Origin of the sequence: Ensifer sp. Root127, from assembly GCF_001425225.1 — a bacterium.
Taxonomy (GTDB): Bacteria; Pseudomonadota; Alphaproteobacteria; order Rhizobiales; family Rhizobiaceae; genus Ensifer; species Ensifer canadensis.
Window position 1 is genome coordinate 1 of the sequence record NZ_LMDX01000023.1, and the last position, 57,010, is coordinate 57,010.

Below are 57,010 nucleotides of genomic sequence, written 5' to 3' on the forward strand. Positions count from 1 at the left end.
GGATGACGAGATACTCTCTGTTTGAGGAGAGACTGGCCAGGTGCTCCGCCGTGCGCCTGCGCAGAACGAGGCCGGCGTCTACTGCTCTTCGTGTCCGCTCGCCAAGATCGAGCTGCAAGCCATTTACGGTGTCGCGATCGAGGCCCTTGGCAAGCAGGAGAGCATTCAGATGGAGCTCAATGGAATGGAGAGCGAGAAGGCGTCGCGGCGGGTGGCCGGACTTGGACACGCCCTCACCAAGCGTGACGGCCGCGTCTCGGTACTGCGTCGCCAAGGCCAGAATGTCTCGAACCTTTGCTGATTGATCAGGATAGGCCAGGTCCATTCAGCTTGCCTCCAGGCTCGAGCGACAAGCCCGTGTCTCGCCGGCCCGTTCTTCCATGCGCATAAGATCCCTCAGCATGGTCCGCAGCTCTGGCCAGGGTGCCTCTTCGAGCTTTAAGCCCGGATCGTGTGTCACGATCAGGCAATGGAACTTCGCGGTGATTTCGATCAGGCAGGACGGCCTCGTGATCCACATGACACGGCCCAATATTCCGAGATGTCGCGCGAGCTCCTGTTCCAGGGTAACAGCGTCGCTGTAGCCCAGGTGCTTGTCGGYCTTTTTCCATTGTTTCCGGCGCTGACGAAGTTCAGTCCTTGACCGAGACAGTTGGTCGGCATCCACCTGGGTCAGGCGATTGAGCTCGGCGAAAGAGTGCACCACCACCGGCTGGTCGCTTCCAACAATCTGCAGTTCGGCAACCGGAAAACCGCCGGCCTGCTCCAGCATTTCTGCTTCTAGCTTTTGTCTGAAGCGCGTCGCCTCCAACAGTTGCTTATGACGGGCATACCATCGTGGCCACATTTCGCGGACAGGCGTTGGGCCGCTCGCTCTTCGCGGGCCGTTCGGATCGGCAATACGGGCGCTCAGAAAGCGCGCCGCGACSGGCAGAAGGTTTCGGCGGTCGATCACGTACGGTAGCTTTTCGATCGCGCCGTTCTCAAAATTTTCTTCTCTACGGGTGATTGCAGGCAAAGTTCTGCTATTCTCAGAATCAGCCATGATCCGAGCTCCAGCTAGCAAAGGCAACCCGGCGACCGCNCACGTACGGTAGCTTTTCGATCGCGCCGTTCTCAAAATTTTCTTCTCTACGGGTGATTGCAGGCAAAGTTCTGCTATTCTCAGAATCAGCCATGATCCAAGCTCTCTGAAACTAGATTTTGGTCTTGGCCGCTTGGGGAGCGGCGCCGAGTTTAAATTCGTAACGTGGATACGATAGCTGCCAATGCCATTCTCTTCAATACAAAATCGTATCGGTGTTACGAAATGACGCCAATTCAGTGTAAAATGGCGCGTGTGGCGCTGGGCTGGGGCACTCGGGATCTGGCAAAAAATGCCGGCGTGTCACCTGACACCATCGCCCGACTGGAACGAGGCGAGCGGCTTCGAGATTCAACCATGGACGTCGTGCAAGCTGCTTTTGAAAAAGCCGGCATCGAGTTCATCCCAGAAAATGGTGGTGGCGTCGGCGTTCGCTTTTCCAAACCAAGAGATTGAGCGGCATCCACGCATGCGCCCTGCATCGTCTCAATGAGGATCCAACGGCCGCCAGAGACGGTATCATCGATACGCAGGTTTGCTGGTCCGGTCGGGCAGGTGAGGGCAGGGCGCTTTTCAATTGGAGCGGCTTGCCGGGCCTAGGCTTCCCGGATCTCGGCCGTTTGCCGTCGCGATGCTGATCCTCCGAGACGAGGCTTTTTAACCGGTCAAACCGCGCGCGAACGGGCTCTGTCAGCTGCGCTGCTGGCGCTTCGTACGCTCATTCTTGTTGGTGGCTCGAAGCCGACTAGCTTTTTCGGCCAGATATGCGCGGGGTAAATAGCGCCACCACTCGAACCCAAAGTGCCGCTCTCGTGATTTAGCGCGGCGGATTGCTCCCATTGAGCAGCGTCGCCTGGATCATGTCAGCAGCTCGCGTATCGCACGATCTCTGCGAAGCATCCAGGCGGACTCGCGCGCATTGACGTAGTCGTGAACACAAAAGATCCCATTCCGCACCCATTTCGTTCTTTACAACAGGGCTCTCTGGTCGCTGAAACATATCAGTCTGCCACATCCTGTTCAGCATGCCGCCGCAAAGCCGACGGGTTGGTAACGATTATTGAGCGATAACCGGTTTCAATCCAACCGGCCTCGACGAAACGTTGGATGGCGCTGTTGACTTGCTTGCGGGATGTGTTCGTCAAGATACCGAGATTTTCCTGGGAAACGGAAATAGGAGCATCTGTCGACCAGGACATGCGATGCAGAACTGACGCAATTCTTGAGCTGACACTCTTCTTCTGCAGATCATGTACGATTCTAAGTAGTTTATCCGCCGCCAAGATAGAAATAACGCCGAAAGCCCGAATGTTGTTCGGGTCAGATGCGGCCATCTGCTCCATCGTCTCCAGCGGGACGTGCATCACCCAGGTTTCGCTCCGCGCGAACAGCTCGATCCGTCTTGGCTTGCCGGTCATGAAGCTGTCTTCGCCGGTCCATCCGCCGGGTACGGCGATGTGGATCAGGCGCGGCGTTGAGTCGAGAGGCGCGGTGTCCACGGTCACAGTCCCTGAAACAAGACCATAAATGCCCCCGGCCGGGTCGCCCGGACGGAATATGACCTGACCTGCGTCAAATTTCAGAAGTAGCGCATTTTGCAGCAAGCGTACCCTGAAGGCTTCAGGCATTTGAGCCAGCCACCCAGCCTCGCACATGATGCGTTCCGCATGCGCCCGTGACATACGCGCCATTTTCTTCTCCAGATTGTGCGGTTCGACACAATGTGCCGTTCAAAAGCTCTGTATCAACTTTATGGCGAGAAGAAAGAGGCCGCGACGATCAGGGGTAAGCCGGCTTCTCTACGTGTTTACGGCTGATGCCTGCCCACATCCCCATCGAATTGTTCGGCCACGCGTATGTGGTCGTCTCGAGATCGCATATCCAGGAGCTCTTGCATGCTATCGAAGATCTATCAATTGGCCTTGTGCTCGGTCATCGCACTTGCCGGCCAAGGCATAGAACCGGCCGCGGCAGAAACCGCCGCAAAGCCAGAGATTACGGATCCACATTTCCAGTTGGCTTCGGGCTATCTCAAGCAAAAGGATCTGCCCGATAGCCTTGTGCTGCTTGCCCCGCCGCCGGCCGACGGTACTGCGACGCTTGCGCGTGACGAAGAGTTGAGAGCCGCAACCATACCTCTGCGCGGTACGCCGCGCTGGGATCTGGCGCGCGCAGACGCTGATCTGCAATTCCCGCAGCCGGCGAAAAACTTCTCCTGCGCAATGGGCGTCGATATTGATGAAGAAAAGACCCCTCACCTATATCGCTTGATGCAGAAGGTCCTGACTGATGCAGGCCTGTCGACGTATGGCGTGAAGAACACCTACAATCGCACTCGTCCTTTCGTGGTCCATAACGAAGGCACCTGCTATCCCGATCAGGAGCCGCTGCTGCGAACCGACGGCTCGTATCCTTCAGGCCATACCGCGGCTGGCTGGGCCTGGGCGCTGGTGTTGAGCGAAATCAGCCCGGAACGCGCCGATTTCCTGATGAAACGCGGCATAGAATTCGGCCAGAGCCGCGTAATTTGTGATGCACATTGGCAGAGCGACGTCGATGCGGGACGCATTATGGGTGCGGCGACGGTCGCAAAACTGCATAACAATGCAGAGTTCCTCTCGGATGTCGCGGCGGCACGCGACGAATTGAAGACTGCGGGGGCGGCCGAGGCATCAAGCTGCGTTGCGGAAGAAGCCGCTCTGTCGGCACGATAATATTCTCGGGCTTCTGTACAATTTTCAAGTATTCCACGAGCCGGTTGATCTAGCGTCCGGCTCTGCCCTCAGCAAACAACCGCGACACGGTGGTCCCCCATGCGAGCGAGAAAGCGCCTCCTGCCTCCTCCTGGCTGCAGCGTTTGGAAACCCTCTTCTGCGGGCGGGCTACGCTCACCGGAGAAAGGCGTGCTCTGTGACCGCTACATGTGCGCCGACAATACGGGTGTTTCGCGCCGGTTGACGCAAAAGCACCTTGGTAAGAAGGCTGCAATCAAACGGTTTTCACAGGGTGATTTCGACCAAGCGGAGTTCACTTTCGCCAATGGCATCTTCCGCGACGTCAAAGAGCGGCTATGCCGCGAAGACAGATACTTCGATGCGGACGGCAAGCGAAGTGCCACAATCACCAGGACGTACACGCGTCTCCTATTTCACCGGTAAACATTCCCTCGCCGGCGGACGTCCGAATTTTCGGAGGATGCAGCAAAGTGCGCGGCGGGGATCTGGAAAGCCAACCGACAGAAAATCCCAAAGCTAGGGATTTAAGTAACCTATTGCATTATCGAGGAGATTTTATGCCGTATTTGCCTGTAATCTGCGTTGTCGCCGCGTCTGTGGCGACGCTTGGGAGTGCGAACGCACAGACCCCCTCCACCACCGCAACCCCCGTCGGCGTCGAGAATTTCGTCCGCGCCGAGTCCGACTTGTACATAGGCAAGACGGTGAAGGACGGCGGCTTCGGCCAGTTCGTCCATAGCCGCGAACCGGTCTCCATCGACAACCAGAACGTCATCCGCATGAATCGTGACACGCTCTATTCGGAGGCGGTTTTCGATCTCGACGCCGGCCCCGTCACGGTCACGCTACCCGATGCGGGCCAGCGCTTCATGTCGATGCAGGTAGTCAGCGAGGACCACTATGTGCCGTCGGTCTTCTACGGCGCCGGCAGCTATACGCTGACGAAGGAGAATGTCGGCACGCGTTACGTGTTTGTCGCGATTCGCACGCTGGTCGATCCTGCCGATCCGAAGGACGTAGACCAGGTTCATGAGCTTCAGGACGCGATCAAGGTCAGCTTGGCAGGCGCCGGAAATTTCGAGGTGCCGAACTGGGATCAAGCGAGCCAGACGAAGATACGCGAAGCCCTGCTCGTCCTCGGTTCGACGATCCCCGACTACAACAACGCCTTCGGCACAAAGGAAGCCGTCGATCCGATCCGGCACCTGATCGGCACCGCGACCGGCTGGGGCGGAAATCCCGCCAAAGATGCGACCTACCTCAGCGGGGACGCGCCCAAGAACGATGGAGCTACCGTCTATACGCTCAAGGTTGGAGACGTTCCGGTCGATAGTTTCTGGTCGGTCAGCGTCTACAACGCCGAGGGCTACTTCGAGAAGAACCCATACAACGCCTATTCGCTGAACAACCTGACGGCAAAGAAGAGCGACGATGGCTCGATCACCATCCAGTTCGGCGGCTGCGACGGCAACATCGTCAACTGCCTGCCGACCGTGCCTGGCTGGAATTATACGGTGAGGCTCTATCAGCCGCGTGCCGAGATATTGAGCGGCGAATGGAGTTTCCCGCAGCCACAACCCTTGCCGTAAGACGGCTCATGCGGGCGGGCGGATCTGATTTCGCCCGCACGCGTATCCGGAGTGCCATTCGCTGCGCGGCCTTTTCTGAAACGGAAGCCGTTATCGAGGGGAAAATGAAGTTTTTTTCAGTATGCTCAACTGCATTCGCATCGGTTTTGACGCTTTCGCTTTCGGCGAAGGCTGCGGATAAGCAGTTTCTGCCATTCCAACCCGAAGCCGGCAGCGAGACCTCGTCTGGCTGGCAGTTAAATGCCAGCCCGTATTTCTGGGCTGCTGGCATCGACGGCACCGTCGGGCAGTTTGGCCATCCGCCGGCGAGCTTGAAGTCCGACTTCGGCGATATACTCAAGGATCTGGATTTCGCATTTATGGGCGTGGCAGAGGGTAGATATGACCGTTTCAGCGTTTTCAGCGACGTAATCTACACAAAGCTTTCTGTAAGTGGCCACAGCCCCGCCAGGGTTTTGACGAACAAGATCAGTGTGACGTCCGAGACGTTTTCGGGTCTGGTTGGAGGCGGCTACAGCCTGCTGACGAATGGCCGGGACCATCTGGACGTGATTGCCGGGGCGCGCCTCTGGTACGCGAGCACCAAGGTATCTTTCAGCGGCGGCCTCCTAGATGGCATAAGCCGCGAAGACAGCGCTACCTGGCTCGACGCCGTCGCAGGTTTCCGTGGAACGTATTTCCTCACGGATCAATTCTACCTCACGGGTTGGGGGAATGTCGGCGCCGGGCAAGCCGATCTTGATTGGGATGTCGCAGGTGCCATCGGCTACCAAATCAAGGATAGCATTTCGGCAGTGGCTGGATATCGCGCGATGGGTGTCGATTACAGCTCCGGCGGCTTTGACTATGACGTTGTGCAGAAAGGCCCGATGCTGGGGTTGGTTTTCCATTTCTAGTCGCAACGCAACGACGTCTGCGTGCGAGAACGCATGTCGGTCATCCGGTCGGGATGATGGAACCCGTCGCTCTGGCGGCATCAACACCAAAGACAACGCAGGTCGACATACTTTTGCCGACGACGCATCAGCCGTCCGGGGATCCGGCAACCTTGTTCAAACGCGAGCGCAATCAGGAACTCTCCTTCGCGGAAGTCGCGGTCTCGATCCCGTCGGAACGCGACGCCGGAACTGTGCAAGGCCGAAACGTCTGCCAGCCAACCCCGCCACGGATTTCGCTGGTTCGCGGTCGTCAGTGGAACGGTCTCGGTGCTGTGGCGGGCCGCAGATTCAATGACACGACCTTGCCCAAGCAAAAGGGCTGAGTCCGGCCTGCGGCAGAACTGATGGCTTCATACCATCATTTGATGTCGAGCGGGCTCTCGGCAAGGAAATCGGGAGTACGACAGCCTATGCCTCATGCGTCGATAAACAAAACGTCAAAAGACGTGGAACAAGCAGCGCCCGCGCGCGCAGATGCTACTAACCGTGGCGATATTTATGCGGACGATCCGCAATCCTCTCAAGCTACAGGTTCCGAAGCCGACCAGACGCCCTGGGATTTCCTCGCGTCGCATGGCGGACCTTTCTACGAGCTTCAACGTCGGTTGAAGCTGCTGCACACACTCGCGCTCAACGCGGGTCGCCGTGCGGTGTTTTTCATCGCGATTGCTTGGGCAATTCCGTTCTTTTTGGCTTTGCCCGGTAGCCTGTCAGTCAGCGATGCAGGAGCTTATCTCCGAGATCTCGGCGTTTGGGCCACTTTTTTCGTCGCTATCGGGACGTTCGTTCTTGCCGAGCGACAGGTCGAAGACGGTCTACGCACCAAGCTCCAGCATTTCCTTAGAGCACCGATCATTGCGCCCGTTTCGATGCAGAGCGCCGCGGAGGCGGTCCTTGTGGCGCTCAAACAGCGCGATTCCGGATTGGCCGAGATCATATGCGTGGCGTTGGCGGTCTTTGGCGGACTGTTCTACTGCGCACTTCTCCATCATGCTCCGTTGACGTCCTGGGCCGTCGAGCTTGCGCCGAACGGTAGTGCCATTAGCTTGGCGGGCTGGTGGTCCGTGGCGGTAAGCGTGCCTCTTTTCTGGTTCCTGATGCTGCGTGGGCTGTGGCGTCACTTCGTCTGGTCGCAATTGCTTAGGAAGCTGGCGAGGCTGGAACTGAAGCTGGTCGCAACACATCCCGACGGACAGGGCGGGCTCGCCTTCATCTCCGAATATCCCAATGCCTATATGATGTATATTTTCGGTGTCAGCGCACCTGTGGCGGTAACCCTCGGCAGGCATTTCGATATGGAAACCCTCAATGCGGCCAGCCTTACCGCTACCATGGCCGTATGGCTGGTGCTGGTGCTTGCATTGTTTGCCTACTCACTTTCTGCTTTCTGGAAACCCCTTGCCGACCTGAAGGCCGCCACGATTCTCGCGCTCTCCGTGCAAGCTACCCATTATCAGCGGCTTGCCGAACGCAAGGTTCTTGGCCGTAATGTGGCTGCCCACTGCGATGAGAGATCGGAGAGAAAGGAAGACATCGCCGATCCCTCCAAGCACCACGAGTTGGCGAAAAAGCTTTCGACAGTGCTTCTTAGCCGTAAGGCGGTTTTACCGGTCGGTGCGGCGGCACTCCTGCCATTCGCCATCGAGGGAGCGACCCGGTTGCCCCTGAAGGATGTTCTTTCGATCCTGAAAAAAATGCTGTTGCTCTAGGTTCTGGTGAGGATCGAACGTTTATGGGCATGAACGCTAGCGAAGGTTGCCGTGCGCACTCACCTCGTTAACTTGATGCAGTTTGTGACGATCTCTTCTACCCAGTGTCTTTTCACCGTCACGACAGCAGCCGATTCATCGCGCCGAACTCGTCATGTTCGACCCCGATGAAATTCAGGGCACGGTCAGCCATGTCACTGCCTCCCCGCTGAGACGTTGCAAAAGGCCCTTTCGGGACCGCTTGATCACGATGAAAATTGGACGCTGATGCCGTGCTGCCGTTGTGCCGCGGGCTCCAGCAAATGCATCGCTGGTTTCTCGAACATGTCCTTGTCGAATCCGAGCGGGTCGCTGTAGCCAGTCCAGGGTTGGATGCAGAGAAACGGCGCATCGGTCTTGGCCCAGAGGGCCAGATGCGAGAAGTTTTGCCAGGAAAGTTCGATGGATGATCCAACGGGCGAAACATAGGAGGCCGATGTGCAATCCAGATCGAGCAGGCACAGGGCCCCAGCATAAAAAAGCTCTTCGGTGAGCGCCAGGCGACCGTCTGCTAGGGGGACCTCGTAATGAGCGGGGTCCATCAAGCCGGCCGAGGTCAGCCTAGAACCAGACACCTTTTCCCTCGTGGGCAGGGCCAGGCTGTAGCCGTCTTTGTCACCCTGCGCGAAGGGCCACCGGAAACCCGGGTGGAACCCGATTGCGTATGGTAGTGCATCTTCTCCCGTGTTGATCACGTCGAACGTGATCTGAAGACCTCCAGCCGCCAGGAAATAAGTGACCTTCAGAACGAAGCGGAATGGATAGGATCGCAGGCTCTCGTCATTCTCCGCCCTCACGAGGACGACCTGGTCAGACGCCCGTTTCTCGATTGTAAACTTTGCCTGTCTGGCGAAACCGTGCGGCGGCATGGGATATGGCTTCCCGGCAATCCGAACGACCCCATCGTTCACGCGACCGATGACAGGGAAAAGGATCGGGCTCGTGCCGCTCCAGGAGGCCGCGTCTGCCTCCCACAATAGCTCATGCCCGCCGAGACGTAAGGACAGCAGTTCCGCGCCGAGGAGCGCGATTTCCGCCCGCATGGCGCCAGAAGTGATTGTAACGGTGTCATCCATTGATCCGACTCCTCAAGACGCCGCGTGTTGAAAGATTGCCTGTGCGCCCTTGATGGCCATGTCCCGGCCGGCAGAGACGAGCCTGGCGCCGAAGGCTTCGACAACCACCTCGTAGACATCGACCAGATGGTCATCACCGACGACCGCGATCGGGTCGCCGGGGGAAAACCAGTTCTGCTCGCGCGCTTCCCTGAATTCCCAGCCGACGACCAGTCCCCAGAGGCGGCTGCGCATGTCCTGCTGCTCCAGCTCCCCGGCAAGCCAGGCAGTGCGCAATGAAAACAGACGGGTCAGCAGTCCGCCGGCCCTGCCGCTGTCGTCCATCGCGAGCTTCACGCCATCAAGAAATGCCTGCCCGGTCGCGCTCGCCTCTCCCTTTGCCGCTTTCATCAAAAAGGAATGGTGGGCGACCGTGTTGAACACCTCACTCGTGACGAAGGTGCGGAACCGATGAATTTGGCCGCCGCGCAGCTCCGCCCATTTGGTATGTGTGCCGGGCAGGACGACGACGATGTCGCGCTCCAGTCCAAAACCAACCAGCTGCGTCTCCTCGCCTCGCATGACGTCAGAATGGGGATGGGCCGTGCGGTCGGTCAGGCCGGGCAGCAGGGTGAGTGTGTCGCCATGCGGCAGTTCGATCGTCCGTGCGGCCGCAGCCAGGTCCGCGGCGCTGGCCGGTGTCGGCACATAGGGCATCTCGATCCATCCGTTGCGACTACCGATCATTCCCGACGCGATGATCGACAGTCCGCCGCACCGCGCGCGCCAATCTGCCAGCTCACCGGACAGAACCTTTTCATGCTCGCCATTCGGGACCGATTGAATTCCCAAATCGCCCGTCTTCACCTCGCGAACGCCGCCGCTCTCGTCGAGCAGCGCGGCGGAAAATCCCGTCGTGCCCCAATCGAGGACGACCGTGTGCCGGTATGTCCGATCGCTCACAGCAAACTCCTTCCTACTTCATTGCCGATTGACACCGCTTAACATTTCCGCATAAGGTCCACAATGCAAATTATAAGTCTCACAATATGGACCAAAAGATGCGACTGAGTGGAATATTGCCGGTACTGCCCACACCCTTCGCCGATGATGGCGTCGATCTCGATGCGATGCGTCGGCTTGTACGATTTGCCTTGGAGGGGGGTGTCGACGGCGTCGTCTTTCCGGGCTTCGCAAGCGAGGTCGAGGCGCTGAGTGCAGAGGAGCGGGTAGCCCTCCTGGCAGCCGTGGTGGCTGAGGTCGCCGGCCGGATCCCCGTCGTCGCCGGCGCAAGCGGGGGCACCGTGGCGGAGGTCGTCGCCCATGCGCACCAAGCGGCGGCCCTCGGAATCGATTTGCTGATGATCCAGCCGCCGAAGTCGATTGGCGCGGGTGCCGAGGCCGTCGCGGCATTTCTCGGCGCGGTCGCAGCCCAGGTGCCGAACGCTGAGATCATCCTTCAGAATGCCCCGGCGCCACGCGGATCCGACCTCTCGCCGGAAGCCGTCGTTCATGTCGTCCGCTCGGTTCCGTCGGTGCGTTACGTGAAGGAAGAGACGCTGCCCGCGGGTCCGGCAATCACGGCCATCCTCGCCGAGGCGCCGGAACACCTGCGCGGGGTCATCGGCGGGGGCGGTGCCCGCTACATTCTCGACGAATACGAGCGAGGTGCCTGTGCGGCCATGCCGGCTCTGGAAATCGCGGACCTGCATGTGTCGCTCGATCGCGCTTTCCGCGACGGCCGGAAAAGCGAAGCCCGTGCCCTCTATATCCGTTCGCTGCCGCTTCTTGTTCTGCAGGCCGTCTACCGTATGCGGTTGACCAAGCATATCCTGATGCTGCGTGGTGTCGCCGACAACCGCATCGTGCGCGCGCCGACCCCTGAAATCGACGCACTTGCTCTTCGAGACATCGACGCATCCTATGCGGAATGTGGGCTGGGACGTCCCGGCGAGGGAGAAAACGCATGATCGATCGGGTCAAGTCTGTCGAAACCTTCACGCTGACCATTCCGCGCGAGCGCCCGTACCTTGGAAAGGCGCGCAGCGGAGAGGAGCCGAGCGCACGTGGCTATCTCGTGCGCAAGGGCAACAGGACGGTGTATCCCGTCTTCGATCGCAGCGTCCTGGTGCGCATCGAAACCGTGAATGGCGCAGTCGGCTGGGGGGAAACCTACGGGCTCGTCGCCCCGAAGGCGACGATGGAGATTATCGACGATCTCCTGGCAGACTTCACGATCGGCCGGGATGTCTTCGACGCTGCCGCAATTCACGATGACCTCTATGACCTCATGCGGGTGCGCGGTTATACCGGCGGCTTCTACCTGGATGCGCTGGCGGCCGTCGACATCGCGCTTTGGGATCTGGCGGGCAAGCTCGCGCAACTGCCGCTCTGCAAACTGCTCGGCGGCCAGCGCCGCGAGCGCATCGACGCATATGTCTCCGGATTGCCGGAAGACACGCGCGAAAAGCGGGCCGAGCTGGCGCTTCACTGGCGCGAGAAGGGGTTTTCGTCCTTCAAGTTTGCAGCACCGGTGGCCGACGACGGCGTCGCCCGCGAAATCGAGACATTGAGAGCGCGGCTGGGGCCATCAGCGCGTATCGCCTGCGACATGCACTGGACGCATACGGCCAGCGAGGCGATCGCGCTGATCAAGGCAATGGAACCTCATGGCCTCTGGTTTGCTGAGGCGCCGGTTCGCACGGAGGACATTGATGGTCTGGCGCGCGTGGCAAATGCCGTCGCAAGCGCCATCGCCGTCGGCGAGGAATGGCGAACGGTCCATGACATGGTGCCGAGAGTTGCTGTCCGGGCGATGGCAATCGTCCAGCCCGAGATGGGGCACAAGGGTGTGACCGAGTTCATGCGCATCGGACAATACGCCCAGGCCCATCACATCAAGGTTATTCCGCATGCGACCATCGGCGCCGGCATCTTCCTGGCGGCAAGTCTTCAGGCGAGTGCTGCGCTTGCAATGGTGGATTGTCACGAATTTCAGCATTCGATCTTCGAGCCCAATCGCCGGCTGCTCGAAACGGACATGGATTGCGTGGCGGGAGAATACGTCCTGCCGACGGGAGCCGGCCTCGGGGTGGAGCTCTCACGAGAGGCTTTGTCGCTTCTGAAGAAGCAGTGAATGAACAACGGAGGAGTGGAGGAATGATGAAGAGGATCAAGGACCGGATCGCCGCGGCGACCGTTGCGGGCCTGCTGGCCGGATTTGCGCTGCCCCAGACGGCCGGCGCTGAAACGCTCAAGTTCGTCTCCTGGCAGAAAGACGAACGGGGTATCGGGGACTGGTGGGGCACGGTCATCAAGGAATGGGAGGCGAAGCATCCGGGTGACACCATCGAATGGACGAAGGTGGAGCGAAATGCCTATGCCGATACGATGACAACCCTGTTTGCCGGCGGAACGCCGCCGGACATCGTCCATCTCGCCTCGTTCGAGTTCCAGACCTTCGCGAACAACGGCTGGCTGGAGGATCTCGGCCCCTGGATCGAGAAGGCCGGACTCGATCTGAACGGCTGGAGCGGGCAGAACACCTGCCAGTTCCAGGGCACGACCGTCTGCGTCATGATGCTCTATTACGGCGTTATCTTCGGATACAACGAAGACATGCTCAAGCAAGCGGGCGTGGCGGTACCGAAGAACTACGAAGAGTTCCTCGCCGCTGCACGCGCCACCACCAAGGACCTCAACGGCGACGGTATTCTCGACCAGTTCGGAACCGGCCACGAGACGAGAGGCGGCAGCGGCCAGTACCTGGCGGAAATGGCGAGCTACCTCTTCGATACTGGCGCACGTTTCACTGATGCCGAAGGCAACGTCACGATCGACACGCCCGAGATGGTCGAAGGCCTCAAGCGCTGGAAGACGGTCGTGACGGAAAACCTGACACCGCGCGACCTTTCCGCCGGCGAGGTGCGCAAACTCTTCGCGGACGGCAAGATAGCCCTCAAGATCGACGGCCCCTGGATCTATCAGATCATGCAGGACGGGACAGCGAAGGATAAACTGAAGCTCGCCAGTGTGCCCTTCGATCCGCCTCTCGGCGGCTCCTCGAACGTCCTGGCGATGCCGAGCGAAATCCCGGACGAGAAGAAGCAGCTGGTCTGGGACTTCATAGCCATAGCGACGTCGCACAAATTCCAGGGGAGTTTCGCGACGATGGCCGCCTCGACGCCGCCGGATCCGAATGCTGATCTGACAGAGGCGAAAGCCAAGCTGCCACACTTCGAACTCATGCTTGAATCGCAGCGGGCGGCTGCCAAGAACCGGATCGATCGCATTCCTGTGGGCCTCGAGGTCCAGTTCAACGAGTTTTCGAAGATGGTCCAGGAAGAGGCGCAGCGGATGATCATCGAGGATCTCGATCCGGCTGTCGTTGCGAAGACGATGCAGGAAAAGGCCGAAGCGCTCAACTAGCGCGAGCCTCTCGCCCTAGAGACACACGAACGTCCAGGCGCCCGACGGCGCTTGGCGCTCCCAACCTGAAAGCAACGCCATGAGCCTACGCTTCTTAGACCTGGCAAGGCCCAGCCGTCAGCATTATCTCGGCTATCTGCTACTGCTGCCGGCCGTCGCACTGGTCGCGCTGATTATCATCTATCCCCTGTTCGTCTCCCTGGATCTGTCGTTTCAGAAGGTCGGGATGGCGACGCTCAGCGCGCCGCGAAAGCCGTTTACTCTTCAGAACTACGAGAAGCTGTTCACATCGCCGGAGTTCTGGACAGCCTGCTGGGTGACGATCAAGCTCGTTGTCGTGGTGACGGTCGCCTGCTTTGCCGTGGGGCTTGCAACAGCCCTTCTGGTCAACAATCGCTTCAGGGGACGCAGCCTTGCGAGGCTCTTCGTCGCCTTGCCTTGGGCGGTTCCCGAGGTCATCGCGGTCGTCATCTTTTCCTGGATCTTCGATTCCTCCTTCGGTCTGATGAACTGGCTCCTCATCAAGCTCGGCCTGACCAGCGGCATGATCAACTGGTTCTCTGATCCGACAGCAGCCTTCTGGGTCGTCGCCGTCACGATGATCTGGAAGGGCTATCCGTTCGTCTCGATCATGACGCTCGCCGGTCTTCAGTCTATACCGGACGACTTCTACAATGCCGCGAAGGTCGACGGAGCCAACGCCTTCCAGCGCTTCCGCTACATCACCGTCCCCGTGCTCATGCCGGTACTGGGCGTGACGCTTGTGCTGGTCGTGCTGTGGGTGTTTCGCGATTTCTCCATCATCAAGGTGCTCACGGATGGCGGACCCCTGAAGTCCACGACGACGCTGTCGATCATGACGTACGACCAGGCCTTCGGCTTCTTCAACATGGGTTACGCATCGGCCATCGGCATCGTGACGCTCATCCTTTGCGTAGTGGTCAGCCTATTGATGCTCGGCCGCAAATCGCAAGCAATGTACTAGGGGGCCATCATGAAACGCACAGGGCTACAATCCCTTGCTCTCTATGCCGGTGTAATCGCCGTCTGTGGGATTCTGCTTTTTCCGATCTACTGGCTCTTCGTCACCGCCTTGTCGACGCTTTCCGAAATTCGGTCGTTGCCCCCGTCTTTCTGGCCGGCCGAGCCGCAGTGGAGCACGTTCGCCAAGGTGGCCTCCGAGCGACCGATCCTCTTGTGGCTGATGAACTCGACGCTGGCGGCCGCCGGCTCCGTAGCGCTATCGATGATCGTCTCGGTCTTTGCTGGCTACAGTCTTTCGCGCTTCAGCGTGAAGGGCAGCCGGCCCCTCGGCTTGTTCATCCTCACGGCGAAGATGCTGCCTGCAACGCTTCTTGTGATACCGCTGTTCGGGATATTCCGGTCGATGGGGCTGATCGGCAGCCTTTGGTCGCTGGTTCTGGCACATTCGACGCTCATCATCCCCTTCACCACATGGATGCTGAAAGGCTATTTCGACACCATTCCGCGCGAACTTGAGCAGGCCGCCATGGTCGACGGCTGCTCGCCGCTCGGTGCGTTGTTCCGGGTCGTGCTTCCCGTGGCAACACCGGGCCTGGCGGCGACGGCACTCTATGCCTTCGTTCTTTCCTGGGCGGATTACGCCTACGCGCGGACGTTCCTGACCAACGCTCAGGGCAACTGGACGGCCAATCTCGGCATCACCACGATGAAGGGCGAATACGTCACGGATTGGAACGAAATCTCGGCCGCCGCCGTGTTTGTGGCCCTGCCCATCGTCGTCATCTACCTATTCCTCGAACGTTACTTAGTCGGTGGGCTCACCGCCGGCGCGGAGAAGTGAAATGGCTGGAATAAGCATTCAAGGCGTGCACAAGAGCTACGGCGCGCTCAACGTATTGAAAGAATTCTCGCTCGAGATCACGGACGGCGAATTCGTTGTGTTGGTCGGCCCGTCCGGCTGCGGCAAGTCGACTATGCTCAAGATTCTCGCGGGGCTCGAGGCTGCAAGCGGAGGCAAGATCCTGATCGGCGACAGGGATGTCACCGATCTCGCACCGGGCGACCGCGATATCGCCATGGTCTTCCAGAACTACGCGCTCTATCCGCATCTGACCGTCGGACAGAACATCGGCTTCGGCCTCAAGATGCGCGGCATGGCAAAGACCGAGATCGACAAGCGCGTGCAGGCGGCAGCCCGAATTCTGGCGGTCGACCATCTGCTTGATCGCCGGCCGAAAGCCCTGTCGGGCGGCCAGCGGCAGCGTGTGGCGCTCGGGCGCGCCATTGTGCGCGAACCCCGCGCCTTTCTGATGGATGAACCGCTGTCGAACCTCGATGCCAAGCTGCGTGTTCACACCCGCGCCGAAATCAGCGCGCTCCACAAGCGCATTGGGGTCACCACCGTCTACGTCACTCATGACCAGATCGAAGCGATGACGATGGCGGATCGGGTGGTCATCATGCGCGACGGCCTCGTCCAGCAGATCGCCGATCCGGATACGCTGTTTCAGAAGCCGATAAATCTCTTCGTTGCCAGTTTCATCGGCTCCCCGGGCATGAATTTCCTTCGAACTCGCATCACGGGCGGACACATCGAGCTGTTCGGCCAGACCTTCGCCGCTCGGCCGGGGGTCGCTGACGGGGAGGTGATTGTCGGCATTCGTCCCGAGCACCTCTCGCTGGGGCAGGGCGGCGTCACCTTCCAGGTGAAGCCGGTGCTCGTCGAAAGCCTGGGATCCGAAAAATACGTCTACTTCGAACCAGGCCAGTACGCCTTCCACCAGGGCCGTGAGGACGAGCGCGGCAAGGGGTTGATCGCCCGCGTTCCCTATTCCGGCACGATCCGGGAGGGCGAAGAGCTCTCGCTGTCTTTCGACCCCTCTCACATCCACCTCTTTGACGCACAAACTGAAAAGGCAATCGACAGATGAAAGTGCTTGTAACTGGCTCGGCGGGCAGAGTCGGATCGTTCGTCATACGGGATTTGCTGGCCGCCGGCCATCGCGTCAGGGGGTTCGATCTGCGACCCGCCGGCATCGAGCAGGACGGCTTTGACGAAGTGGTCGGAGCCTTCGACGACGAAGAAGCGGCGCGCCGCGCTTGCTCGGACATGGACGCCGTATTGCACCTCGGTGCCTTCATGTCGTGGTTGCCGGATGACCGGGAGAAGCTGTTCCGCGCCAACGTGGAGGGCACGCGGGTTGTGCTGGAAGCAGCAGTGGCTGAAAAGGTCGGCCGGTTCGTTTTCGCGAGTTCCGGCGAGGTTTATCCGGAAAACAAGCCGGAGTTCCAGCCGATAACCGAGGCGAATGGCACAAACCCGTTGTCGCCCTACGGGCTGACCAAGCTGCTCGGCGAGGAACTGGTGCGGTTTCAGGGTCGTGTCTCGTCCATGGAAACCGTGATCCTGCGTTTCTCGCACACGCAGAACGCCTCCGAACTCCTGGATGCGACGAGTTTCTTTTCAGGCCCGCGCTTCTTCCTGCAGCCGAAGATCCGCCAGCAGGAAGGTTTCGGCAACAGGGCGGCGGTCGAGGTGCTGCGGGCAGCGGACCCCGGCCGCCCCGCATTGATCCTGTCTCGGAACGAAAACGGGCGCCCCTTCCGCATGCACATCACGGACACGCGCGACATGGCCCAGGGCGTTCTACTAGCGTTGACGCATGAAAAGGCGCCGGGCGGCACGTTCAACCTCGGCTCCAGCGATCCCGTTGACTTTGCTGACGTTCTACCGGTAATGGCGCAAAGGACCGGTTTGCCACTCGTCACCGTGGACCTGCCCGGCCCCGGTGTGTGGTATCACACCTCCAACCAGCATATATGCGACACGCTTGGCTTCGCGCCGCAATGGCCGATCATGCGGATGCTAGATGAGGCGGTAGAAGCATGGAAGAAAATGCCAGCGTAGGCCTGGAGGATCGCGGGGCACCGGCGGGCGCTGCAGCGCTCGCCAAGGGCCTCGCCCTGCTCGACCTCATCGCGGAAGCCACGAAGCCGCTTCGGTTTGCCGATCTGCAAAGGCAGAGCGGCGTCCCGAAGCCGACCCTGGCGCGTATGCTCAAAACCCTGATGGTCTATCGCCTGGTTCGCCAGGATGATGAAAGCGGTGCCTATCTGCTGGGCAACCGCTTTCTCGAACTATCCCATCGCGTCTGGGACAAGTTCGACCTGTTGAGCGCCGCTCTGCCTGAGCTCCAACGGCTGTCCATCGATCTGGGAGAAACCGTCGCGCTATGCCGTCTCGATGGTTCGCGCGTCGTCTATCTGGAGGAGCGGTCGAGCGGCGGACTTGGCGTCCTGATCGAAGTCGGGCGCAGGGTTGCGATCCATTGCTCGGCGGCGGGCAAGGCACTCCTGGCGTTCCAGGAGCCGACGTTTGCACGCAGCCTGATGGCGCAGCTGTCCTACGACCGCTTCACCCCGAAAACGATAACCGATGCGCAGTCGCTCGAGGCGGATCTGGTGCTGACGCGGGCACGGGGATATGCCGTCTCTTACGAGGAGCATCTGGTCGGTGTGAATTCCGTTGCTGCGCCGATTGCCGGGCGGGACGGCGTACCCATCGGTGCTCTCGTCGTCCTCGCCCCGGCCTCGCGCCTCGACAGTTCCGGAATTCACCCGGTGGGCCGGGAGCTCATCGCCTCCGCCCGCCGCATCACCGGAACGGCCGGAACTGTCGCGATCAGTTCGGGCCCGCGGCCGCGAGAGCGGACGTCCACATCCAGTTTTGTGCACTGCGTGCTGCCGTGGGGCGCTCAGCTGGGCGAGGCACCCGTCTGGATCGCGCGGGAAAAGCGGCTGTACTGGGTCGATATTCTTCATCCCGCCGTCCACCGCTTCGACCCGGTGACCGGCAAGAACGAGACCTGCAACGTTTCCAAACTTGTCAGCGCCGTGCTGCCTGCTATCGATGGAAGGCTCGTCGTTGCATCCCAGGACGGAGTGGAGTTTCTGGATTTCGACCGCGGCACCTTCACCCTCTTTGCCGAACCCGAGCCCGGCATGCCGGAAAACCGCCTGAACGACGCAAAGACCGACGCGCGCGGGCGGCTTTGGGTCGGCTCCATGCGCCTCGATGTCAGCCGGCCGACCGGGAACCTCTACCGGATTTCCGGCAGCGGAGAGGTTCACCGGGCCGCGGCCGGATTGACAGTCGCAAACGGGCTTGCATGGAGCTCCGACGGCCGGATCTTCTACTTCGTCGATACAGTGCCGGGCATCATCTACGCGTATGAATTCGACATTGGGGAAGGCCTCATCGGCAATCGCCGGGTGTTCGCCCGAATCCCGGAATCCGAAGGCCGGCCCGATGGCCTGACGGTCGACGCTGAGGGCGGCGTCTGGTGCGCGATTTGGGACGGATGGCGCGTGGTGCGCTACCATCCCGACGGCAAGATCGATCGTGTCGTGGACCTGCCAGTGCCGCGTCCGACGAGTGTCGCCTTCGGCGGCGACGATCTAGCAACCCTTTTCATAACGAGCGCCCGCACGCGTCTGCCCGCTTCGACGCTCACCGAAGCACCGCTATCGGGGGGCATTTTCGCATGTACGCCTGGAGTGCGTGGCTTACCCGCAAACCTCTTTGGTGGATGAAAGGACTTTGATGACATACCAGGACATGTTCTCGATGAAGGGGCGGACGGCACTCGTCACCGGTTCCAGCCGCGGCATCGGTGCGGCAATCGCAAAAGGGTTTGCCGCCTATGGCGCCCGCGTCGTTGTCCATGGACAAACGGAAGGTGCAGCAGCCGACGTCGAGCGTTCCATTCGGGAGGCCGGGGGACAAGCCGTCTCCGTTTACTGTGATCTGTCTAGCAAACGGGCTGGACGCATGCTCATCGAGCGCGCCGAGGCTGCGGCTGGTCCCCTCGACATTTTGGTGATCAACGCGTCCGCACAGATCAATGGCACCTTTGAGGATGTCAAACCCGAGGACCTTGATCTGCAGATCGATGTAAATTTGCGGTCGACCGTCGACATGCTGCAAGCGGTGCTTCCGTCAATGGCGGAACGCGGCTGGGGTCGCGTCATCAACGTCGGTAGCATCAATCAGATACGGCCAAAGGCGATCGTCTCGATCTACGCCGCCACGAAGGCGGCTCAACACAATCTCGTCCAGAGCCTGGCGCGAGACTACGCCGGCAGGGGTGTGCTTCTCAACACACTGGCCCCGGGCTTGATCGATACCGACAGGAATGCGGACAGACGTGACTCGGATCCTGAAGCGTGGGCGGACTACGTCCGCAAGCTGAACTGGATGGGTCGGGCAGGACGACCTGACGAAATGGTTGGTGCGGCGCTATTTCTGGCGTCTGAGGCGAGCAGTTTTGTAACCGGCGAGACACTCATTCTTTCCGGTGGATATTGAGTTAAAGCGCCCTACGGCTAGGGTGACGTCGAGGCCCTAGACCGCCAGTTTGAGGCCGAGCGACCAAAGCAGACGATAGGGGCAGACTCCTTATCCAGCCGCCATCGAGAATGACTAGCCCAGCCAGTTCCATGCGCCATGTTCTGACCAGCCGTTGCATCATTCTGAGGTTCTTTTGCTTGAAGCGAGCTGGATCAATCTCTGCCAGGCGTTGCTGGCCTCTGCAGGAGTCCACTGCGGCGCTTTTCTATAGCTGTCGCCACGGATCGTGATGACATGGCTGTGACGAGCATTGGCACCCATTTCATAGCGCCGGACACGAGCTGGAAGAGCAGATGGGTTGTATTGAGTTTCAACGGAAGATAGCCAAGCTCGTCGATGATGAGCAGCTTGGGAATTGAGATTGCCAGCCGAGCCGACATTCGCCGACTGACGGCGCTTGTGAAAAAAAAGCGAGGGGCAAAGGCCCCTCGCTGCCAGGATAGAGTTCTGCCGGTCTGTTTACCAGCAGACTGTCCCGCTTAACGCGCGGTTGACACGACGCCGCCGCTTTCAGTGCCGCCGCCGCTTTCAGTGCCGCCGCCGCTTTCGCTGCCGCCGCCGCTTTCRSTGCCGCCGCCGCTTTCGCTGCCGCCGCCGCTTTCAGTGCCGCCGCCGCTTTCACTGCCACCGCCGCTTTCACTGCCGCCGCCACCTTCACTGCCGCCGCTGCCGCCGTCTCCACCGCCGCTGCTGCCGTTGTCTCCACCGCCGCCGCTACCGCTGTCTCCACCACCGCCGCTGCCGCTGTCTCCACCACCGCCGCTGCCGCTATCAGCGCCCGTTCCGCTCGCACCGTCGCTTTTGCCGCCAATTTCGCCGGCTCCGCCGATTTTGCCGCCGTCAGCGAATGCTGGCGCCGTGTAACCCGCCGCAACGATGGCGCAGATAGCAACTGTTTGAAGATACTTTTTCATGCTGGTCTCCCAATGTTGATTCAAGTATTTGCCCAGCCGCCGAGCAATAACTCACTCCTCAACAACGAGGCTAGGCATGTCCTTCCGTGACCTCCACTAAGCATAGGTTGCGTGCACCGCATCCAGAGCCGGAGTTTTGCTGAGGCCGTAACAGAACAAATATCCCGGGACGAAGATAACCCCCTCCGGTGCCACGTTTTTTTCGGGGTCGTCGGAGCCGTCAATTAATCGCTTCGGAAAGCCAATGTTTTTTTCACATTTACTAATAAAATTGCGGGTGACATGACCAAAGCTGCACATTTGAAGCCGATTTCGAACCATAGCGTGTGCAAATAACCCCACCGACGGCGCTGATCCCTGCGAAGCTACAGCATCACCTGAGTGCGTTTCTCGCTTGGCGAAATCATGCGCGGCATTCCCCTGAAACAGGAATCGGATCCAAAAACTGTCGCGCACCTCACCGAATGGTTGTGCGGGCTGCGCCACGACTATGGCGACCGGATGCGTTGAGGGAGGGCACGGCATCGACACGCCATTGGAGCGACAAGGAACTGCAGGCAGCCGGGTGCTCCCGATCGGGTCAATTATCTTCCGGTAATTCATTGGATGCTCCCGTACGGGGCATGGCCAAAACCGGGCCAACGGAAAAGTACCGCCATGGGCCGGGGATTCCGGGCAGGTCGAGCTCCCCGCGTGGATCAAAGGAGAGGTTTGTACCGATGGCGAGATCGCGCACGGTGTGGGAGGCGATGATATCGCCCGGTCTCGCGCAGCCCGCAAGTCCCGCTGCAAGCTGCAGGACCGGGCCGGCATGGCCGTGGTGTCTTCCGCACTCGCCGATGTGGATGGCTGCTTGCACATTCAGGCCGATTTGATTCAGGCGGCTCCGAAGATCGAATGCACAGGCGATCGCCTGGCTGGGTTGCCGGAACACGGCGACAAGCCCGAAATCGTGGAGGTCGATCGCCTCACGGTCGGCAGCATGGGCTGCTGGCCCGGGACACGGCAATGGTCTTCTGTAAGGCTCGGCTGGTGGAGAAGGGTATTCCACCTGAGCAGACATCGTAGTAAGTTGGACTTGGCAATGCGATTATGGCCTCTATTACGGGGGCCGTTTTTTTGACGGGTGCAGCCGCCCCACAGTTAAGCGCGTCGTGCTCGCGAAGCGAGCTGCTATCTGTGAGAAAAGTTTATTCCAGGCGGCCGACAGATGGAGGGAACGACCGCCTGGTCGTCTAGGGGCGCGTAGAGGAACTCTCGACTAGTGCCCACGATTAGATTTTCCCACTTCTCCGAGCTCGGCGACCTTTCGATCGAGGTCGATTTTGTATGGTCCGAATTTCTCAAACAGTTCACGTGCGACAAGGGGCATAAGCCGGTGCGCGCGGGTGAACTCTTCCAGGTCGTACCGCTGATTCCAGCCGTGAACCACCTTGCTATACTGTTGTCTGGTGTCTTCGTGTTGCATGGCCGTATTCTCGACGTTGGCTGTTTCGCAGCGTGACCGGGCTGGCTTAATCAGCAAAAATCGCCTCTCGTGAAAAAAGTTCCAGAGATTCGTGATGTCACTGTGCGTCCTCGGCTATCGGCTTCAATGCATGGTGGCCGCACGCGGCGATTCATTCCAAATCGAGCGACTGCTTCAGTTCGTCGATCTTCTTGGATGCTTCCGCCTTGGTCAGATCCTCAGCATAGGCCTCGGGCTGATGCGCCTGCTCCGACAGGGTCTTCAGATAGGACCGCTGCGCACCGGTCATCGGCTCGTCGCCGCTGACCCAATCGTCGGGGTCTTTCTGTGTGTTGGAAGAAGGATCGGTTTTCGGATTGACAGTCATAACACCCTCCTGAATTCGTTCTCTAAACGTTCCAGGGCGCGTGCGGGTTCCAACCATCTGTCGATCGTCGCCTGTATCGTCGGCCCTTCATTAGAAGTGAGCGCCGCACCCGGTAGAGAGCCCGTTCAGAGTATACCGGCGACCATTAGATGATCCGCACGCGGCGACCAGGTCCTGGGCTCCTCTCTCAGCCAAACGGTTCACGATCTGCAAGCGTGAACGATTTAGGCTGCCCGCCGTCCGGTATGGCAGTCGGAGATCGAAAGCCGGATCTCGACGGAAGTTGTCGTCCGCTCGCCACATCGATTTGCGGAATCGATCGCAGCGTTTCCGCCTGGCGAGAGAAAGCGCATCGCCGGGGCCCTCGTAAGCATGCGCCCTGCATCGTCTCAATGATGATCCAGCGGCCGCCAGAGACGGGTATCATCGATACGCAGGTTTGCTGGTCAGGTCGGGCAGGTGAAGGCAGGGCGCTTTTCAATTGGAGCGGCTTGCCGGGCCTAGGCTTCCCGGATCCCGGCGTTGGCCGTCGCGATGCTGATCCTCCGAGACGAGGCTTTTTAACCGGTCAAACCGCGCGCGAACGGGCTCTGTCAGCTGCGCTGCCGGCGCCTGGTACGCTCATTCTCGCTGGCGCTCGAAGCCGACTACCTTCATCGGCACGCGCGGCGACTAAGACATTTTCCGCGGGCGAGCAGCCGCTGCTGCTCGATGCCGCTCGCCCTGATTTAACCCGGCGGATTGTCCCGATTGAACAGAGCAGCGCGGGATCATGTCAGCCTTCGAAAGTGGGATGGATCGGACAACCGCAGGTGCCGCTGCCTTTCGGGCTTCATCGCGCTTTCTCAAGCTTTCAATTTTTTGCTCGGCCGCCAGCCCGTCTGTGTCCGATACTAGGCCTATCGCTGTGCCGTTTATATCGTGGCGGACGGAGCCTAGCTGCGCGATCGCTAGATGGTATCTCTTTGAGTGGAGAAAGGTTCCGGTCGCGCGGCGCAGGGTCGAGACGCTAAGGCCAGGCCGCAGAAGGGGTCTGATTTCAGGCCAGAGTCCGAGCCCGAAGGGTCGGATTGGATCGCCGGGCTTCATGGGAAGAATGGCAATCGGCTGTGTGAGTAGCGCATTGATTGCCTGCGCTTTCAACACATCCGTGTCCCGTGCAGCAACTGGGCCAAGTTTGTCTCTCGACGATTTGCTCATGGAAGGTTTCTCATGCGTTATTTCAAATACCGTTGGCCTGTAGCAACTCATGCCTGATCAAAGGCGCCTCTGAATCCCGGATCGTGCATTTTCGTCTCAGTTAGGCTGAGGGAATACCGCGTATGGCGACGTTCGCCGGTTCGCACAAGTGCGCCTTTTTCCACCAAGTCGTGAAGATCACGAGTGGCGGTCGCTCGCGAGGTTTGTGTGATCGCGATGTAGTTCTCGGCGCTCAGCCCGCCTCTAAATCCCGAAGGGCCTTCACGGAACATGCGGGCGACCGCCTTTTCCTGCCGCTCGTTGAACTGCCCGCGAAACCGATCATAGAATTGCGCCTTGTCGAGGTAAAAGTCGATCCGACGCAATGTCGTCTGTTGCGCTTCCAGGATGGTCTGCGCGAAGTAGATCAGCCATTCGGTGATATCCAACGTGCGCTGGTTTTTCTCCAACTGGCTGTAGTATTCCTTTCGGGCAAGCTCAATCGTGAAGGCGAGTGCAATGAGACTTGGTTGTCCAATATTCTGTGCAAGTGATTTTTCGGAAATCGCTCGACCGAGCCTACCGTTGCCATCTTCGAAAGGATGGATGCTCTCGAAATAAATATGGCCGATACCAGCACGTGTCAAAGCGGGGAGGGGGGCTTCACCGTGAGTTGCGGATTTGTTGAACCAATCCACGTAGGCGGCCATCTCGTCCGGTATTCGTACTGACGGTGGCGCTTCAAAGTGGATGATAGGTTTATCGTGGCGACCAGATACGATCTGCATGGCATCTTCGTGTATTCGGTATGTACCAATCGTTCCCATATGACGGTTTCCCGTCATCAACATTCCATGCCACCGAAAGAGCGTTTCATGGTCCAGAGGCCGCGACCAAGTGCCATAGACGTCGGCCATCATTTCTGCGATCCCGCGTTCCTGCGGCTTGATCGGCCGGCTGTCTGCTTCTAGACCGAACTGTCGGCGCAAAGAGGATTGGACGCTCAAACGATCGAGCATTTCTCCCTCGATTTGCGATGTCTTCACCGCCTCTTCGCTGATCAACTCTATGCGTAGTTGATCGCGTTCATTGTCGCTGACGTGGCGGATTGCGCCGATGACCTCACCAGATGACAAAAGGAATTGCCGTTCAAGCGGCTCAAGCCGGGAAGCGTCAAAACTGAATTCGGGCCAGCCTTGCTGCGTCCAGTTCCATTTCATGAGCTATAGACTTCCTTTTCTATACCTCATTTTTGCCGGAAATCATGAGCGATAGCAACCGCGCCTATAGCCCCAAGGCCGATTCCATCTCTCTGCCTTGGGTGGCAGGGAGGAGGGGCGTTAAAGGGACGGTCCTCAAATCAGCGCGATCGCCCATTTTGAGAGGCGGTTGATATCGGACCGAACGGAGGATGGCATTGCCGAGGCGGGCCCGCGCTGTATGAGCGGGTCGAGGGTCTGGGCAGTAACGTTTCTGGCGAGACCTGTGATCTCCACGAGTTGCGCAAGCGTGGTCGGCGATCCGGTGGCATGCAGCTTTTCGACCACAATCACGGTCATGGGGCAACCTGTTTGAGGCGATCGTGGTGAGCAGGGCAGGTTCAAGCTCCATCGAACGCTCCCTTGAATTCTGGGTCAGCGAAGGCGAAACCCGACCTCGAGCGGGCCATGGCAACGGTGCGTTCCGTAGGCTGCAATGTCTATGTCGATCCGGAGGGTGTCGCCTTTAAGGTCAAGGTCGCCTTAGTGGACAAGGGTATAGACGGTGAGGCTTTGGCGAGGTCGGTCGCTGAACGCCCGAAACGTTCGCGGAGCTGCGCGGCAAGGCTGGCTGTTCGGCGACAACAAGGAGCGCAAGGTCGCCCGCCATTACGCCAGGGCGCTCAGCCATCACGTCGCATCGGCCGGCCGTAGGTGGTGCCGGCGACTTGAAGCAGAGCGTCAGTCGGAGAGTTGGACGCGCGAGAAGCAGGATGTGATCGTGGTTCCCGGGGCGCGTCGCCGTTGCGCGCGCGCTGACAGGGGAAACTTGTTTTGACCTTAGATCGGCTGTCCCCGGTGTTCCTGTCGAACACCAACCGCGAGGGTGCGGCTCGATTAGCGTCATGATCCGCTCGATAGCCATCGGCCGAAGCAGACTCCTCCTTATCCGGCCGGTCGAGAACATCGGTCCGTTCGGCTGCCACTCAAGATCGCATAATCAATCGTGAGGGTACTAGCTTCGATTGTTGACGGTCCATTGCTGGATCATCCACTTGCGGCGGTGCTGGCGGAAAGGCTCAATCGGCGCAAGCGCGCCGTCACCGGCAGATGGGTGCTCTAATATCTCTGGCAACCTGCAATTTGTGTCATTGACCGAACCGATTGGTCGGCTGCCCACAAACACCTGCCCGCATCCCGAACACAGCTCCCTCGTACGGATTGTCGGCAAGGTGCGCGTCGGTCATCGTGAAGCGTGCTGAGGTAACGAACAGCGTTTCAAGTCCAGGCCCGCCAAAAGCACAGCTGGTTGGCCACGAACAGGGCAGATCGACAATGCGATCTATTATACCGCTCGGCGTGAAACGAACCACGCAACCGCCACCGGCGACGCGACAATTCCAGATGAAACCTTCCGCATCGACGCAAGATCCGTCTGGAAGACCACGACTGAAGCCAGAAAGGATCGTCCGCCGGTCATGAAGAGACCAGGATTTGTTATCCAAGGCGTAACTGTAGATCGTGTTGTCTTCGGTGTCGGCCGTAATGAGCCGATCGTCTTCAGTCCATATCAGTGTGTTGGTGATGCCAAAGTGGTCATCCGAAACCGAGCATAGCTCTCCGCCCGCATAACGATACAGCCTTCCCGTCTTTGCCGTTATCGCCTGCGGCGTGCCATCGAGACCGATATTGTCCTGCATGGTGCCAACCCAGAATGCGCCATCTGGCCCGACAACGCCTTCGTTCAGGCGATTTCGCGGAAGCTCCGATTCAACCTCTGCTATGGCGCGGAGTTGGCCGCCGAAGTCCCATAGCGCAATTGACTTCCTCAATCCGACAATGGCGCCTCCGTCCTTACGAAGGCCAATTGAAGTCACGAGATCATGGAAGTTCCACTTTTCGTGCTTGCCCGAGTTCGGGCGTAAGCGATGGATCGATTTCCCGACGATGTCGACCCAGCATAGCGCATGTTCTCGTTCGTCCCATACGGCACTTTCTCCGACGACGTTTTTCGCGGCGAGAACAACGTCAACCTCAACTCCCATGGAATTCCCCTTTTGGTCTTCGAATTCAATCTTGACATACAGCTTATGCGTAAACTATGAATCGGATCAAGTAAACCTGTCCGACAGGTTTTGGCATTTCGGGAGGCGATGTATGAATCTGCGGCCAGTTGAAGATGAGCAACATATAGCCGGCAGCCTGGTCGGCACCGCGATCGGCGCGATCACCCAGCACATCCGGACAAATGAACTCGGCCCCGGCGATCGGCTGCCGAGTGAGGCAACCTTATCGAAGGAACTCAGCGTATCTCGATCGGTGGTCCGCGAGGCGTTCAGGTCGCTCGCCACGATGCGCTTGATTGATCTCAGTGCGGGTAAGCGCGCCACCGTGGCGCAGCTCGATCACGGAGCAATGTCCTTGATGATCGAGCACGGCGTACACACTGCCCAGATCAACATCAATCAGGTCTACGACGTGCGCCGAACCATAGAGACCCGTACAGCGACGCTCGCCGCACTGAGGCGGACGGACGCGGAAGCGCGCACCATTCTCGGACTTGCGAAGGCAATGGAGGACAATTTTGTAGACGCGGAGAAAGTAATGGAGAGCGACCTCGCGTTTCATCTCGAGATCGCCCGCGCTTCAAAGAATCCGATCTTCTCGATGATTGTCGGCGCCTTCCAGGGCGTGTCGCGGCAGACTTGGCCGATCGGTTGGCGTAGCCGCGCCTCGGACGCAGAGCGGCACGCAATGAACGCAATCCATATCGAGTTGGCGCAAGCGATTGCTGCGGGCGATCCGCAAGCAGCCAGTCAGCTCATGGCCCGGCATTTCGACGAGAGCGTCAAGGCGCTTCTTGCCGCCGGCATCGCATAGGAAGCAGCCTTATGAAAATAACGAAACTGGAAACGGTCCGCGTCGCGGAGCGCCCGAACCTTCTCTGGCTCCTGGTCCATACGGATGAGGGGCTGACCGGGCTCGGGGAGACGTTCTTCGGCGCCGAGACCGTCGAAACCTATATTCATGAATATGTCGCGCCTCGGGTCATCGGCCGCGACCCCTTGCAGATCGACCTCCTCGCCGCCGATCTCGTGGGGTACCTCGGGTTTCGCTCCTCCGGAGCTGAAGTGCGAGGCAACTCGGCCTTTGACATCGCGCTGTGGGACATCTTCGGCAAGGCAACGAACCAGCCGATCGCCCAGTTGCTCGGCGGTTTCAGTCGCAAGGAAATCCGGACCTACAACACATGCGCGGGCACTGAGTACATCAAGAAGGCGACCGGCCAGACGACAGCGAACTATGATCTGTCCTCGTCGTCCGCGCGCAATTACGACGACCTCAATGGCTTCCTGAACAGCGCCGACGAACTTGCCCATTCCCTGCTTGAAGAGGGCATCACGGCGATGAAGATCTGGCCGTTCGATATCTCTGCGGAAAAGACGCGCGGCCAATATATCTCACTGCCCGATCTTAAGTCGGCGCTTAAGCCCTTCGAGAAGATCCGTTCGGCGGTCGGCGACCGGATGGATATCATGGTCGAGTTCCATTCGATGTGGCAGCTGTTGCCAGCAATGCAGATCGCCAAAGCACTCGCGCCATACCAAACATTCTGGCACGAGGATCCCATCAAAATGGACAGCCTCTCGAGCCTCAAGCGCTACGCGGCCGTCTCGCCGGCACCGATCTCAGCCTCGGAAACGTTGGGCTCGCGCTGGGCCTTTCGCGACCTTCTGGAAACCGACGCTGCCGGCGTGGTCATGCTCGACATCAGCTGGTGCGGCGGATTGTCGGAAGCACGCAAGATCGCCGCTATGGCGGAGGCATGGCACTTGCCCGTCGCGCCGCATGACTGCACTGGCCCGGTCGTCCTTTGCGCATCGACGCATCTGTCGCTAAACGCGCCCAATGCGCTGGTGCAGGAGAGCGTCCGCGCCTTCTACAAGACCTGGTACCGCGACCTCGTTACGGCGTTGCCCGAAGTCAAGAACGGCATGATCACGGTACCGCCAGGCGCCGGACTGGGCATGGAACTCAATCCGGACCTCGATAAGGCATTCACCGTATTTCGCCGCAGCTCGGATACGAACTGACACGGACCTTCAGCTGCAATCAAAATGAACCAAGGGAGGAGTAAGCATGAGAAGGTTTTTGACTGGGTGCGCTTTGAGCATAGCGCTTTTGGGCTCCACAGCGCTCGGGGCATCCGCGGAGCCGCTAAACATCGTCTTCACGCACCATTCGTCGGCGTCGAATACGTTTTGGCAGGCGGTGAAGAAGGGCTTTGACGACGCCTGCGAGAAGATCGCAGCCAACTGCCAGATGGTCTTTACGCAGAACGAAGGCTCCGTCGAGCAGCAGCTTTCAAACATGGAAGCAGCCCTAGCGCGCAAGCCTGATGCCCTTCTAACTTCGATCGTCGACGACAAGGCGTTCGACGACGTCATCGCCCGCGCCACGAAGGACAACGTCGTCGTGATCGGGGTCAACGTGGATGACAGTCAGGGCGCACAAGGAAACATGCGCGCTGCTTTTGTCGGCCAGGGATTCCGACCAGCCGGCCACTCGCTCGGTCAGGCCATGGCGCAGAATTTCCCGAAGGAGGGGCCGATTAAGGTGCTGGTCGGAGTTTCGGCTCCAGGCCAGAACTGGTCTGAGGCACGCGGGCAGGGCGTCATGGATTTCCTGGAGGAATACAAGGCCGCCAATCCCAACCGAGAGGTTTCTTGGGAGCGAATCGATAGCGGCACTGATCTTGCGATTACGGCCGATCGTGTTGGCGCCTATCTTAATGCCCACCCCGACACCACGGCCTATTTCGACACTGGCTTTTGGCATGCTGCGGTCGCACGGGTGCTGAAGGATCGCGGCGTCGAGCCGGGCAAGGTGCTGCTAGGCGGCTTCGACCTCGTGCCGGAAGTCGTCCAGCAGATGCAGACCGGCTACGTCCAGGTTCAGGTCGATCAGCAGCCGTACATGCAGGGCTTCATGCCAGTCATGCAAGTCTATCTCGCCAAGACTTTCGGACTTGCCCCGTCCGACATTGACACGGGGCAGGGCATTGTTCGCCCGGCCGATGCCGAGACGATCATGGAGTTCTCCGCCAAGGGGCTTCGCTAACGCACGTCCCCGGGGGGCCGGAGCGAAGAGACAAACTAGCCTGTTCAGGGCGTTAGAGTGTGCTTTGCGCGTTAAGTTGAACGCGCAGAGCGCCAAATTTGGCCGAGAGGGTACGGCGAGCACATCGCCGCCCTCTCGCACTGGAGCCGCATGCAATGAAACGTTTTTTGAAAATCTACATGGATAAGCCCGAACTGGCCGCGCTTATCCTTCTCCTGCTTCTCATGGGTATCTTCCAGAGCCAGTCTGAAGGCGTGTTCTTGAGTCTTGACAATTTGCGCGGCGTTTTGGGGATCCTGCCCGAGATGGCATTGGTCGCGATTGGTGTGACGGTTCTCATGATCTGCGGTGAATTCGACCTTTCAGTGGGAGCCGTATTCGCCCTGATGCCGATGTCGATGGCGGTGCTGATGGTTACAGGGATTTCGTTCCCACTGGCACTGATCGCCGGCCTTCTTGTGTGCGTCGCTATCGGTCTTTTGAACGGCTTTCTGACCATTCGCTTCGCAATACCAAGTTTCATCACCACGCTTGGCATGATGTTTGTCGCCAGATCCCTGACTGTCGTGATCTCCGGCGGATTTCCGCCGCTTCTACCGGCCGATCTCCCCACGTGGCTCTTCACTAGCTTCGTCGGGCCGGGCGAACTGGTGAGAATGTCATTCATCTGGTTTCTGGCCATCGCTGGTCTTGTGTCGTTGCTCCTTAGCCGTACAAACTTAGGCAACTGGATCCGAGCAACCGGCGGATTCCTGCCTGCGGCAGCGGCACTCGGCATCCCGACAGCGCGCGTCAAGATCGCCTGTTTCATTCTCTGCTCGGTACTGAGCGGATTTGCCGGATTGATCCAGGTGCTGCGCCTCGGTTCGCCCCTGCCGTCAATCGGCGAGGGAATGGAGCTTCAGGCCGTGGCGGCGGCGGTCATCGGCGGCACTGCACTGACCGGTGGGGTCGGCGCCGTTTTGGGCGGCATCGTGGGCGTTGCGCTGATCCGCGTGATCGACAATGGTCTCGTTCTCAGCCAGGTCGACGCCAACTGGTTCAAGTTCGCCATCGGCTCGTTGACCATCTTTGCGGTGGTCGCCAACTCTTGGCTGCGCAAGCGCGCAAAGTCCATCAAAGTGGAGGTCTGATCCATGAAGGATACCATCGTTTCCGTCAAAAACCTCCACAAGTGGTATTCGGGCGTGCATGCGCTGAAAGGCGTCTCGGTCGATTTCGCCCGCAACGAAGCAGTGGGCCTCATCGGTGATAACGGTGCCGGCAAATCCACACTGATCAATATCCTCTCCGGTGTGCAGAAGCAGGATGAGGGCGACATCTATATCGAATCCGAGAAAGTCGCGATCTGCAGCCCGCGCGATTCCATGCGTCTCGGCATCGAGACGATCTACCAGTACAACTCCATGGTTCCAACCATGTCGATTGCGCGGAATTTGTTCATCGGTCGAGAGCCGCTGAAATACTCGGTGTTTGGCATCGGCGTTATGGATCTACGAAAAATGCGCGAGGAAAGTGTCCGGGCGATCGCAGATGTCGATCTGCATCTCCGCTCGCCTGATGCGCTGGTTGGTGAGCTTTCCGGGGGGCAGCGGCAGGGTGTCGCCATCGCCCGAGCCATGCACTTTAAATCCAAGGTGATGATCCTCGATGAGCCGACTAACCATCTTTCGGTCAAGGAGACCAACAAGGTCATCGGTTTCGTTCGTTCGCTGAAGGAGCAGAACGTCACGGGGATCTTCATTAGCCACAATATGCATCATGTCTTTGACTGCTGTGACCGTGTGGTCGCGATGGCGCGTGGACAGATCGTGCTCGACAAGCGTGTCGCCGACACGTCGATTGACGAAGTGCAGTCGGTGCTTTGAAGGGAACGCAAATGGAGACGCTTCAAGGAAAAGTGGCACTCGTCACCGGAGGCCTCGGCACGCTCGGTCGGGCGCAGGCGAGGAAGCTCAACAAGGAAGGCGCGACCGTCGTTATACTCGATCGTCCCGAGCTGGAGGATGCGCAAACGCTGGCACGAAGCCTCGGCGAAAACGTGCGCTTTCTTGGTTGTGATCTGAACGATCTCGCCACATCGGAAAGGGTCATTCGGCAGGAGGCGGAGACCTCCGGTGGCATCGACATCCTGATCAACAACGCCGCGCTCATCATCAACAAGCCGTTTCAAGAATTCAGCCTGGAGGAGTACGAAGATCAGATCCGGGTCAACTCCTCAGCTGCCTTTGCTGCTGTCAGAGGCTGTGCGGATTTGATGACGCGCAAGGGGGCCGGCAAGATTGTCAACTTTGCTTCCATCACGCTCAATGGCCAATGGGAAGGCTACGTACCATATGTGGCGTCAAAAGGTGCGATGGTCGGTCTCACGAAGTCGCTGGCCCGTGAGCTTGGTCCCCATGGCATCAACGTCAATGCGGTTTCGCCAGGCGCGATTGTTTCCCAAGCGGAAGACCGGGTCTTTGCAGATAGGCTTCAGGAATACAACGATTGGATCCTGACGCGGCAATGCCTCAAAAAACGCATCCAGCCCGAGGATGTCGCCGAACTCGTTTTCTTCCTCGTCTCGCCGGCCTCGGACATGATTTCTGGGCAGATCTTCGCGATCGACGGCGGCTGGTAGATGGTGGCCGACCGGATTATCCTGGACAATGGCAACGCGCGCCTCGAACTCGTGCCGGCGCTCGGAGGGGGGATTGCGCGGCTTGATGTGCGACACCCGGACGGCGCGTTGCTTCCCGTGTTGAGGCCGTGGAACGGTCGGATGGAGGATGGACCCCTCGCACTCGGCTGCAATGTCCTTGTCCCGTTTTCCAATCGCATTTCCGGGGGCGGCTTCGAACATGATGGTGCGTTCCATCCTGTTCCTGCCAACTTTTGTGGCGAGCCATTGCCCATTCATGGGGACGGCTTTCAGCGGTGTTGGCGCACGCTTGCTCAGCGCTCAGAGTCCCTTGAAGTAGAATGTGACGGGGAGATCGGTCCATTCCGCTACCGGGCACGGCAAATCATCACGCTCGCCATGGGCAAACTGATCGTAGAGCTCGAAGTTGAAAACTTGTCGGGGCAAGCATTGCCGTTCGGCGTGGGGTTCCATCCGTGGTTTCCCAGAAATGTGGACACTCGGCTGCAATTTCGTGCCGCGGAGATATGGCTGGAGGACGAGCGTCATCTTCCCGCCGGGCGGCAAGAGATCGGTGACGCTTCAGACTGGAACTTCGATGGCGGGCGGATCTTGCCCGACGGCTGGATCAACAATGCCTTCGGCGAGTGGGGTGGAGAAGCCGTGATCACGCAAGGCGAGAGGGCCGTCTCTCTCAGGCTCTCCGCTTCGGATAACCTCGCATATGCGTTGGTCTTCTCGCCGGGGTCGAAGGCCGACTTCTTTTGTTTTGAGCCGGTCTCCCACCCCGTCGACGCGCATAATCTTGAGGGTCACCCCGGCCTTCAGGTGCTCGAACACCGTCAAAAACTGACTGCTTCAATGACGTTGGAATGGGATGAACGATATGGAACTCAGTAAGAACGGCACCTTCGTAGGTCGCGTTTGGCTGCCGCAAGAAGAGGGGCCGGCGCTGGTGGCTGTTAGGGCCGGCGTTCTCTTCGATATTACCTCGAAAGATGCGCCAACGATGCGCGATCTCGCCGAGATGGACGATGCAGTCGGGTTTGTTCGTGCCCAAGAGGGAAAAGCGATCTGCAATCTCGACGATGTTTTGTCCGGCAGGGCCGCTAACCCGAGCATACCCCGGCTGCTCGCCCCATGCGATCTTCACGCGATCAAGGCCTGCGGAGTGACCTTTGCACGCTCGATGCTCGAGCGGGTGATCGAGGAGCGCGCGGCAGGAAATCCCGACCTCGCCTCCAAAATCCGCGAACGCGTGACGGCGGTCGTCGGAGACAGCCTGCGCAATCTCAAGGCCGGTTCGCTGGAAGCGGCGAAGGTCAAGGAGGCACTGATCGAGGAGGGCGTCTGGTCTCAATATCTCGAAGTCGGAATTGGTCCCGACGCCGAAGTCTTCACAAAGGGACAGATCATGTCGGCGGTCGGCTATGGGGACGAGGTGGGGCTCCACCCGATCTCGAGATGGAACAACCCTGAACCGGAGGTGGTGCTGGTTGTCGACAGCCAGGGCCGGGTGAAGGGGGCGACGCTCGGCAACGATGTGAACCTGCGCGATGTCGAAGGGCGCTCGGCGCTGTTGCTCGGCAAAGCCAAGGACAACAACGCCTCCTGCGCACTCGGTCCGTTCATTCGACTGTTCGACGAAAGCTATTCGATCGATGACGTTCGCGACGCCGAACTCGATCTGAGGATTGAGGGCGAAGATGGCTATGTCCTGACCGGCCGCAGCTCGATGAAGGAGATCAGCCGCGATCCACTCGACCTAGTGGCACAGACCATCGGTCCCCATCACCAATATCCCGATGGCTTGATGTTGTTCATGGGCACGCTGTTCGCTCCAGTCGAAGATCGCGACGTCCCCGGTCAGGGCTTCACACACAAGATCGGCGACGTCGTGACGATTTCCAACGCCAAGCTCGGCGCTCTCGTCAACACGGTGAGGCTATCTACCGAGTGCCCTCCCTGGACCTTCGGCGCGTCCCATCTCATGCGCAACCTCGCCGCACGCCAGCTAATCTAGGAACCCCATTATGGCTTTGCACCAGAACCTGATTGCCGGCGAATGGGTTGGCGGTGATGGCGTTGCCAATATCAATCCGTCCGACACCAACGACGTGATCGGGGAATATGCGCGCGCCTCGGCCGAGGATGCGAAGGCGGCGATCGCCGCGGCCAAGGCTGCGTTTCCGGCCTGGTCGCGCTCCGGCATTCTCGAGCCTCATGCAATCCTTCGAAAGACCGCCGACGAGCACGCAGTCGGATGCGCGCCGAGTCCAACTTAACGCCGCTGCCAAACAAATTTGCCAGCACCACGTGTTTACCATTTACTTACGATAGAATTACGCGGAAAATTAGCGTCGTGGGAGGAAGGCATTCGGCCCTCACGATCAGCGCGCCCGAACGGCTTCTGCCCCTTTCAAGGGAGGACCAGTCATGAGGCGTATTTTGTTGCACGCGGCAGCATCGGTCGCGGCGCTCTCGCTTGGCGTCTCGTATGCATCCGCGCAATCAGGCAGTGTCGAGAAGGCGGTCGGCGGCTACAGTTTCGAGGAGGCCGCAAAAGAGGCGCCCGGTACCAAGGACTTTCATTCGGCCGACGGCCACCTCACCTTTGGTATCGTGACGCACACCGCCGGGAACGGTTTTTTCGATCCCGTCTATGTTGGCGCCACTGTGGCTGGCAACATGATCGGCGCCAAGATCCTGCTGCTTGGCTCGGAATCGCCGGTGGATGATCCGGCCCGCGAGATCGAAATCCTTAATCAGATCGTTCAGGATCCGACGATCGACGGTATCATCATGACGACACCGCAGGTCGGCGCCTACAACGACATCGTCAAGGCCGCCGAGGCAAAGGGAATTCCCGTCGCTACGACAAATTCCTTTGACGGGACGCTGCTCAATCGCAGTAGCATCAGTCATACCGGCCAGGACGCATCCGCGGCTGCGATCGGCGGCGAAGCACTTGCCAAATGCGTGCTCGACAGCGGCAAGACGAGCGGCTCGATCCTGCTGCCGTCCTCGACCGCGATGGGCAATATCGAAGTGAACAACCGGGTGACCTCGGCCTTTAATGCGATCGTCAAGACACTGAAGGACGCCGGAAAGCTTGAAAACTTCAAGGTGGACGCCGGGCCGGAGAATGTCGGCATCGACACGAACCCGAACGACCCCGTGAACGCGCTCGTGTCGCTCTTCGAGTCGCGTGGTGACGTCGTCGGGGCCTTCACCGCAAACAACGTCTTCACACCGCCACTCGTAAAGGCAGTCGCGCAAATGGGATGGACCGGTAAGTTCTGTGCCTTCGGCTTCGATCTGGGGCCGGCGCAGCAAGAGGGCATCACCGCGGGCAACCTAACGGGCTCGCTGGGACAACAGCCGTTTCTGCAAGGCTTCTGGCCGGTCATGCAGCTCTACCTGCAGATCGACCGCGGCATTTCGGCCGCCAATCTCGACACACGGGCCCAGCTGGTGACGAAGGAGACCGTCGCCAATGTCGGCAAGCGCTTCGAGAACTGATTTCGCACGAGCCGCCTGACATATACGGGCGGGAGGGCCGTTCCTGCCGCCTGCGCAAGTGCAAAGTTTTACCGGACAAACCCATGGCGCCTGTGGAGACGACATCGCTCGGCCGTGCGCCTCCGCAGCTCGCCGGCGGCTGGGAGGCCGGTCTCATACTGTTCCTAGTCCTGCTCTATGTCGGCGGCGTGTTCGCCAATCCGACCTTCTTCGCCTCGACGGACGCGCTTCACGCCCTGCTTCGCGATACCTCCCGCGTGGGGATCATCGCCGTGGGGATGACCTTCGTTATCGTCAACAAGGACCTCGATCTGTCGGTAGGGTCCACCTACGGCCTCGTCGCGGTGGCGTTCGCCCGGCTTTTTTCACCGAGCTTTCTCGATCTCGAAATCACGGCCTCAGTCATTCTTTGTCTGCTGCTGGGGACGGCGATCGGGTTACTCAACGGCGTGCTCGTGACCATCTTAAGGGCGCCGGCATTCATCGCGACTCTGACGATCCTTTTCATCGGCCGCGGTTTCGTGCTGGCGCTGACGCACGGCCAGGCGATCTATTATTCCGGCAAGGCGGATGAATTTCCGCTGTTCTTCCACCTCGGCGAAACCAATGTCCTCGGCTTCAACAACCAGATCATCGTCTTCGCCTGCGTTGTCGCGCTCGGAGCCGTTGTGCTTGCCAAAACCCGCTGGGGCTACGAGACACTCGCCACCGGTGGGAACGAACAGGCGGCAGTCTATGCCGGTATTCCCGCACGCTGGGTGCGCATCCGCGCCTACCTGATCTCGTCGCTCTGTGCGACCCTTGCGGCTCTCCTGTCGGCGGCACAGGATAAGGGCGTAACCCCCCTTTATGGTGTCAGCTGGGAACTCACCGTCATCGCATCCGTGGTCATCGGCGGCGCGTCGATCCTGGGCGGTCGCGGTCGCGTGATCGGCTCTTGCCTGGGAGCCGCGGTCGTCGTGCTGGTCGACAAGGTCTTGCGCGAAGGATGGCCAATCACGCGCATTGTCGTCATCGACGGCGAGAATATTGCGGTCAACGCCAGGTTCACCCTACCCGCGGGCGCGGTACTTGTTTTCCTCGGCCTCCTTCTCGTCATTGCGGTGCTGATAGAGCCCTATCTCATCCGCCGCCAAGTCGCGGGCCGCTTCTGGGCCTGGCTGCGCGGCCGCCCGCCGCCACCCGCCTATGAGATGGGCGGCGTGGCTCTCGAGGGCGTCCAGACCAAGGGAGCGATGGCGAGCGACCGGGAGCTGACGGCTACCGGGTTCGGCAAGTTTCTCGCACGCCGCGACGCGCTTGCCGTTATCCTGACAATCCTGTTGTGGCTGACGGGGCTCACCCTCAGGCCCGACTACTGGTGGAACCTCTCCAATACGTTCGCGATCCTGCTCAACTACACAGAACTTGCTCTCATCGCGGTCGGGCTCACCTATGTCATCGCAGCCGGCGATATCGATCTCTCCGTCGGGGCGGTACTTGCGCTTTCGGGCAGCACCGCGGCCTATTTTCTGAAGGTGCTGGGCGCCGACCCGATGACCGCCGTGGCGATGGGCCTGATTGTCGGAATGCTCGCCGGACTCGTCAACGCCACCGTCACAGTCGGTTTCAAGCTGCCGGCCTTCATCGCTACGCTGGGCATGTTCTACATCGCCCGCGGTCTTGCCGCCTGGTTCGTCGCCGGCCAGCAACTGACGGGCTGGCCCGAAGGCTACAACCTGCTCGGCCGCAAGGCGAACGACGTCCTCCTACATTTCGGCTTTTCGCTGCCGCCCGGCTTTCTTCGGACTGTCGCAGAAGTCGTCAGCGTGCAGACGATCTGGATGTTCTTTGTCGCCCTGGTGGCTGGCCTCGTGCTCGCTTACTCGCCGTTCGGACTGAAGGTCCTGTCCACCGGCGGCAACCTCCGCGCCTCGGCTTACGCGGGCATCAACACGAACCGCGTGCGTTTCCTCGCGCTCTTGTTGTCAGCGCTCTGCGCCTCCATGGCCGGGATCATCAACGTCGCCTACTTTCGCAGTTTCAACCCCGTCGCCGGCCAGTTCCGCGAACTGGACGCCATCGCCTCGGTCATCATCGGCGGCGGATCGATCTTCGGCGGTTACGGCACCATCATCGGCTCGCTTGCCGGCGCCGCGGCGATCACGCTCGTGCGGGCGCTGCTGCAATTGAACGTCCAGGGGTTCACCATGCCGCAGCACTGGATCAATGTCTTTATCGGCGTCATCCTTATCGTGGCCGTGCTCGTCGACATTTGGGTTCGCCAAGCCAATATCTTCGGACGCATGCGCTCCTTTTTGGCGCAACGCGGACAAAGATCGGAGACCAGTCATGGCCGCTGATACCCAAGGTACACCGATCGTGGAAATGCGGAGCATCGAAAAGGTGTTCGGTGCGGTCCAGGCGCTACGCTCGGTCGACTTGGTGCTCCATCCCGGCGAGATCCTCGGTCTCGTTGGCGACAATTCCGCCGGCAAATCAACGCTAATGAAAATCCTGACCGGCGCCTACCAGCGCGATGCTGGCGAGATATTCGTCGCCGGACACCCGGTGCATTTCAGGAGCCCGCATGAGAGCCGCGACGTCGGTATCGAGATGATCTACCAGGATTTCGCGTTGTGCGGGAACATGGACGTCGGGCAGAACATATTTCTGGGCCGCTGGCCGCTCAAGGGCCCGTTCGTCGATCGGCGGAAGATGTATGCGGAGGCCGACAAGGTGTTGAAACGGCTCAAGGTCGACGTCAACTCCGTCTACCAGAAGGTCGAAAGCCTGTCGGGCGGCCGCCAGCAATCGGTGGCGATTGCCCGCGCCATCTCGTTCGAGCCGCAGGTCGTAATCCTCGATGAGCCGACCGCCAATCTTTCGGTGATGGCGACCGAACGCCTGCTTGAAACGATGCTGGAATTGAAGAGACAGGGTGTAGCCCAGATTATCATCTCTCATCGGCTGGTAGATATCTTTGCCGTCGGCGATCGCGTGATGGTGCTGAAGCGCGGCGAGTATGTCGGCGACCGCTATATCAAGCACACTGACGAACACGAGATTCTGGAGATCATTGTTTCCGGCACCCGCGAAAGGGCACTCACGGCGGAGCAGGCAGTGCGTTGACCGGGCATCGGCAAAATCCGCAGTACCGTCGGCATATTGGGCGATAACGACATCGGGTAGCCGATCCACGAGAGCGCGGTCGCGCCGGCTATCGCTCGATCTTCTCAGGAGGGAGGGAAGTTCAGGATTAGCCGCAAGGATAGCCGGGACCAGCGGAGTCACAATCTTCACGCCGAATACGATTGGCCATCATTGGCCTATGTTATCCGACGAGCCCGCGGGACGAGAAATCCGGCACTCGACACCTTGATCGTGCAGATTGAAAAAGAGATCAGCCGCCATGGAGGTCCAACGTTGGCGAGTTAATTCCCCAGAGGGACGACAGGGAAACGTGGGTCACGTCGCGAATTTAGGTTATTTCGGGACTGTCCGATCAGTGGACGCCCCGAATTGAGACCTACCATCGCTCCTCGGCGGGAATTTGGTAGCGTGCGTCCGCCGTGGTCAGCATCAAATGCAAAAGCAGCGAACCGGTCGATGTGCTCGGGCGAAGGGGGAGGCCTCCGTTTGGTTTTGCGCGTTTAGGATCGCATACTATATCGACGGGAACTTACGACCTAGCACCCGCGATGAGGTGCAAGGCAGAGTTGCCCTGTGCCCGCTGCTACTGTTTGCTTGCGGCCGGATCGATCAACGCGATCAGGAGATTAACGCCGAGCAGGAAAGTCACGGCAGTTCGTCACGCAAGGCGTTGACGATTTCGAGGGCAACTGGCGCGGTATTCGGTCGTGACGTCAGAAGAGGAATTCCATTGCGCTCGTTACCGCTGCGGGGCCGGCGCAAAGAACGCCTTGCCAGCTCGGAAATGACCTCGCCAAGGCTCCGATGCTGCTGGGCTGCCATGGCCTTGGCTGCAATCAGGACATCGTCATCGATCGCAAGTGTCGTTCTCAAATCTGCCTCATCGCGCATCAGTCATCACACATCATATAGGGCAAGAGGTTGAATTTCCCAAGACTGATACAGAAGAGCGTCGCAGCCGTTCAGCCTGCCTCCCGCCGGAGGGCGGCCAGGATGACGTCGACTTGCGCCTCAACGTTGCGGCACACCGCCGCATAGATGAACGATAGGAGTCGCCGTGTCTTCTCCCAACGAATATCAAATGATTGATCCGATATCCGTTCAAGTGGTCCAGTACCGAACCGACTGCTCTGATATTGGATCAGTTCGTGTCGAGGCCGATCCACAGGCCGTTGAGAATGATGTCGCTGTGCTGGCGCGCAAGATTGCCTTACGGGCAATATCTGCTGCCGCTAATTCAATGTATAAAGCTGGTGAGCGGCGATATCCCGCCGCAGAGGTCACTTTGGCGGGCCCAATCTTCACGACGCCCCAACTGATCTTCGCTGGCACGGTCTCCGTCTCGGCGTATCGACATCCAATTTTTGCACGCCGGATCACAGTAGGAGCGCGCGTCCAAGTCCGAATATCTTTTGAAGAGTTTAAGACTTGGACGAGGCGCGCAATGCCGAAGCGGGATAGCGCAAGGTCGGATCGAACGGGTTGAGCTTGTTGCTGATCGCCTGCGCTTCCGATTTCAGCAGATCGGTGATCGTGCCGCTGCGCATTTCGGTCAGCCTCGATGCCAGGGTCCCGATGCTTAAGGAGGCGACGGCAATGCCGTTTCGATCGAGAACCGGAACGCCCAAGCCGGCCATGCCTTCAATCATCTCGAAATTCATCTGCGCAGCGCCGATGCGGCGCACCTCCTCGATCTTGATGCGCAGATCAACTTCATCGATCGCCGCACGATCCATGATGCGGGGCATGTTGAACTTGATGATGGCCTCGCGCTCCTCCTCCGGCAGGTAGGAGAGAATGGCGATGCTGCCCTGGCCGATGCCCAATGGCACCTTGCCGCCGATGTCGCCGGTAAACGAGCGGATGGGGAACGGCCCCTCGACGCGGTCGAGGCAAATTGCATCGAAGTTGCTGCGCACCAGCAGAAACACTGTGTCGTTGAAGGTCGCCGAAAGTCGCAGCAGTGATGGGCGGGCGATATCGAGGATGCCCTCGCGCCGCCTTGCCTGCGAGGCGATGGAAAAGAACTCCAGCGACAGACGGTAGGATTTGCTGTCCGGCATCTGCTCAACCATGTCCTCGGCGATAAGGGTCTTCAGCAGACGATGTGCCGACGGTTGGCTCAGATTCAACCTGCGCGCAAGGTCGATCAACCGCACACCTTCCACCGACTGCGCCGCCAGATCTTTCAGGATGTGGATTGCCTTCGAGAGGCTGGAGTTGCCAACGGCTTCGGATTCCGAAATCTGCGTCATAAATTTATAGATCCCCTATTAATATTCCGAATTATGGACTTTTTTCATAAAAAATTTCAACATAGAAAATTCGGTTTGTGTTTTTTGCCAAACTCCGGAAATTAACCGGCAAGCCCTTCTCAAGGTGGCGGATGGAAAACGTGGACGGACTGCCGTTCGTCCCGACCGGGAAAACTGTGCGGCCCGGTCGTGACGGCCGCAGTTGCTGACTTCGGCATCTGTCTGAGCGGGCCCAATGGATTTTGACGACGTGTCGTTGCCGCATGGATCGCTGACAAAAAAATCAGGGCAGGCGATCTCTTCAGGTAATGAATGACGGGAGAGCGAGCATGAGTTTCCTCAGCCTAAAACAGGTTTCCAGATTCTACGGATCGGTTGCCGCTGTTCACAATTTCGACCTTGGTGTGGAGAAGGGCGAGTTCATCTCGCTTCTGGGACCATCCGGTTGCGGCAAGACGACAACGCTGCAAATGATCGCGGGTCTCGTGCGTCCGTCCTCGGGCACGATCATGATGGGCGGCCGCGACATCACCTACATGCCGCCGCCGCAACGGCAGCTCGGCGTGGTCTTTCAAAGCTACGCGCTCTTCCCGCACATGACGGTTGCGCAAAATGTCAGCTTCGGCCTCGAGATGCGCAAGGTTGCGAAGGCCGAGCGCGAAACGCGCATCAAGGACATTCTTGCTCTCGTCCACCTCTCGGCGCTCGCCGATCGATATCCGCGCGAGATGTCCGGCGGCCAGCGCCAGCGTGTGGCGATCGCCCGTGCGCTGGTCATCAATCCGCCGGTTCTGCTGCTGGATGAGCCGCTGTCCAACCTCGATGCCCAGCTTCGCGAAGAAATGCAGTTCGAATTGCGTCGCATCCAACAGGCCGTCGGCATCACCACCATCATGGTTACGCACGACCAGGCCGAGGCGCTCTCCATTAGCGACCGCGTCGTGGTCATGGAGAAGGGCAAGATCACTCAGGTCGACACGCCCTACGAACTCTATGAACACCCGCGCAACGATTTCATTTCTTCCTTTGTCGGAAAGTCGAACTTCATGCCGGCGACTGCGGTCGCAAACGGTGCGGGCACCACAATCTCGATTGGTAGTACCGACATAACCTTCGAAACGGACGCCAAGACGGCAAGCAAGGATGTTTCCGTATTCATCCGCCCGGAAAAGCTGCGTCTGACGACACCATCCAACGGGCAGCTTCAGGGAACCGTGACCACCCGCTACTTCATGGGCAGCCAGTGGCTGGTCAGCGCTGCGACCCCGGCCGGCGTTCTGGCCGTCGCCGTTCCCAATCTTGGCGCACCGCCGCCGCTGGAAGGCGAAAATGTGGGCCTGTCCTGGCAGTATGGCGACTGTCGCGTTCTCGCTGCGGGAGCTGCCGAGTGATGGGCGCGGCGACCCCTGCGGCGGCGCCGCGCGCTTTCGCCCCGTTGTTCCTTTCGGCTCCGGCAACGCTGTTTTTCATTGGGCTTGTTCTGCTGCCACTGGCGCTAACGATCATCCTGTCGTTCAACAGCTACGACTATACCGCCGGCATTCAGAATGACTTCTCGCTCGCAAACTATCTGACCGTTCTGCAGGACGAGTATTACCTCTCGACCTTCTGGCGTACGCTGCGCCTGGCGCTGCTGACCACTGTGATCGCCGTGCTGATCGGTGTTCCGGAAGCCTACATCCTCTCCAACATGCGCAAGCCCTGGCGGTCGATCTTCCTGCTCGTCATCATCGGCCCGTTGCTAGTCTCGGTGGTCGTGCGCACCTTTGGCTGGAGCATGCTGCTAGGCAAGAACGGGCTGGTGAACGGCGCGCTTGCCGCCGTCGGCCTCGAGCCGGTGCAACTGCTCTACACCGAAGCGGCGATCGTCATCGGCCTCGTCCACATCATGCTGCCGTTCATGGTCATCCCGGTTTGGACGGTGCTTCAGAAGCTGGATCCGACCGTCGAGGCGGCGGCGCTCACGCTCGGCGCATCCCGCTTTACCGCCCTGCGCCGGATCGTCTTTCCGCAGGCCGCCCTTGGCATTCTCTCCGGCAGCCTGATCGTCTTCGCGCTGTCGGCGAGTTCCTTCGCCATCCCCGGCCTTCTCGGTGGGAGGCGGCTGAAGATGGCGGCGACGCTCGTCTACGACGAGTTCCTGATCGAACTCAATTGGCCGCTCGGCGCTACCATCGCCATCATCGTCCTCGTCGCCAACCTCGTGATCATGCTCGCCTATAACAGGCTCATCGAGCAGCAGGCCAAACGGAAGCTGGGTTGAAATCATGCAGAGAAACGGTCCTGTCGCGCTGGTCTTTCACAGCCTCATCGTCGTGTTCATGCTGGCTCCCATGGTCGTGGTGTGCCTCGTGGCCTTCACCCCTGAAAACACTTTGGCCATGCCATGGAACGGCCTGTCGCTGCGCTGGTTCGAGGCAGTCTTCCGCCACAACGACTTCATGTCGTCATTCGGCAACAGCATTCGATTGGCCCTCCTTTCGGCAACGATTTCGACACTGCTTGCTGTCCCGGCCGCCCTTGCCATCACGCGCTACGAGTTCCGCGGCCGTGATGTGCTGAACGCATTGTTCCTGTCGCCGCTGATCATCCCACATCTGGTTCTTGGCGTTGCCTTTCTCCGGTTGTTTTCGCTGATGAGCATGACCGGCTCCTTCACCTGGCTGGTGGCCACGCATGCAATCATCGTCACGCCCTATACGCTGAGGCTCATCCTCGCGTCGTTGACGAGCATGGATCGCAACGCCGAGAACGCGGCCCGCACCCTTGGAGCGGCCGAGTGGACGGTGTTCAAGCGCATCACCTTGCCGTTGCTGCTGCCGGGGATCAGCGGCGGCTGGCTGCTTGCCTTCATCAACAGCTTCGATGAACTGACGATGTCTATCTTCGTCACATCGCCTTCGACCGTGACCTTGCCGGTTCGCATGTACATGTATGCCAGCGAATCCATCGATCCGATGATGGCCGCGGTTTCCACGCTGATGATCGCGCTTGCGACCGTGACCATGATCGTCCTCGACCGGATGTTTGGGCTCGATCGTCTTCTTGTCGGCAAAGGCTGAGAACGGCGATGTCGAGACAAGCCCTGTTCAAGCGCCGATATCGCCGGGACGAGGAAGCAATCCCGTTCCTGCTAAACGGCTTGCCCGAAATCGGACGACGTGGCGACACGGTCATGACGGCCATCCTTTCGCTCGGATCCAGCCTTCGCCGCACCGAATTCACCGGCGAGAACCGCGCAGGTTTCTGCCTGATCGGTGCCTGCCAGGATTGCTTCGTGATGACGGCGGACGGTAGCCGCGTGCGTGCCTGCAGCACGGCGCTGAAACCCGGCATGGCTTTTTTCACGACCACGATGGAGCGCGTCGAGCATGACTGATGCTCTGCCGATCGTGATCGTCGGTGCCGGTCCGGCCGGCATCCGCGCCGCCGAACAAATGGTCGAAGCCGGTATCCGGCCGATTGTTCTCGATGAGGGATTGCGCGCCGGCGGGCAGATCTACCGGCGCCCGATGATCGACGACGGCCGTTCCTACCGCAACCGGTACGGCTCCGAGGCGAGAAAGGCCGAGCAGTTGCACGCGGCCTTCGAGCGGCTCCGCCCGGCAATCGAGTATCGGCCGGAAACACTTGCCTGGAACGTCAGCGGCCAGGAGCGCGGCGGTCACCTCGATATGATGACTGACGGCGTGCATAACCAGATTGCCTTTTCCAAGCTGCTTTTGTGCACCGGCGCCACGGACCGCGTGCTGCCATTTCCCGGTTGGACGAGGCCGGGCGTATTCACGCTCGGTGCCGCCCAGACGGCTTTGAAGGCGCAAGGCTGCACGGTTGGCGACCGACTGGTATTCATGGGGTCCGGCCCGCTGCTTTATCTTGTTGCGTGGCAATACATGAAGGCGGGAGCGACAGTGGCCGCCGTGCTCGATACGGCGCCGTTGCGATCGAAAATTCATCTGGTGTCGCTGTTCGCCCGAGCGCCGCGCATCGTCGCGCTCGGCCTGTTCTATGGCGCTCAACTCCAACTGTCGGGCGTCAAGATCCGATATGGTGTTCGGCCCGAAACGGTCATCGGCGCAGACCGGGTCGAGGGCATCCGCTTTCAGGCGAGTGGCTGCACACAAGAGCTAGAATGCGACGCGATTGCCTACGGGTTTGCGCTGCGCCCGGAAACGCAGCTGGCCGACCTCGCCGGATGTCGCTTCCGCTTCGAGGATCGCGACCGGACATGGTTGCCGGAACGCGACGCCCTGGGCCGCACGAGCCGCAAGGATGTCTACGTCTCCGGCGACGGCAGCGGTATTGCTGGTGCCGATGCCGCCGAGATCGACGGCCAGCTAGCGGCATTGGCAATCCTCAATGATGTGGGCAAGACGGTCGAGGGCGATCGTCTCCGGCAATTGATGGCTGCCCGGGCACGGATCCTGCGCCAGCGCGAAATTCTCGAAAATGCGTTTCCTTTCCCGCGCGACTGGTTCGAGACGGTGCCGGCCGAGACGACGCTTTGCCGGTGCGAGGAAATCAGCATCGGCGAGATCCGCCGCGCGGTCGAGGCCGGGAACATCGGCGAGATCAATCGGATGAAGGCTCTGAGCCGCGTCGGCATGGGGCGTTGCCAGGGGCGGATGTGTTCGGCCGCCGCAACTGAGGTGCTTCGCAGCATCCGCAATGTCGAGCCGCAGGAAACCGGCCGTCTGCGGGCGCAGGCGCCGGTGAAGCCCATTCCGCTCGGGTTCGGCGGTCCGCTCGACAGGGAGGCAGGCCGATGATCCAGCGCATTTCGGCGGATGTGACCATCATCGGTGGCGGGCTTGTCGGCAGTTCAGCAGCGCTGGCGATGCGCAAGGCCGGACTTGCCGTTGTGCTGATCGATAAGGGCTTCTGCGGCGCCCAGGCCAGCGGTGTCAACTATGGCGGCGTGCGCCGGCAAGGACGGCCTCCCGAGCAATTGCCGCTGTCCCAGCGGGCACACGGCATCTGGCCACGACTGAAGGCACTGGTCGGCATTGACGGAGAATACGTGCCGTCCGGCCATCTGAAGCTAGCGCGCACTGAGGCGGATTTTGCTAAGCTGGAAGCCTATGCCGAGATAGCCAAGCCCTACGGGCTCGATCTCGAGCTGGTTGGGGCTGCCGCATTGAAGACGCGTTTCCCCTGGTTGTCGGCGGCAGGCGCAGGCGCATCGCTTTGCCCAGGCGACGGCCATGCCAATCCCAGGCTGGTCTCGCCCGCCTTTGCGCGTGCGGCGGAACGGGCGGGCGTAAAGGTCTTCGAACAGACGCCTGTGCGTGATGTGCGCGCGACCGGCAGCGGATTTGCCGTGCTTGCGGGAGAGAATGTCGAAATTCGCAGTCGTCAGATCGTCAACAGCGCCGGTGCCTGGTCCGATACGTTTGCCGCGCAGTTCGGCGAAAGCGTTCCGCTGACCCGCATCTATCCCTCGATGGTGGTCACCGAGCCGCTGCCGGTGCGATTGCCGGTCAGCATGGGCGAGCAGGGCGGCAGTTTTTACGGACGGCAGGTTGCGCGCGGCAACTATGTGATGGGTGGCGGGCGCGGAGCAGCACTTGCCGATCCCGATTTCTCGCGGCCGTCGGTGACGGCGGCTTCATCGGTCATGCAGCGCGCCATAGCGCTCTTTCCGCATCTGGCCAATGCCCAGGTCATCCGGTTCTGGTCCGGTACGGAAGCGGAGATGCCTGACGGCAATCCGGTCATCGGCGCAAGCCAGACGACGCCCGGCCTCTTCCACGCCTTCGGGTTCTGCGGCGCCGGGTTCCAGATCGCGCTTGCCGTCGGCGAAGTGCTCTTGGAGCTCGTCGCCACCGGGCAAAGCACCACGCCTATCGATGCCTTTTCCATCGGCCGCTTCAGTCAAGTAGCGGCTCAAACTGCAGTCTCGTTGTAAACAGAAAGGGGAATACCATGATTGACCAACGCCTTATGAGAACTTCGGCCCTCGCGCTGCTCGCGCTCGCCGTTCAGCAGACCACCGCCCAAGCGGAAACCAAGACGCTTTACATCGGCATGAATGGCGGCAATTTCGAGCGCGCCTACACCGAGCACGTGTTGCCTCCCTTCGAGAACGCCAATGACGTCAAAGTCGTCATCGTTCCCGGCACCTCCGCCGACATTCTCGCCAAGGCCACGGCTGCCAAGGACAATCCGCAGATGCATGTCATGCTGCTCGACGACGGCGTCATGGTGCGCGCCATTGGCGCCGGGCTTTGCCAGAAGATCGCCGACGATCCTGTGCTTGCTGAAATCCAGCCGGCTGCGCGCCTAAAGGATGACATGGCAATCGGCGTCGACATGGGCATGACGGGCCTTGCCTACAACAAGAAGCTCTTTGACGAAAAGGGCTGGCCGGCACCGAGCTCCTGGATGGATATGGCCGATCCGAAGTTCGAAAATGCGGTGGTGTTCCAGTCCGCTTCCGCCTCCAGTTTCGGCCTGCATGCCTTCCTGATGTTCAACCGCATCCAGGGCGGCGACGAGACCAATGTCGAACCCGGTTTCGAGAAGTTTTCCGATATGATCGGCAAGAACGTCATCGAGTTCATTCCAAGCTCTGCCAAGATCTCGGAGATGGTCCAGACCGGCGAAGCGGCGATCTTCCCGCTGACGCCGACGGCGGTAAACAACCTGAAGGACAAGGGTATACCGGTGGAATACGCCCAGCCGAAGGAAGGCTCAGTCGTTCTCGCCGTAACCGAATGCGTCATCGCCAACAACAGCGAGCCGGAACTCAGCCAGAAGCTTGCCCATTACCTGCTGTCGGCAGAGGCTCAGAGCCTGGCGCTGGACAATGGCAACATCATTCCGTCCAACAGGAACGCCAAGGCCGGTACGGCTGCGGCCAATGAGAAGCTGGCGACCTTCAAGACCAACATGGAAACCGCGAAGGTTCTCGATTGGGATGCAATCAACAAGAGCCGTCAGGACTGGAACAAGCGCTGGAACCGCATGATCGAGCGCTAATGCGCTGAAAATCTCTCCTCGCCAGTTCGGCCTGACATCAAGCGCCTTCCGCTTCCCGGCGGAGGGCGCAGCCGTTTGCGGAACTGTTAGCGCAACACGCCTGAGATCAAGGCGCTTCATGCCTTGGCCTGACCAATTGTATTTGCATGAGCATGCTTTAGAACGCAGGGATGATCGCTCTCACGAAGATACGCGAGTTAGATATTTCACCGGCTGACGCCGGGATCGGGCCTTTGCATCTAAGTGCTGCGAGCGGGCTCGTGTGCCTGGATTCGATCATCTGCGTCATTGCAGATGATGAGCTTCACCTAGGCGTGTTTTCCTTGATCAACGGGAAGCCCGGTCATCTGATCCGCCTGTTTGATGGCGTGTTGCCGGAGTCCAAGGCTGCCCGCAAGCGGCAAAAACCCGATCTCGAAGCGCTCGCACGCCTTCCCGCCTTCCGGAATTTTCCTCATGGCGCGCTATTGGCATTTGGCTCAGGCTCCAGACCCAACCGCCGCAGGGGCGTTCTGCTTGGACTAGGTCCCGATGTCGAGATGCTGATGCCGCCCCGAACCGTGGATCTTTCACCCATTCTTGTTCCGCTCAACGAGGAATTCTCCGAGGTCAATATTGAAGGCGCGGTCGTGGTTGGCGATGAACTGCGCTTGTTCCAGCGCGGCAACAAGAGCCAAGCCGACAACGCGATCATCCGGTTCCCGCTTTCAACAGTACTGGATGCATTGCAGGCCGGGTCTGTCGAAGCCATCAAGCCATCTTCTATCCGTCGGCTAGACTTGGGGGTTCTCCACGGTGTGCCATTCTCCTTCACGGACGCGGCCGTTTTGGGCAACGGCGATATGGTTTTCAGCGCCGTTGCAGAAGATACCGAAGATGCATTCCGTGATGGACCCTGCATCGGCGCTGCAATTGGAATAGCTGACAATAATGGTAACTTGCGTTCGGTGCGTCGCCTTGAGCGACCACACAAGATAGAGGGTATCCACGCTCGATCGGATGGAAGCCGTCTGGACCTCCTGCTTGTCACTGACGCGGACAACCCAGAGATACCGTCAGTGCTTTTTTCCACCACGATGGAAATCTGAGATCCTAAAAATAGGAAGAGAGCCGGGCGGTGCGAAGACCCGACAAGGACGCTGGATCTGCCGGGTTTTGCGTTCACGGTCGCATAATGTATCGTCGGGAGGCGCGATCCATCTCCGCATCGTGCAGGTCTTGAAATGATCATGAGCAGTTCTAGCGGAGCAATGTGTCTTCAGGGTCGGTACCGATCGCCTTGCAGGCCGCAACTTGCGGTTTGGCGCAGGGCAACCCCGCCCTAGTATGGAGGTTCCCAGTGCCTCTTTTCATCGTGCACCATCAGCATTCGCCCCAAACCTGCCCCGCACGCGATCCGGCCAAGGGCGCGATGCTGCTGAACCATTTGAGCCGGCCTAGCGCCGCTCGCCATGGCGTGGTCATCAAGGGCGAAGCCGTCGTTCGCGGTTCCCATTCACTGTTCTTCATTGCCGAAGCGGCGGATGAGACCGTCCTCCAAGCGTTCTTGACGCCGTTCCTTCAAGCCGGCGAGGTCGAAGTGATGGCGGCGTCGACCTGCGCCGGGGTCGTGGCGAGCGGCGGCTGCGATGCACGCCCGGCCGACGTTTCCGCCGCGGTGCTCGACCCGGCGGACGCTTGCCAGGACGCCGTTGAGGCGGGGCTCCTAATTCATAGCGTCTATCCGCTGAACGGCGAGACGTCGGTGCAGGACCTCGCGGGCGGGGCAGTCGTGCCCAATGGTCGGTTCTACTTGCGCAATCACTTCGATATTCCGAACCTCGATGGCGAGAGCTATCGGCTCTCCGTCAACGGGCTGGTCGAAAGGTCTTTGAGTCTGAGCATGAGGGACCTTCACAATCTCTACGCTGAGAGCCTCGTGGTAACCCTCGAATGCGCTGGCAACGGCCGCAGCCTGTTCGATCCGGCCGTGCCCGGCGAAACCTGGGGCCTGGGCGCCGTCAGCACCGCCGAATGGACCGGCGTTCCCTTGAGCAAGGTGATCGAACGGGCAGGCCCGCGGTCCGGCGCGACGGAACTTACGTTCCGCGGTGCGGACGGCGGGCTCGTCGAGGGTCACGATGCGTCGATTCGTTTCGAGCGTGGCCTCAGCTTCGACCAGATTCGCGAAACGGACGCGCTTCTCGCCTACGAGATGAACGGCGAGCCGCTGTCGTCAACTCATGGCTATCCGCTGCGGCTGATCGTGCCCGGTTGGTATGCGGTGGCGTCCGTCAAGTGGCTGACCGAGATCGTCGTTACCGACAAGCCCTGCGAGACCCACTATCAAACGGAGAAGTACTGGTACCAGTGGGTGCGGAACGGGCGCGACGAGCGCGCGCCGGTGACGCTCATGAGTGTGCGGGCGCTGATCTCTTCGCCCGATCAGGGGGAGAGCCTACCGCGCGGCGAGACCGCAATCCGTGGCGTCGCGTGGTCTGGCGCCGGGAGCATATCCAGGGTCGATGTCAGCCTAAACGACGGCCCGTGGCGCGAGGCGCGGCTCGTCGGCGAACCGCGGCGCTCTGCCTGGCAATGGTGGGAGCTGATCACGCGACTTGAGCAGACGGGGCCGCTCGCCGTGCGGGCGCGCGCCACCGACATGGCCGGCCGGACTCAGCCTGAGCGCGCCGAGTGGAACCGTCTGGGCTACGGTAACAACTCGATCCACTCTGTAACCGCACAGGTGATCTGAAGCTCAGAGCGAGTGCTCGACGAGACGTCTGGTCAGCAAAATGTCGCCGCGGCGGATGCGGTCGGATGGCCAAGTGCATTTGCAGCGATCCTACAGCGCCGCGCTACTTCTGCGCCTGCCCCGCCGGCATCGGCTTGACTGGCGCGCCGGGGAAGATCTTCTGCAGATTTCCGGCGATCACCTGGTCGCCTTCCGAAACACCCGAGGCCAACCCAATGAGATCGCCGCTGGTCGGGCCGAGGGTGACGAGCCGCTGCTCGACCGTATCGTCCTTGCCGACGACATAGACATATTTGCCGAGCTGGCTCGATCCGAGCGCTGTCTCCGGCACCATCATCACGTTCGGTTCATCCCTGATCTTCAGGCGCACGCGGACATACTGGCCGGGAAGCAGGGTCAGATCGGCATTGTCGATCGTGGCGCGCGCTACCACCGTTCCGGTATTGCCCTCGACCGTGTTGTTTATGAAGCTGAGGTCGCCGCGGTAACGCGGTTCCTTGTCGCCGGGCAGAAGCACCTCTGCCTCCACTTTGCCCTTTGTCCGGGCCTTCCGGATGTCGGCGAGTTCGGTTTCGCTCGGGTTGAACGAGACATAGATCGGCGAAAGCTGCACAAGGTTGTTGAGCGGGGTTCCGGTCGTGCTGCTGACCAGTGTTCCCTCCGGCGCCAGGTTGCGCCCAAGCTGCCCGGCAAAGGGGGCGCGGATTTCGGTGTAGTCGAGGTTGATCTCAGCGGTGCGCACCGCCGCCCGCGACATGGCAAGTGCAGCCTCCGCCTGACGCACTGCGCTCTGACGCTGGTCGAAACTGTCCTTGTCCAGATATCCTGTCGTGGCAAGCTCGTTGCCGCGCGTGAGATTGGATCGGAGATAGGCGAGTGACGCTTCGTCCCTTTCGACCTGGGCCTTTGCCTGATCCAGTTCCGCCCGATAGTCGCGTGCGTCGATCCGATAGAGGAGATCGCCGCCCTGAACATCCGAACCGTCCGCAACCGCCTGTGACTCGATATAGCCGGTGATCTTGGCGCGAAGCGTCACGTTGCGGATCGCCTCGGTCCGTGCGGAATAGTCAAGATAGATGGGGATCGTTTTCTTGACGACAGCCGCGACGGGAACGGGCATGGCCTGTTGCGCTGGAGCCGGGGCGGCCCCGGCATCGCCGCCTTTGATCTCGAACCCGCCATTCCTGTAGTGGTAGGCCGCAGCGAGGGCGGCGATTATGACCACTGCGGCAAGGACCAGTCTCGAACCACGCATGTTAGGCTCCAATCCTTATTCCGCCGCCTCCGGCTCGTGGCTCTGGCCGACGGGCTTTGAGGAAAGTCCCTCCCGCCATTGTTCGATGACCGCGTAGAAGACCGGGACGAAAATGAGTGTGAGAACGGTCGCCGCGAGCATGCCGCCGAACACGGTGGTGCCGATCGACTGGCGGCTGGCAGCACCGGCGCCCTTGGCGTACATCAGCGGCAGCACGCCGAGGATGAAGGCAAAGGCTGTCATCAGAATCGGGCGCAAGCGCAGGCGCGCCGCTTCCGCTGCTGCTGCCACCACATCCAGCCCTTCCTCGCGCCGGCGGCGCGCGAACTCGACGATCAGGATGGCGTTCTTGGCGGCAAGTCCAACCAGCATCACGAAACCGATCTGCGAATAGACGTCGATCTGCATTCCGCGAAGCCACAGTGCCGACAGCGCGCCCAGAAGCGCGAGCGGTACCGAGAGCAGCACCATGAACGGCATCGACCAGCTTTCGTACTGGGCGGCCAGGATCAGGAAGCAGAAAACAAGCGCGAGCGCAAAGACGAGCGCGGCGATCGAACCTGCGCGGATCTCCTGATAGGTAATGCCGGTCCATTCGAATGTGTAGTCCCGCGGCAGCGTCGTACGGGCGACCCGCTCCATTGCCGCTGCCGCCTGGCTTGAACTGAAGCCGGGTGCTGCCGCGCCGTTGATCAGCGCAGAGGGATAGTTGTTGTAGTGGGTGATGGTCTCTGGTCCGACCGTCGACTTGAACGAGCCGAGCGTGTTGAGCGGCACCATTTCGCCCTGGCTGTTGCGCACATAGAACCGTGAAAGATCGGAGGCCGAGGCCCGCGCAGCCTGATCGGCCTGCAGCGTCACGCGGAAGGTGCGACCGAACAGGTTGAAGTCGTTGACATAGAGCGAGCCGAAATAGATCTGCAGCGTGCTGAAGATATCCGGCAGGTTGAGGCCGAGCAGTTTCGCCTTGTCACGGTCGAGATCGTAGTCGAATTGCGGGCTCGACGTGCTGAAGGTGGTGAAGAGCTGGTAGGGATTGATCTCCGGCTGTTTGCGCGCCTCGGCAATCAGCGCCTGGGTTGTGTCGCTGAGCGCCTGTGCACTGCGCCCGGCGAGATCTTCGACCTGAAACTCGAAGCCACCGGTCGCGCCGAGCCCCTGGATCGACGGGGGATCAAAGGCGAGCACAAGCGCGTCCGGGATCTGCAGCAATTGCGGCTGCACCGCCTCGCGCAGCGCCGAAGCGCCTTGTGCCGCGGGACGTTCATCCCATGGCTTCAGAACCGCGAATTGCACGGCGGAATTCGACTGGGCGGCGAAGGACAGGAAATTGAAGCCGACGACGGAGCCGACGAAATCGACACCTGACGTGCCGCGAAGGATCTCCTCGGATCGCCGCGCGACGGCCTGGGTGCGTTCGAGCGAGGCGCCGTCGGGAAGCTGGATGACGACGAAGAAGTAACCCTGGTCTTCGACCGGCAGGAAGGTCGACGGCGTGCGCTGCCACAGCGCGTAGGTCGAGCCGATGGCGATGAGGAAGAGCGCAAACAGCGCCCAGCGCCAGCGCACGAGCCCGGCTATGCTGCGTGCATAACCATCCGACAGTGCGTGAAAGCCGGTGTTGAACCAACGGAAGAGCGCAAAGCGCGGCTCGCCGCGATAACGCAGGAAGGCGGCGCTGAGCGCCGGGCTGAGGGTCAGCGAGTTGAAGGCGGAAAAGGCGACCGAGATCGCGACCGTCAGGGCGAACTGGTTGTAAAGGCTGCCGGCAACGCCCGGGATGAAGGCGACCGGAATGAAGACCGCAAGCAAAACTGCGGTGGTCGCGATGATCGGGCCTGTCACTTCCTGCATCGCCTTGCGCGTAGCGGCAAGTGGCGGCAGGCCGGCCTCAAGCTGACGTTCGACGTTCTCGACGACGACGATCGCGTCGTCGACCACGAGACCGATGGCGAGCACCATGCCGAGCAGGCTCAGCATGTTCAGCGAAAAGCCGAACAGATACATGACGACCAGCGTCGCGATCAGCGACACCGGGATGGCGATCGTCGGAATGATCGTGGTGCGCAGGTTCTGCAGGAAGATGAAGACGACGAAGACGACGAGGGCGAGCGCCTCGAGCAACGTAAACACCACATCCTCCATCGCCGCCGAGACGAAGCGGGTGGTGTCGTAAAACATGTGGTAGGCGATGCCTGCGGGGAAGCGCTGCGACAGTTCATCCATTTTGGCCTGGACGCGGCTTTGCAGGTCGAGCGCATTGGAACCGGGCGCCTGGAATACGGCGAGTACGACACTTTCCTTGCCGTTGAAGGTGACCGACGACGAATAGAGCAGTGCCCCGAGTTCGATGCGCGCCACATCGCGCAGCCGCGTCGTCGCCCCGGTCGTCTGGTCGGCCCGAAGCACGATATCGCCGAACTGCGCCGGATCGCTCAACCGACCGAGCGCGTTGATCTGCATCTCGAAGGGTGTCCCGGCTGGTGCCGGCGATTGCCCGATCTTGCCGCCTGCGACCTGGATGTTCTGTTCGGCGATGACGTTCTGCACGTCGACGGCGGTGATGCCGAGATTGGCCAGACGGTCGGGATCGAGCCAGACGCGCATCGAATAGCGACGCTCGCCGAAGAGCTGGACGTCGCCGACGCCAGGCAGGCGCTTCAATGGATCGAGGATCTGCAGGTAGGCGTAGTTGCTGACGGAGGCGAAATCGACCGAATTGTCAGGCGAATCCAGGCTCACCAGCACGGTGAAGTTCGGGATTTGCTTGGCAATGGTCACGCCGGTCTGGTTGACGAGCGCGGGAAGCGAGGATGCTGCCTGCGAAACTCGGTTCTGGACGTCGAGTGCGGCGACGTCGATCGGATAGCCCACTTCGAAGGAAATGATGATCCGCGACGAGCCGTCATTCGAACTCGTCGAGGTCATATAGAGCATGCCCGGCACGCCGTTGATCTGCTGTTCGAGCGGCGTCGTCACCGTATCGGCGACCACCTGGGCGCTGGCACCTGGATAGTTGGCTGCAACGACGATCTGCGGCGGCGTCACATCGGGAAACTGCGAGATCGGCAGCAGGAAATAGCAGATGCCGCCGGCAAGCGTCATGATGATCGCGATTGCCGATGCGAAGATCGGCCGGTGAATGAAGAAGTCGATCATGGCGGGATCGATCCTTGCAAGGCGCCATCGTGAAGGGTCCACGGGGCGTCATTTTGGTAAAGTGCCCCGCGATTGGAGCGTTCGGAGGGCAGAATGTTTGCGGCAGCGATGCAGGCGGCATTTCGGGAGATCCCGAAAACGGGCAGGCAGACGTCTGCCACGCGGACCTTGCGGTCAGCGGTGCGGTTCTTCGCCTTCGGCCCATCCAGCATGCGCATCGTAAGGCTCCAGCACGAGATCACGATGGGCCGGAGCGACCCAAATCTTGAACATGATCGAAACTTATAAGTCTGTGCGGTGTGCACTCTGGCTAAAAGACGCCCGACGACCGCGCCCACCGACATTACGCTAGAAATTTTTCTGCAGTTACCGCTGTGTCCCGGAAGCCCTCGCGACAAACGGCATTCCTCGATGCGCCGCTGGCGAAAATGTTACTGGTCGGTAACATCGTCGCATGTTATCTGTCGCCAACGGGTCGTCAAGGGGCAAGTTTTTCCATGCCGACGACGTCGGGCCGAATGCGATGACCACGGATTCCCGCAAGCAACCACGTCTTTCGCCGCGCGATCGCCTCGTCAAGGCGGCCCGCCAGCTGTTCCGCAGGCACGGCATTCGCGGGATCGGTGTCGACGCCATCGCCGATGCCGCCAGCAGCAACAAGATGACGCTCTATCGTCACTTCAATTCGAAGGACGAACTCATCGTCGAATGTCTTCAGCGCGCGGGAATGGAGATGGACGGCTTCTGGCGGGAGCTGGAGGACGCCCACCCCGGCGACGGGCTGGCGCAGCTCAGGGCCTGGGTCCGGCGGATCGCCGAGCACCTCGGCGACGACGATTGCCACTGCGAAATGATGAGCGCCGCCGTCCAGCTGACGGACGAGGACCATCCCGGCAGGTCGGTGATCCGGAAGTTCAAGGATGCGCAACGCGATCGCGTTGTGGAGCTTTGCCGCAAGGCCGGTGTCGCCAATGCGGAACTGCTCTGCGACACGTTGCTGTTGTTGATCGAGGGCGCGCGTGTCGCCCAGCAAAGCAGCGGGGTGCAGGGGCCGAGTGCCCGCTTTGCGGAAATCGCCGACGCGGCGATCTTGTCGCTTTCCGGGAGCGGTGCCGTCTGCAGATAGCGGC

General features: G+C 60.2%; 52 protein-coding genes and 5 pseudogenes. 40 read left to right on the top strand and 17 right to left on the bottom strand.

Going from position 1 to position 57,010, the window contains the following annotated elements; translation table 11 throughout:
• Positions 1 to 325 (bottom strand): hypothetical protein (locus ASD03_RS40160; protein ID WP_210177771.1); only part of this gene is annotated, 325 nt, incomplete at its 3' end.
• Positions 326 to 1,084: hypothetical protein (locus ASD03_RS22255; RefSeq protein WP_244494683.1), on the bottom strand; the 759-nt coding region annotated here is incomplete at its 5' end. It lies immediately after the preceding gene.
• A 225-nt stretch (positions 1,085 to 1,309) separates the two neighbouring features.
• Here ASD03_RS22255 and ASD03_RS22260 point away from each other — a divergent pair.
• A complete protein-coding gene (locus tag ASD03_RS22260; RefSeq protein WP_200957348.1) occupies positions 1,310 to 1,540 on the top strand; it encodes a helix-turn-helix transcriptional regulator in 231 nt (76 codons plus the stop codon).
• Between the two features lie 545 nt (positions 1,541 to 2,085).
• On the opposite strand, the gene ASD03_RS22265 is transcribed toward ASD03_RS22260, so the two are convergent.
• Positions 2,086 to 2,775, bottom strand: a complete 690-nt coding sequence (locus ASD03_RS22265) for a Crp/Fnr family transcriptional regulator (RefSeq protein WP_057206664.1) — start codon at positions 2,773 to 2,775, stop codon at positions 2,086 to 2,088.
• Positions 2,776 to 3,099: 324 nt separating this feature from the next.
• Between ASD03_RS22265 and ASD03_RS22270 the strand changes: the two genes are divergently transcribed.
• From ASD03_RS22270 to ASD03_RS22295, 5 genes and pseudogenes are all read left to right on the top strand, one after another.
• Entirely contained in the window at positions 3,100 to 3,798 is a 699-nt protein-coding gene (locus ASD03_RS22270) for a phosphatase PAP2 family protein (protein ID WP_225906363.1), read from the top strand.
• 578 nt (positions 3,799 to 4,376) lie between these two features.
• Complete coding sequence (locus ASD03_RS22280) at positions 4,377 to 5,408, top strand: DUF1254 domain-containing protein (protein WP_057216407.1); 1,032 nt, start codon at positions 4,377 to 4,379, stop codon at positions 5,406 to 5,408.
• The gene (locus ASD03_RS22285; RefSeq protein WP_156408045.1) at positions 5,375 to 6,304 is read left to right on the top strand and encodes a hypothetical protein; all 930 of its coding nucleotides are present in this window, start codon (positions 5,375 to 5,377) and stop codon (positions 6,302 to 6,304) included. The genes ASD03_RS22280 and ASD03_RS22285 overlap by 34 nt, the downstream gene beginning before the upstream one ends.
• 53 nt (positions 6,305 to 6,357) lie before the next feature.
• A pseudogene (locus ASD03_RS40725) lies at positions 6,358 to 6,593 on the top strand (esterase); the annotation flags it as partial.
• Positions 6,594 to 6,756: 163 nt separating this feature from the next.
• Positions 6,757 to 8,055, top strand: a complete 1,299-nt coding sequence (locus ASD03_RS22295) for a hypothetical protein (RefSeq protein ID WP_156408046.1) — start codon at positions 6,757 to 6,759, stop codon at positions 8,053 to 8,055.
• Between the two features lie 245 nt (positions 8,056 to 8,300).
• Here ASD03_RS22295 and ASD03_RS22300 read toward each other — a convergent pair whose 3' ends face one another.
• Entirely contained in the window at positions 8,301 to 9,170 is an 870-nt protein-coding gene (locus ASD03_RS22300) for an aldose 1-epimerase family protein (RefSeq protein WP_057216413.1), read from the bottom strand.
• A 12-nt stretch (positions 9,171 to 9,182) separates the two neighbouring features.
• A complete protein-coding gene (locus ASD03_RS22305) occupies positions 9,183 to 10,112 on the bottom strand; it encodes a 2-dehydro-3-deoxygalactonokinase (protein WP_057206674.1) in 930 nt (309 codons plus the stop codon).
• An 86-nt stretch (positions 10,113 to 10,198) separates the two neighbouring features.
• On the opposite strand from ASD03_RS22305, the gene ASD03_RS22310 reads away from it, so the two are divergent.
• The 9 genes from ASD03_RS22310 to ASD03_RS22350 all read left to right on the top strand — a co-directional run bounded on the left by ASD03_RS22310 (position 10,199) and on the right by ASD03_RS22350 (position 19,929).
• Positions 10,199 to 11,119, top strand: a complete 921-nt coding sequence (locus ASD03_RS22310) for a dihydrodipicolinate synthase family protein (RefSeq protein WP_057206676.1) — start codon at positions 10,199 to 10,201, stop codon at positions 11,117 to 11,119.
• On the top strand, positions 11,116 to 12,285 hold the full coding sequence (locus tag ASD03_RS22315) for a mandelate racemase/muconate lactonizing enzyme family protein (protein ID WP_057206677.1): 1,170 nt from the start codon (positions 11,116 to 11,118) through the stop codon (positions 12,283 to 12,285). Before ASD03_RS22310 ends, ASD03_RS22315 begins: the two co-directional genes overlap by 4 nt.
• A 26-nt stretch (positions 12,286 to 12,311) precedes the next feature.
• Complete coding sequence (locus ASD03_RS22320; protein ID WP_057207301.1) at positions 12,312 to 13,577, top strand: sugar ABC transporter substrate-binding protein; 1,266 nt, start codon at positions 12,312 to 12,314, stop codon at positions 13,575 to 13,577.
• Positions 13,578 to 13,656: 79 nt separating this feature from the next.
• The gene (locus ASD03_RS22325) at positions 13,657 to 14,562 is read left to right on the top strand and encodes a sugar ABC transporter permease (protein ID WP_025430908.1); all 906 of its coding nucleotides are present in this window, start codon (positions 13,657 to 13,659) and stop codon (positions 14,560 to 14,562) included.
• A 9-nt stretch (positions 14,563 to 14,571) separates the two neighbouring features.
• On the top strand, positions 14,572 to 15,402 hold the full coding sequence (locus ASD03_RS22330; protein ID WP_057206679.1) for a carbohydrate ABC transporter permease: 831 nt from the start codon (positions 14,572 to 14,574) through the stop codon (positions 15,400 to 15,402).
• Between the two features lies 1 nt (position 15,403).
• Complete coding sequence (locus ASD03_RS22335; RefSeq protein WP_057206681.1) at positions 15,404 to 16,492, top strand: ABC transporter ATP-binding protein; 1,089 nt, start codon at positions 15,404 to 15,406, stop codon at positions 16,490 to 16,492.
• Positions 16,489 to 17,469, top strand: coding sequence for an NAD(P)-dependent oxidoreductase (locus tag ASD03_RS22340; protein ID WP_057206683.1), 981 nt, complete (start codon positions 16,489 to 16,491; stop codon positions 17,467 to 17,469). The genes ASD03_RS22335 and ASD03_RS22340 overlap by 4 nt, the downstream gene beginning before the upstream one ends.
• Positions 17,448 to 19,154 (top strand): SMP-30/gluconolactonase/LRE family protein, encoded by a 1,707-nt coding sequence (locus tag ASD03_RS22345; protein WP_057216416.1) that lies wholly within the window; start codon positions 17,448 to 17,450, stop codon positions 19,152 to 19,154. The genes ASD03_RS22340 and ASD03_RS22345 overlap by 22 nt, the downstream gene beginning before the upstream one ends.
• 10 nt (positions 19,155 to 19,164) lie before the next feature.
• Positions 19,165 to 19,929 (top strand): SDR family oxidoreductase, encoded by a 765-nt coding sequence (locus tag ASD03_RS22350; RefSeq protein WP_082523524.1) that lies wholly within the window; start codon positions 19,165 to 19,167, stop codon positions 19,927 to 19,929.
• Between the two features lie 194 nt (positions 19,930 to 20,123).
• Here ASD03_RS22350 and ASD03_RS38070 read toward each other — a convergent pair.
• Together ASD03_RS38070 and ASD03_RS22355 are read right to left on the bottom strand one after the other, a co-directional pair.
• A pseudogene (locus ASD03_RS38070) lies at positions 20,124 to 20,342 on the bottom strand (ATP-binding protein); the annotation flags it as partial.
• 108 nt (positions 20,343 to 20,450) lie between these two features.
• On the bottom strand, positions 20,451 to 20,885 hold the full coding sequence (locus ASD03_RS22355) for a hypothetical protein (RefSeq protein ID WP_057216419.1): 435 nt from the start codon (positions 20,883 to 20,885) through the stop codon (positions 20,451 to 20,453).
• A gap of 390 nt (positions 20,886 to 21,275) precedes the next feature.
• Between ASD03_RS22355 and ASD03_RS40730 the strand changes: the two are divergent.
• Positions 21,276 to 21,389, top strand: a pseudogene (locus ASD03_RS40730) (type II toxin-antitoxin system VapC family toxin); the annotation flags it as partial.
• A 760-nt stretch (positions 21,390 to 22,149) separates the two neighbouring features.
• A complete protein-coding gene (locus tag ASD03_RS39245; RefSeq protein WP_156408047.1) occupies positions 22,150 to 22,389 on the top strand; it encodes a hypothetical protein in 240 nt (79 codons plus the stop codon).
• A 115-nt stretch (positions 22,390 to 22,504) separates the two neighbouring features.
• Here the strand turns inward: ASD03_RS39245 and ASD03_RS22370 are convergent, their stop codons facing one another.
• The 5 genes from ASD03_RS22370 to ASD03_RS22390 all read right to left on the bottom strand — a co-directional run bounded on the left by ASD03_RS22370 (position 22,505) and on the right by ASD03_RS22390 (position 27,143).
• The gene (locus tag ASD03_RS22370) at positions 22,505 to 22,720 is read right to left on the bottom strand and encodes a DUF3072 domain-containing protein (RefSeq protein WP_057206695.1); all 216 of its coding nucleotides are present in this window, start codon (positions 22,718 to 22,720) and stop codon (positions 22,505 to 22,507) included.
• A 672-nt stretch (positions 22,721 to 23,392) separates the two neighbouring features.
• The gene (locus tag ASD03_RS22375) at positions 23,393 to 23,971 is read right to left on the bottom strand and encodes a ProQ/FINO family protein (protein ID WP_337797698.1); all 579 of its coding nucleotides are present in this window, start codon (positions 23,969 to 23,971) and stop codon (positions 23,393 to 23,395) included.
• Positions 23,968 to 25,119, bottom strand: a complete 1,152-nt coding sequence (locus ASD03_RS22380; protein WP_057206699.1) for a Fic family protein — start codon at positions 25,117 to 25,119, stop codon at positions 23,968 to 23,970. Before ASD03_RS22380 ends, ASD03_RS22375 begins: the two co-directional genes overlap by 4 nt.
• A 135-nt stretch (positions 25,120 to 25,254) precedes the next feature.
• Positions 25,255 to 25,458 (bottom strand): hypothetical protein, encoded by a 204-nt coding sequence (locus ASD03_RS22385; protein ID WP_057206701.1) that lies wholly within the window; start codon positions 25,456 to 25,458, stop codon positions 25,255 to 25,257.
• A 788-nt stretch (positions 25,459 to 26,246) separates the two neighbouring features.
• Positions 26,247 to 27,143, bottom strand: a complete 897-nt coding sequence (locus ASD03_RS22390) for an SMP-30/gluconolactonase/LRE family protein (RefSeq protein WP_057216428.1) — start codon at positions 27,141 to 27,143, stop codon at positions 26,247 to 26,249.
• A 112-nt stretch (positions 27,144 to 27,255) separates the two neighbouring features.
• Between ASD03_RS22390 and ASD03_RS22395 the strand changes: the two genes are divergently transcribed.
• From ASD03_RS22395 to ASD03_RS40735, 13 genes and pseudogenes are all read left to right on the top strand, one after another.
• Positions 27,256 to 27,978: a FadR/GntR family transcriptional regulator gene (locus tag ASD03_RS22395; protein WP_025430665.1), complete on the top strand. Its 723-nt coding sequence runs from the start codon at positions 27,256 to 27,258 to the stop codon at positions 27,976 to 27,978.
• Positions 27,979 to 27,989: 11 nt separating this feature from the next.
• Entirely contained in the window at positions 27,990 to 29,192 is a 1,203-nt protein-coding gene (locus ASD03_RS22400; RefSeq protein WP_057206708.1) for a mandelate racemase/muconate lactonizing enzyme family protein, read from the top strand.
• A gap of 46 nt (positions 29,193 to 29,238) precedes the next feature.
• Positions 29,239 to 30,219 (top strand): sugar ABC transporter substrate-binding protein, encoded by a 981-nt coding sequence (locus tag ASD03_RS22405; protein ID WP_057206710.1) that lies wholly within the window; start codon positions 29,239 to 29,241, stop codon positions 30,217 to 30,219.
• Positions 30,220 to 30,374: 155 nt separating this feature from the next.
• On the top strand, positions 30,375 to 31,352 hold the full coding sequence (locus ASD03_RS22410; RefSeq protein WP_057206712.1) for an ABC transporter permease: 978 nt from the start codon (positions 30,375 to 30,377) through the stop codon (positions 31,350 to 31,352).
• 3 nt (positions 31,353 to 31,355) lie between these two features.
• Positions 31,356 to 32,087 (top strand): ATP-binding cassette domain-containing protein, encoded by a 732-nt coding sequence (locus ASD03_RS22415; protein ID WP_057206714.1) that lies wholly within the window; start codon positions 31,356 to 31,358, stop codon positions 32,085 to 32,087.
• A gap of 11 nt (positions 32,088 to 32,098) precedes the next feature.
• Positions 32,099 to 32,842 (top strand): SDR family oxidoreductase, encoded by a 744-nt coding sequence (locus tag ASD03_RS22420; RefSeq protein ID WP_057216431.1) that lies wholly within the window; start codon positions 32,099 to 32,101, stop codon positions 32,840 to 32,842.
• A complete protein-coding gene (locus tag ASD03_RS22425; RefSeq protein WP_057206718.1) occupies positions 32,843 to 33,742 on the top strand; it encodes an aldose 1-epimerase in 900 nt (299 codons plus the stop codon).
• Positions 33,729 to 34,865 carry a fumarylacetoacetate hydrolase family protein gene (locus ASD03_RS22430; protein ID WP_156408048.1) on the top strand — a complete coding sequence of 379 codons (1,137 nt, stop codon included), beginning with the start codon at positions 33,729 to 33,731 and terminating at the stop codon, positions 34,863 to 34,865. Before ASD03_RS22425 ends, ASD03_RS22430 begins: the two co-directional genes overlap by 14 nt.
• A gap of 10 nt (positions 34,866 to 34,875) precedes the next feature.
• Positions 34,876 to 35,094 (top strand): annotated as a pseudogene (locus ASD03_RS22435) (aldehyde dehydrogenase family protein); the annotation flags it as partial.
• A gap of 184 nt (positions 35,095 to 35,278) precedes the next feature.
• Entirely contained in the window at positions 35,279 to 36,364 is a 1,086-nt protein-coding gene (locus ASD03_RS22440) for a substrate-binding domain-containing protein (protein WP_057206724.1), read from the top strand.
• A gap of 83 nt (positions 36,365 to 36,447) precedes the next feature.
• Entirely contained in the window at positions 36,448 to 38,706 is a 2,259-nt protein-coding gene (locus ASD03_RS22445) for a sugar ABC transporter permease (protein WP_057206726.1), read from the top strand.
• Complete coding sequence (locus tag ASD03_RS22450) at positions 38,696 to 39,475, top strand: ATP-binding cassette domain-containing protein (protein WP_057206728.1); 780 nt, start codon at positions 38,696 to 38,698, stop codon at positions 39,473 to 39,475. Before ASD03_RS22445 ends, ASD03_RS22450 begins: the two co-directional genes overlap by 11 nt.
• A gap of 186 nt (positions 39,476 to 39,661) precedes the next feature.
• Positions 39,662 to 39,781: pseudogene (locus ASD03_RS40735) on the top strand (LysR family transcriptional regulator); the annotation flags it as partial.
• A gap of 360 nt (positions 39,782 to 40,141) precedes the next feature.
• Here ASD03_RS40735 and ASD03_RS22455 read toward each other — a convergent pair.
• Positions 40,142 to 40,369 carry a CopG family transcriptional regulator gene (locus ASD03_RS22455; protein WP_156408049.1) on the bottom strand — a complete coding sequence of 76 codons (228 nt, stop codon included), beginning with the start codon at positions 40,367 to 40,369 and terminating at the stop codon, positions 40,142 to 40,144.
• Between the two features lie 548 nt (positions 40,370 to 40,917).
• A complete protein-coding gene (locus ASD03_RS22460; protein ID WP_025430617.1) occupies positions 40,918 to 41,751 on the bottom strand; it encodes an IclR family transcriptional regulator in 834 nt (277 codons plus the stop codon).
• A gap of 329 nt (positions 41,752 to 42,080) precedes the next feature.
• Here ASD03_RS22460 and ASD03_RS22465 point away from each other — a divergent pair, with 329 nt between their 5' ends.
• From ASD03_RS22465 to ASD03_RS22505, 9 genes are all read left to right on the top strand, one after another.
• Positions 42,081 to 43,142, top strand: coding sequence for an ABC transporter ATP-binding protein (locus tag ASD03_RS22465; protein WP_057216436.1), 1,062 nt, complete (start codon positions 42,081 to 42,083; stop codon positions 43,140 to 43,142).
• The gene (locus tag ASD03_RS22470) at positions 43,142 to 44,014 is read left to right on the top strand and encodes an ABC transporter permease (RefSeq protein WP_057206736.1); all 873 of its coding nucleotides are present in this window, start codon (positions 43,142 to 43,144) and stop codon (positions 44,012 to 44,014) included. The genes ASD03_RS22465 and ASD03_RS22470 overlap by 1 nt, the downstream gene beginning before the upstream one ends.
• Before the next feature lie 4 nt (positions 44,015 to 44,018).
• Positions 44,019 to 44,813, top strand: coding sequence for an ABC transporter permease (locus ASD03_RS22475; protein WP_057216438.1), 795 nt, complete (start codon positions 44,019 to 44,021; stop codon positions 44,811 to 44,813).
• 8 nt (positions 44,814 to 44,821) lie between these two features.
• Complete coding sequence (locus ASD03_RS22480; RefSeq protein ID WP_057206739.1) at positions 44,822 to 45,130, top strand: (2Fe-2S)-binding protein; 309 nt, start codon at positions 44,822 to 44,824, stop codon at positions 45,128 to 45,130.
• Positions 45,123 to 46,520, top strand: a complete 1,398-nt coding sequence (locus ASD03_RS22485; RefSeq protein WP_057216441.1) for an FAD/NAD(P)-binding oxidoreductase — start codon at positions 45,123 to 45,125, stop codon at positions 46,518 to 46,520. The genes ASD03_RS22480 and ASD03_RS22485 overlap by 8 nt, the downstream gene beginning before the upstream one ends.
• Entirely contained in the window at positions 46,517 to 47,659 is a 1,143-nt protein-coding gene (locus tag ASD03_RS22490) for an FAD-dependent oxidoreductase (RefSeq protein ID WP_057216443.1), read from the top strand. The genes ASD03_RS22485 and ASD03_RS22490 overlap by 4 nt, the downstream gene beginning before the upstream one ends.
• 17 nt (positions 47,660 to 47,676) lie before the next feature.
• Complete coding sequence (locus ASD03_RS22495; RefSeq protein ID WP_057206745.1) at positions 47,677 to 48,732, top strand: ABC transporter substrate-binding protein; 1,056 nt, start codon at positions 47,677 to 47,679, stop codon at positions 48,730 to 48,732.
• A gap of 170 nt (positions 48,733 to 48,902) precedes the next feature.
• Entirely contained in the window at positions 48,903 to 49,820 is a 918-nt protein-coding gene (locus ASD03_RS22500; protein WP_057216445.1) for a hypothetical protein, read from the top strand.
• Between the two features lie 251 nt (positions 49,821 to 50,071).
• Positions 50,072 to 51,466: a sulfite oxidase gene (locus ASD03_RS22505; RefSeq protein WP_057216447.1), complete on the top strand. Its 1,395-nt coding sequence runs from the start codon at positions 50,072 to 50,074 to the stop codon at positions 51,464 to 51,466.
• Positions 51,467 to 51,569: 103 nt separating this feature from the next.
• On the opposite strand, the gene ASD03_RS22510 is transcribed toward ASD03_RS22505, so the two are convergent.
• From ASD03_RS22510 to ASD03_RS22520, 3 genes are read right to left on the bottom strand one after another with little or no spacing between them, the layout of a single operon-like run.
• A complete protein-coding gene (locus ASD03_RS22510) occupies positions 51,570 to 52,721 on the bottom strand; it encodes an efflux RND transporter periplasmic adaptor subunit (RefSeq protein WP_057216450.1) in 1,152 nt (383 codons plus the stop codon).
• A 15-nt stretch (positions 52,722 to 52,736) separates the two neighbouring features.
• Positions 52,737 to 55,880, bottom strand: a complete 3,144-nt coding sequence (locus ASD03_RS22515) for a multidrug efflux RND transporter permease subunit (RefSeq protein WP_057216453.1) — start codon at positions 55,878 to 55,880, stop codon at positions 52,737 to 52,739.
• On the bottom strand, positions 55,877 to 56,098 hold the full coding sequence (locus tag ASD03_RS22520) for a hypothetical protein (RefSeq protein WP_057216456.1): 222 nt from the start codon (positions 56,096 to 56,098) through the stop codon (positions 55,877 to 55,879). The genes ASD03_RS22515 and ASD03_RS22520 overlap by 4 nt, the downstream gene beginning before the upstream one ends.
• Before the next feature lie 305 nt (positions 56,099 to 56,403).
• Here ASD03_RS22520 and ASD03_RS22525 point away from each other — a divergent pair, with 305 nt between their 5' ends.
• Complete coding sequence (locus ASD03_RS22525; protein ID WP_057217178.1) at positions 56,404 to 57,006, top strand: TetR/AcrR family transcriptional regulator; 603 nt, start codon at positions 56,404 to 56,406, stop codon at positions 57,004 to 57,006.
• Positions 57,007 to 57,010 lie beyond the last annotated feature (4 nt).

Bases quoted from the DNA above. Each gene is read 5' to 3' on its own strand.
- ASD03_RS22260 (WP_200957348.1), top strand. From the start codon at position 1,310: ATGACGCCAATTCAGTGTAAAATGGCGCGTGTGGCGCTGGGCTGGGGC.
- ASD03_RS22265 (WP_057206664.1), bottom strand. From the start codon at position 2,775: ATGGCGCGTATGTCACGGGCGCATGCGGAACGCATCATGTGCGAGGCT.
- ASD03_RS22280 (WP_057216407.1), top strand. From the start codon at position 4,377: ATGCCGTATTTGCCTGTAATCTGCGTTGTCGCCGCGTCTGTGGCGACG.
- ASD03_RS22285 (WP_156408045.1), top strand. From the start codon at position 5,375: ATGGAGTTTCCCGCAGCCACAACCCTTGCCGTAAGACGGCTCATGCGG.
- ASD03_RS22295 (WP_156408046.1), top strand. From the start codon at position 6,757: ATGCCTCATGCGTCGATAAACAAAACGTCAAAAGACGTGGAACAAGCA.
- ASD03_RS22300 (WP_057216413.1), bottom strand. From the start codon at position 9,170: ATGGATGACACCGTTACAATCACTTCTGGCGCCATGCGGGCGGAAATC.
- ASD03_RS22310 (WP_057206676.1), top strand. From the start codon at position 10,199: ATGGACCAAAAGATGCGACTGAGTGGAATATTGCCGGTACTGCCCACA.
- ASD03_RS22315 (WP_057206677.1), top strand. From the start codon at position 11,116: ATGATCGATCGGGTCAAGTCTGTCGAAACCTTCACGCTGACCATTCCG.
- ASD03_RS22320 (WP_057207301.1), top strand. From the start codon at position 12,312: ATGAAGAGGATCAAGGACCGGATCGCCGCGGCGACCGTTGCGGGCCTG.
- ASD03_RS22325 (WP_025430908.1), top strand. From the start codon at position 13,657: ATGAGCCTACGCTTCTTAGACCTGGCAAGGCCCAGCCGTCAGCATTAT.
- ASD03_RS22330 (WP_057206679.1), top strand. From the start codon at position 14,572: ATGAAACGCACAGGGCTACAATCCCTTGCTCTCTATGCCGGTGTAATC.
- ASD03_RS22335 (WP_057206681.1), top strand. From the start codon at position 15,404: ATGGCTGGAATAAGCATTCAAGGCGTGCACAAGAGCTACGGCGCGCTC.
- ASD03_RS22340 (WP_057206683.1), top strand. From the start codon at position 16,489: ATGAAAGTGCTTGTAACTGGCTCGGCGGGCAGAGTCGGATCGTTCGTC.
- ASD03_RS22345 (WP_057216416.1), top strand. From the start codon at position 17,448: ATGGAAGAAAATGCCAGCGTAGGCCTGGAGGATCGCGGGGCACCGGCG.
- ASD03_RS22350 (WP_082523524.1), top strand. From the start codon at position 19,165: ATGACATACCAGGACATGTTCTCGATGAAGGGGCGGACGGCACTCGTC.
- ASD03_RS22370 (WP_057206695.1), bottom strand. From the start codon at position 22,720: ATGACTGTCAATCCGAAAACCGATCCTTCTTCCAACACACAGAAAGAC.
- ASD03_RS22375 (WP_337797698.1), bottom strand. From the start codon at position 23,971: ATGAGTTGCTACAGGCCAACGGTATTTGAAATAACGCATGAGAAACCT.
- ASD03_RS22380 (WP_057206699.1), bottom strand. From the start codon at position 25,119: ATGAAATGGAACTGGACGCAGCAAGGCTGGCCCGAATTCAGTTTTGAC.
- ASD03_RS22385 (WP_057206701.1), bottom strand. From the start codon at position 25,458: ATGACCGTGATTGTGGTCGAAAAGCTGCATGCCACCGGATCGCCGACC.
- ASD03_RS22390 (WP_057216428.1), bottom strand. From the start codon at position 27,143: ATGGGAGTTGAGGTTGACGTTGTTCTCGCCGCGAAAAACGTCGTCGGA.
- ASD03_RS22395 (WP_025430665.1), top strand. From the start codon at position 27,256: ATGAATCTGCGGCCAGTTGAAGATGAGCAACATATAGCCGGCAGCCTG.
- ASD03_RS22400 (WP_057206708.1), top strand. From the start codon at position 27,990: ATGAAAATAACGAAACTGGAAACGGTCCGCGTCGCGGAGCGCCCGAAC.
- ASD03_RS22405 (WP_057206710.1), top strand. From the start codon at position 29,239: ATGAGAAGGTTTTTGACTGGGTGCGCTTTGAGCATAGCGCTTTTGGGC.
- ASD03_RS22410 (WP_057206712.1), top strand. From the start codon at position 30,375: ATGAAACGTTTTTTGAAAATCTACATGGATAAGCCCGAACTGGCCGCG.
- ASD03_RS22415 (WP_057206714.1), top strand. From the start codon at position 31,356: ATGAAGGATACCATCGTTTCCGTCAAAAACCTCCACAAGTGGTATTCG.
- ASD03_RS22420 (WP_057216431.1), top strand. From the start codon at position 32,099: ATGGAGACGCTTCAAGGAAAAGTGGCACTCGTCACCGGAGGCCTCGGC.
- ASD03_RS22425 (WP_057206718.1), top strand. From the start codon at position 32,843: ATGGTGGCCGACCGGATTATCCTGGACAATGGCAACGCGCGCCTCGAA.
- ASD03_RS22430 (WP_156408048.1), top strand. From the start codon at position 33,729: ATGGAACTCAGTAAGAACGGCACCTTCGTAGGTCGCGTTTGGCTGCCG.
- ASD03_RS22440 (WP_057206724.1), top strand. From the start codon at position 35,279: ATGAGGCGTATTTTGTTGCACGCGGCAGCATCGGTCGCGGCGCTCTCG.
- ASD03_RS22445 (WP_057206726.1), top strand. From the start codon at position 36,448: ATGGCGCCTGTGGAGACGACATCGCTCGGCCGTGCGCCTCCGCAGCTC.
- ASD03_RS22450 (WP_057206728.1), top strand. From the start codon at position 38,696: ATGGCCGCTGATACCCAAGGTACACCGATCGTGGAAATGCGGAGCATC.
- ASD03_RS22460 (WP_025430617.1), bottom strand. From the start codon at position 41,751: ATGACGCAGATTTCGGAATCCGAAGCCGTTGGCAACTCCAGCCTCTCG.
- ASD03_RS22465 (WP_057216436.1), top strand. From the start codon at position 42,081: ATGAGTTTCCTCAGCCTAAAACAGGTTTCCAGATTCTACGGATCGGTT.
- ASD03_RS22470 (WP_057206736.1), top strand. From the start codon at position 43,142: ATGGGCGCGGCGACCCCTGCGGCGGCGCCGCGCGCTTTCGCCCCGTTG.
- ASD03_RS22475 (WP_057216438.1), top strand. From the start codon at position 44,019: ATGCAGAGAAACGGTCCTGTCGCGCTGGTCTTTCACAGCCTCATCGTC.
- ASD03_RS22480 (WP_057206739.1), top strand. From the start codon at position 44,822: ATGTCGAGACAAGCCCTGTTCAAGCGCCGATATCGCCGGGACGAGGAA.
- ASD03_RS22485 (WP_057216441.1), top strand. From the start codon at position 45,123: ATGACTGATGCTCTGCCGATCGTGATCGTCGGTGCCGGTCCGGCCGGC.
- ASD03_RS22490 (WP_057216443.1), top strand. From the start codon at position 46,517: ATGATCCAGCGCATTTCGGCGGATGTGACCATCATCGGTGGCGGGCTT.
- ASD03_RS22495 (WP_057206745.1), top strand. From the start codon at position 47,677: ATGATTGACCAACGCCTTATGAGAACTTCGGCCCTCGCGCTGCTCGCG.
- ASD03_RS22500 (WP_057216445.1), top strand. From the start codon at position 48,903: ATGATCGCTCTCACGAAGATACGCGAGTTAGATATTTCACCGGCTGAC.
- ASD03_RS22510 (WP_057216450.1), bottom strand. From the start codon at position 52,721: ATGCGTGGTTCGAGACTGGTCCTTGCCGCAGTGGTCATAATCGCCGCC.
- ASD03_RS22515 (WP_057216453.1), bottom strand. From the start codon at position 55,880: ATGATCGACTTCTTCATTCACCGGCCGATCTTCGCATCGGCAATCGCG.
- ASD03_RS22520 (WP_057216456.1), bottom strand. From the start codon at position 56,098: ATGCGCATGCTGGATGGGCCGAAGGCGAAGAACCGCACCGCTGACCGC.
- ASD03_RS22525 (WP_057217178.1), top strand. From the start codon at position 56,404: ATGACCACGGATTCCCGCAAGCAACCACGTCTTTCGCCGCGCGATCGC.